Annotated in this window: 54 protein-coding genes (2 of these 54 only partly in view); 26 read left to right on the top strand and 28 right to left on the bottom strand. The window is 46.7% G+C overall.

Annotation, left to right across the window (positions count from 1 at the left end; all coding sequences use genetic code 11):
• The 7 genes from KIK04_RS11365 to KIK04_RS11335 all read right to left on the bottom strand — a co-directional run.
• Window positions 1-986, bottom strand: partial view of a serine hydrolase domain-containing protein gene (locus KIK04_RS11365; RefSeq protein ID WP_232278332.1) — the 5' portion only. It extends 217 nt beyond the left edge of the window; 986 of the gene's 1,203 nt are visible here — the first part of the coding sequence; it begins with the start codon at window positions 984-986; the stop codon falls past the left edge of the window.
• Window positions 987-1,202: 216 nt separating this feature from the next.
• Window positions 1,203-2,408, bottom strand: coding sequence for a serine hydrolase domain-containing protein (locus KIK04_RS11360; RefSeq protein WP_232278331.1), 1,206 nt, complete (start codon window positions 2,406-2,408; stop codon window positions 1,203-1,205).
• 204 nt (window positions 2,409-2,612) lie between these two features.
• Window positions 2,613-4,037 carry an amino acid permease gene (locus tag KIK04_RS11355; protein ID WP_232278330.1) on the bottom strand — a complete coding sequence of 475 codons (1,425 nt, stop codon included), beginning with the start codon at window positions 4,035-4,037 and terminating at the stop codon, window positions 2,613-2,615.
• A 352-nt stretch (window positions 4,038-4,389) separates the two neighbouring features.
• Window positions 4,390-5,259 (bottom strand): ABC transporter ATP-binding protein, encoded by an 870-nt coding sequence (locus KIK04_RS11350; protein ID WP_232278329.1) that lies wholly within the window; start codon window positions 5,257-5,259, stop codon window positions 4,390-4,392.
• A gap of 30 nt (window positions 5,260-5,289) precedes the next feature.
• A complete protein-coding gene (locus KIK04_RS11345; RefSeq protein ID WP_232278328.1) occupies window positions 5,290-6,132 on the bottom strand; it encodes a (2Fe-2S)-binding protein in 843 nt (280 codons plus the stop codon).
• Window positions 6,133-6,717: 585 nt separating this feature from the next.
• Entirely contained in the window at window positions 6,718-8,007 is a 1,290-nt protein-coding gene (locus KIK04_RS11340) for an NCS2 family permease (RefSeq protein ID WP_232278327.1), read from the bottom strand.
• Window positions 8,008-8,338: 331 nt separating this feature from the next.
• Entirely contained in the window at window positions 8,339-9,448 is a 1,110-nt protein-coding gene (locus tag KIK04_RS11335) for an NAD(P)H-dependent flavin oxidoreductase (RefSeq protein WP_232278326.1), read from the bottom strand.
• A gap of 136 nt (window positions 9,449-9,584) precedes the next feature.
• On the opposite strand from KIK04_RS11335, the gene KIK04_RS11330 reads away from it, so the two are divergent.
• Window positions 9,585-10,031: an Rrf2 family transcriptional regulator gene (locus KIK04_RS11330; RefSeq protein ID WP_232278325.1), complete on the top strand. Its 447-nt coding sequence runs from the start codon at window positions 9,585-9,587 to the stop codon at window positions 10,029-10,031.
• A 184-nt stretch (window positions 10,032-10,215) separates the two neighbouring features.
• Window positions 10,216-10,851 carry an NAD(P)-dependent oxidoreductase gene (locus KIK04_RS11325; protein WP_232278324.1) on the top strand — a complete coding sequence of 212 codons (636 nt, stop codon included), beginning with the start codon at window positions 10,216-10,218 and terminating at the stop codon, window positions 10,849-10,851.
• 133 nt (window positions 10,852-10,984) lie between these two features.
• Here KIK04_RS11325 and KIK04_RS11320 read toward each other — a convergent pair whose 3' ends face one another.
• The 4 genes from KIK04_RS11320 to KIK04_RS11305 all read right to left on the bottom strand — a co-directional run bounded on the left by KIK04_RS11320 (window position 10,985) and on the right by KIK04_RS11305 (window position 14,472).
• Entirely contained in the window at window positions 10,985-11,935 is a 951-nt protein-coding gene (locus KIK04_RS11320; protein WP_232278323.1) for a DMT family transporter, read from the bottom strand.
• Window positions 11,936-12,143: 208 nt separating this feature from the next.
• Window positions 12,144-13,919: an MASE4 domain-containing protein gene (locus tag KIK04_RS11315; RefSeq protein ID WP_232278322.1), complete on the bottom strand. Its 1,776-nt coding sequence runs from the start codon at window positions 13,917-13,919 to the stop codon at window positions 12,144-12,146.
• A gap of 181 nt (window positions 13,920-14,100) precedes the next feature.
• A complete protein-coding gene (locus KIK04_RS11310; protein WP_232278321.1) occupies window positions 14,101-14,262 on the bottom strand; it encodes a hypothetical protein in 162 nt (53 codons plus the stop codon).
• A gap of 3 nt (window positions 14,263-14,265) precedes the next feature.
• Window positions 14,266-14,472 carry a helix-turn-helix transcriptional regulator gene (locus KIK04_RS11305; RefSeq protein ID WP_232278320.1) on the bottom strand — a complete coding sequence of 69 codons (207 nt, stop codon included), beginning with the start codon at window positions 14,470-14,472 and terminating at the stop codon, window positions 14,266-14,268.
• Window positions 14,473-14,627: 155 nt separating this feature from the next.
• On the opposite strand from KIK04_RS11305, the gene KIK04_RS11300 reads away from it, so the two are divergent.
• From KIK04_RS11300 to abc-f, 4 genes are all read left to right on the top strand, one after another.
• Entirely contained in the window at window positions 14,628-14,999 is a 372-nt protein-coding gene (locus KIK04_RS11300) for a helix-turn-helix domain-containing protein (RefSeq protein WP_232278319.1), read from the top strand.
• A 131-nt stretch (window positions 15,000-15,130) separates the two neighbouring features.
• The gene (locus tag KIK04_RS11295) at window positions 15,131-15,997 is read left to right on the top strand and encodes an SDR family oxidoreductase (RefSeq protein WP_232278318.1); all 867 of its coding nucleotides are present in this window, start codon (window positions 15,131-15,133) and stop codon (window positions 15,995-15,997) included.
• Between the two features lie 145 nt (window positions 15,998-16,142).
• Window positions 16,143-16,316, top strand: coding sequence for an RAxF-45 family protein (locus KIK04_RS11290; RefSeq protein WP_232278317.1), 174 nt, complete (start codon window positions 16,143-16,145; stop codon window positions 16,314-16,316).
• A gap of 156 nt (window positions 16,317-16,472) precedes the next feature.
• Window positions 16,473-18,515, top strand: coding sequence for a ribosomal protection-like ABC-F family protein (abc-f, locus tag KIK04_RS11285; protein WP_232278316.1), 2,043 nt, complete (start codon window positions 16,473-16,475; stop codon window positions 18,513-18,515).
• 244 nt (window positions 18,516-18,759) lie between these two features.
• Here the strand turns inward: abc-f and KIK04_RS11280 are convergent, their stop codons facing one another.
• Together KIK04_RS11280 and KIK04_RS11275 are read right to left on the bottom strand one after the other, a co-directional pair.
• Window positions 18,760-18,966 (bottom strand): YwbE family protein, encoded by a 207-nt coding sequence (locus KIK04_RS11280; protein WP_232278315.1) that lies wholly within the window; start codon window positions 18,964-18,966, stop codon window positions 18,760-18,762.
• A 46-nt stretch (window positions 18,967-19,012) separates the two neighbouring features.
• Complete coding sequence (locus KIK04_RS11275) at window positions 19,013-20,971, bottom strand: DEAD/DEAH box helicase (protein ID WP_232278314.1); 1,959 nt, start codon at window positions 20,969-20,971, stop codon at window positions 19,013-19,015.
• Between the two features lie 685 nt (window positions 20,972-21,656).
• Here KIK04_RS11275 and KIK04_RS11270 point away from each other — a divergent pair.
• A complete protein-coding gene (locus KIK04_RS11270) occupies window positions 21,657-22,427 on the top strand; it encodes a hypothetical protein (RefSeq protein ID WP_232278313.1) in 771 nt (256 codons plus the stop codon).
• Between the two features lie 96 nt (window positions 22,428-22,523).
• On the opposite strand, the gene KIK04_RS11265 is transcribed toward KIK04_RS11270, so the two are convergent.
• Window positions 22,524-23,303, bottom strand: a complete 780-nt coding sequence (locus KIK04_RS11265) for a hypothetical protein (RefSeq protein WP_232278312.1) — start codon at window positions 23,301-23,303, stop codon at window positions 22,524-22,526.
• A 420-nt stretch (window positions 23,304-23,723) separates the two neighbouring features.
• Here KIK04_RS11265 and KIK04_RS11260 point away from each other — a divergent pair, with 420 nt between their 5' ends.
• The 10 genes from KIK04_RS11260 to KIK04_RS11215 all read left to right on the top strand — a co-directional run bounded on the left by KIK04_RS11260 (window position 23,724) and on the right by KIK04_RS11215 (window position 34,129).
• Complete coding sequence (locus KIK04_RS11260; RefSeq protein WP_232278311.1) at window positions 23,724-24,389, top strand: amino acid ABC transporter permease; 666 nt, start codon at window positions 23,724-23,726, stop codon at window positions 24,387-24,389.
• Window positions 24,370-25,023: an amino acid ABC transporter permease gene (locus KIK04_RS11255; RefSeq protein ID WP_232278310.1), complete on the top strand. Its 654-nt coding sequence runs from the start codon at window positions 24,370-24,372 to the stop codon at window positions 25,021-25,023. The genes KIK04_RS11260 and KIK04_RS11255 overlap by 20 nt, the downstream gene beginning before the upstream one ends.
• Window positions 25,024-25,267: 244 nt before the next feature.
• Window positions 25,268-26,023 carry an amino acid ABC transporter ATP-binding protein gene (locus KIK04_RS11250; RefSeq protein ID WP_232278698.1) on the top strand — a complete coding sequence of 252 codons (756 nt, stop codon included), beginning with the start codon at window positions 25,268-25,270 and terminating at the stop codon, window positions 26,021-26,023.
• Window positions 26,020-26,961: a transporter substrate-binding domain-containing protein gene (locus KIK04_RS11245; RefSeq protein WP_232278309.1), complete on the top strand. Its 942-nt coding sequence runs from the start codon at window positions 26,020-26,022 to the stop codon at window positions 26,959-26,961. Before KIK04_RS11250 ends, KIK04_RS11245 begins: the two co-directional genes overlap by 4 nt.
• A gap of 488 nt (window positions 26,962-27,449) precedes the next feature.
• Entirely contained in the window at window positions 27,450-28,358 is a 909-nt protein-coding gene (locus KIK04_RS11240) for a GNAT family N-acetyltransferase (RefSeq protein ID WP_232278308.1), read from the top strand.
• A gap of 107 nt (window positions 28,359-28,465) precedes the next feature.
• Window positions 28,466-30,199 carry an ABC transporter substrate-binding protein gene (locus KIK04_RS11235; protein ID WP_232278307.1) on the top strand — a complete coding sequence of 578 codons (1,734 nt, stop codon included), beginning with the start codon at window positions 28,466-28,468 and terminating at the stop codon, window positions 30,197-30,199.
• A 64-nt stretch (window positions 30,200-30,263) separates the two neighbouring features.
• Complete coding sequence (locus KIK04_RS11230) at window positions 30,264-31,217, top strand: ABC transporter permease (protein WP_232278306.1); 954 nt, start codon at window positions 30,264-30,266, stop codon at window positions 31,215-31,217.
• A 30-nt stretch (window positions 31,218-31,247) separates the two neighbouring features.
• On the top strand, window positions 31,248-32,174 hold the full coding sequence (gene opp4C, locus KIK04_RS11225; protein WP_442951167.1) for an oligopeptide ABC transporter permease: 927 nt from the start codon (window positions 31,248-31,250) through the stop codon (window positions 32,172-32,174).
• 13 nt (window positions 32,175-32,187) lie between these two features.
• A complete protein-coding gene (locus KIK04_RS11220; RefSeq protein ID WP_232278304.1) occupies window positions 32,188-33,171 on the top strand; it encodes an ABC transporter ATP-binding protein in 984 nt (327 codons plus the stop codon).
• Complete coding sequence (locus KIK04_RS11215; protein WP_232278303.1) at window positions 33,164-34,129, top strand: ABC transporter ATP-binding protein; 966 nt, start codon at window positions 33,164-33,166, stop codon at window positions 34,127-34,129. The genes KIK04_RS11220 and KIK04_RS11215 overlap by 8 nt, the downstream gene beginning before the upstream one ends.
• A gap of 139 nt (window positions 34,130-34,268) precedes the next feature.
• Here the strand turns inward: KIK04_RS11215 and KIK04_RS11210 are convergent, their stop codons facing one another.
• The 6 genes from KIK04_RS11210 to fumC form a co-directional block, all read right to left on the bottom strand.
• Complete coding sequence (locus KIK04_RS11210; protein WP_232278302.1) at window positions 34,269-34,922, bottom strand: nitroreductase family protein; 654 nt, start codon at window positions 34,920-34,922, stop codon at window positions 34,269-34,271.
• A 243-nt stretch (window positions 34,923-35,165) separates the two neighbouring features.
• Window positions 35,166-35,480 (bottom strand): DMT family transporter, encoded by a 315-nt coding sequence (locus KIK04_RS11205; RefSeq protein ID WP_232278301.1) that lies wholly within the window; start codon window positions 35,478-35,480, stop codon window positions 35,166-35,168.
• Window positions 35,480-35,854: a DMT family transporter gene (locus tag KIK04_RS11200; protein WP_232278300.1), complete on the bottom strand. Its 375-nt coding sequence runs from the start codon at window positions 35,852-35,854 to the stop codon at window positions 35,480-35,482. The genes KIK04_RS11205 and KIK04_RS11200 overlap by 1 nt, the downstream gene beginning before the upstream one ends.
• A complete protein-coding gene (locus tag KIK04_RS11195; protein ID WP_232278299.1) occupies window positions 35,847-36,683 on the bottom strand; it encodes a MerR family transcriptional regulator in 837 nt (278 codons plus the stop codon). The genes KIK04_RS11200 and KIK04_RS11195 overlap by 8 nt, the downstream gene beginning before the upstream one ends.
• Window positions 36,684-36,858: 175 nt before the next feature.
• Window positions 36,859-37,206 carry a hypothetical protein gene (locus KIK04_RS11190; RefSeq protein ID WP_232278298.1) on the bottom strand — a complete coding sequence of 116 codons (348 nt, stop codon included), beginning with the start codon at window positions 37,204-37,206 and terminating at the stop codon, window positions 36,859-36,861.
• 55 nt (window positions 37,207-37,261) lie between these two features.
• The gene (fumC, locus tag KIK04_RS11185) at window positions 37,262-38,650 is read right to left on the bottom strand and encodes a class II fumarate hydratase (RefSeq protein ID WP_232278297.1); all 1,389 of its coding nucleotides are present in this window, start codon (window positions 38,648-38,650) and stop codon (window positions 37,262-37,264) included.
• Window positions 38,651-38,888: 238 nt separating this feature from the next.
• On the opposite strand from fumC, the gene KIK04_RS11180 reads away from it, so the two are divergent.
• A complete protein-coding gene (locus KIK04_RS11180) occupies window positions 38,889-39,617 on the top strand; it encodes a hypothetical protein (protein WP_232278296.1) in 729 nt (242 codons plus the stop codon).
• Between the two features lie 153 nt (window positions 39,618-39,770).
• Here KIK04_RS11180 and KIK04_RS11175 read toward each other — a convergent pair whose 3' ends face one another.
• The gene (locus KIK04_RS11175) at window positions 39,771-41,207 is read right to left on the bottom strand and encodes an MBL fold metallo-hydrolase (RefSeq protein WP_232278295.1); all 1,437 of its coding nucleotides are present in this window, start codon (window positions 41,205-41,207) and stop codon (window positions 39,771-39,773) included.
• A gap of 51 nt (window positions 41,208-41,258) precedes the next feature.
• The gene (locus tag KIK04_RS11170; protein ID WP_232278697.1) at window positions 41,259-42,458 is read right to left on the bottom strand and encodes an FAD/NAD(P)-binding oxidoreductase; all 1,200 of its coding nucleotides are present in this window, start codon (window positions 42,456-42,458) and stop codon (window positions 41,259-41,261) included.
• 610 nt (window positions 42,459-43,068) lie between these two features.
• Between KIK04_RS11170 and KIK04_RS11165 the strand changes: the two genes are divergently transcribed.
• The 4 genes from KIK04_RS11165 to KIK04_RS11150 all read left to right on the top strand — a co-directional run bounded on the left by KIK04_RS11165 (window position 43,069) and on the right by KIK04_RS11150 (window position 47,509).
• On the top strand, window positions 43,069-44,436 hold the full coding sequence (locus KIK04_RS11165; protein ID WP_232278294.1) for an extracellular solute-binding protein: 1,368 nt from the start codon (window positions 43,069-43,071) through the stop codon (window positions 44,434-44,436).
• Between the two features lie 183 nt (window positions 44,437-44,619).
• Window positions 44,620-45,504 carry a carbohydrate ABC transporter permease gene (locus tag KIK04_RS11160; protein ID WP_232278293.1) on the top strand — a complete coding sequence of 295 codons (885 nt, stop codon included), beginning with the start codon at window positions 44,620-44,622 and terminating at the stop codon, window positions 45,502-45,504.
• Window positions 45,504-46,331 (top strand): carbohydrate ABC transporter permease, encoded by an 828-nt coding sequence (locus KIK04_RS11155; RefSeq protein WP_232278292.1) that lies wholly within the window; start codon window positions 45,504-45,506, stop codon window positions 46,329-46,331. Before KIK04_RS11160 ends, KIK04_RS11155 begins: the two co-directional genes overlap by 1 nt.
• Before the next feature lie 197 nt (window positions 46,332-46,528).
• Window positions 46,529-47,509: a phosphotransferase enzyme family protein gene (locus tag KIK04_RS11150; RefSeq protein WP_232278291.1), complete on the top strand. Its 981-nt coding sequence runs from the start codon at window positions 46,529-46,531 to the stop codon at window positions 47,507-47,509.
• 63 nt (window positions 47,510-47,572) lie between these two features.
• Here KIK04_RS11150 and KIK04_RS11145 read toward each other — a convergent pair whose 3' ends face one another.
• Window positions 47,573-47,950, bottom strand: coding sequence for a PH domain-containing protein (locus KIK04_RS11145; RefSeq protein ID WP_232278290.1), 378 nt, complete (start codon window positions 47,948-47,950; stop codon window positions 47,573-47,575).
• Window positions 47,951-48,264: 314 nt separating this feature from the next.
• On the opposite strand from KIK04_RS11145, the gene KIK04_RS11140 reads away from it, so the two are divergent.
• The 4 genes from KIK04_RS11140 to KIK04_RS11125 all read left to right on the top strand — a co-directional run bounded on the left by KIK04_RS11140 (window position 48,265) and on the right by KIK04_RS11125 (window position 53,472).
• Window positions 48,265-51,051 carry a glycosyl hydrolase family 18 protein gene (locus KIK04_RS11140; protein ID WP_232278289.1) on the top strand — a complete coding sequence of 929 codons (2,787 nt, stop codon included), beginning with the start codon at window positions 48,265-48,267 and terminating at the stop codon, window positions 51,049-51,051.
• 203 nt (window positions 51,052-51,254) lie between these two features.
• Window positions 51,255-51,767, top strand: coding sequence for a ribonuclease domain-containing protein (locus KIK04_RS11135; protein WP_232278288.1), 513 nt, complete (start codon window positions 51,255-51,257; stop codon window positions 51,765-51,767).
• A gap of 24 nt (window positions 51,768-51,791) precedes the next feature.
• Window positions 51,792-52,067, top strand: a complete 276-nt coding sequence (locus KIK04_RS11130; protein WP_232278287.1) for a barstar family protein — start codon at window positions 51,792-51,794, stop codon at window positions 52,065-52,067.
• A gap of 181 nt (window positions 52,068-52,248) precedes the next feature.
• Window positions 52,249-53,472, top strand: coding sequence for an MFS transporter (locus tag KIK04_RS11125; protein ID WP_232278286.1), 1,224 nt, complete (start codon window positions 52,249-52,251; stop codon window positions 53,470-53,472).
• A gap of 64 nt (window positions 53,473-53,536) precedes the next feature.
• Here the strand turns inward: KIK04_RS11125 and KIK04_RS11120 are convergent, their stop codons facing one another.
• From KIK04_RS11120 to cydD, 5 genes are all read right to left on the bottom strand, one after another.
• The gene (locus KIK04_RS11120; protein ID WP_232278696.1) at window positions 53,537-54,037 is read right to left on the bottom strand and encodes a DoxX family protein; all 501 of its coding nucleotides are present in this window, start codon (window positions 54,035-54,037) and stop codon (window positions 53,537-53,539) included.
• Between the two features lie 86 nt (window positions 54,038-54,123).
• Window positions 54,124-54,975, bottom strand: coding sequence for a M56 family metallopeptidase (locus KIK04_RS11115; RefSeq protein WP_232278285.1), 852 nt, complete (start codon window positions 54,973-54,975; stop codon window positions 54,124-54,126).
• Window position 54,976: 1 nt separating this feature from the next.
• A complete protein-coding gene (locus tag KIK04_RS11110; protein WP_232278284.1) occupies window positions 54,977-55,390 on the bottom strand; it encodes a BlaI/MecI/CopY family transcriptional regulator in 414 nt (137 codons plus the stop codon).
• 238 nt (window positions 55,391-55,628) lie between these two features.
• Window positions 55,629-57,371, bottom strand: a complete 1,743-nt coding sequence (gene cydC, locus KIK04_RS11105) for a thiol reductant ABC exporter subunit CydC (RefSeq protein WP_232278283.1) — start codon at window positions 57,369-57,371, stop codon at window positions 55,629-55,631.
• Window positions 57,368-57,671, bottom strand: the 3' end of a protein-coding gene (gene cydD / locus KIK04_RS11100; protein ID WP_232278282.1) for a thiol reductant ABC exporter subunit CydD. Its footprint extends 1,505 nt past the window's final position; only the last 304 of its 1,809 coding nucleotides appear in the window; its start codon lies beyond the right edge, outside the window — the gene reads right to left on this strand; it ends in the stop codon at window positions 57,368-57,370. The genes cydC and cydD overlap by 4 nt, the downstream gene beginning before the upstream one ends.

The raw sequence follows: 57,671 nt of genomic DNA, 5'->3' as shown, positions 1-57,671 counted from the left end.
GCATGTTTTTTTGGCAACATGATGGTATCCATGGTTGTTAACATTTGTGCCAACTGTTCTGGTTGTAGTAAAGAACCAGACAATAGCGCGCTATTGAATCGACTAAGATCATCCAAAGTCGAAATCACTTCGCCCGATGCATCGTCCCAAGTTGTATTATACTCCGTAAAGTCTTGTAAAGTACCACCCTTCTTATTGTAGTATCCTCTTGCATGAGGATCAGGCAGCTTCTGGGATGTGCCCGGGAGAAATGTATTTTTCAACCCCAGTGGCTCCAAAATACGCTGCTTAATCTGTTCAGCATACGTTTGTCCGGTTACTTTTTGAATGATGCGGCCAGCTATCACCGTGTTTGTGTTCGAGTATTCATATCTCGCCCCCGGGGCAAATTTCGGTTTATGCTGCACTCCCATACGAGTAAGCTCTTCCGCTGTATACGTTCTAAACGGATTTTCAAAAAAGTCCTTCATCGTCTGATCAGTTGTGTAATCCGCAATCCCGCTCGTATGCTGAAGCAAGTTTCGAATCGTTACTTTATTCCCGTCATAACCATTGCCTTGCACAACGCCCGGCAGCCACTTTTCTACTGAATCGTCTAAACTTAGCTTCCCCTCGCCAACTAGCTGCAACATAACAACCGCCACAAACGTTTTCGTAATGCTTCCTATGCGAAAATGAAAATCGGGCTGCATCGGACGACCAGAATGGATATTAGCTTTACCCGCGCTGAATTGCTTTTTCGTTCCATGATCAACGGTCTGGACGATGATTCCCGGGATACCTTGCTTAACAGCGTCGTCTATGATCTTTTGAATGGCCGCGTACTTCGTCTTCGTAGCAGCAACCGTCCCTTTTGCACTTGATTCAGACATCTGACTGGAACTATCCGCTGCGTAAGCAGTCGATACACCCCCGCTAACAGGCAACAATGTTGCCCCTGTCAACATAACAGCTAAGCTCAACATGATCATTTTTTTCACGTTCATTCCTACCACTCCTAATCACATGAAATATGAATCCTCCTCAGATTAAGGGAGGCGTTGTCATGTTCCATAGTGACAAATCAGTCATATGACACCAAAATGACTACCAAAACACAAAAGGCTGCCCCACATCCAGATGGATGTTAAGGACAGCCTCACTCAGCAAATAGCTATTTTACAATGGAATTGAATCCGGTTGTCAAACAATCAAAGTTAACTTCACTCACTGAGTGGGTTGCCGAACTCCGCTTCCAGCATTTTTTTCTCCGCATCTTTCATAACCTTAGCTTTATTGCGTTCGCCGCGGTGGTGCAGGTTATAGTTAAAACTAATCACATGCTTGCCATCGAGTGTTCCTCCTACATAAGAGATAAATCCTGGAACGCCTCCGGCATGTCCCCAAATCGACACTCCGTTTGCGAGTGTCCGCACATTGATGCCGAGACCATAACTACCATTAATTTCAGGTGAGGGTACAGCGTTAAGCATCTCCTTCATTTGCTCTGGTTTAAGCAATTTCCCAGCTAGTAGTTCGGAAAAAAAGCGATTTAAGTCACCCGTGGTCGAAATCATTTCACCTGCTGCATTTCCCCAAGTCGGACTCATCTCTGTGAAGTCTTCTAAAGCTCCAGCTGGAGCTTTAATGGAATAGCCTCTTGCATGCGGCTCTGGCAACTTCGTAATCGAGCCCGGCACAGAAGTATTTTTTAATTGCAACGGTTCAATAATGCGCTGTTTAATTTGCTCGGCATACGATTGACCTGTTACTTTTTGAACAATTAAGCCAGCCAGCACCGTATTCGTACTGGAATAATCAAACTTAGTACCCGGCGTAAATAATGGCTTTTGTTGTAGGCCTATTTTCACAAGCTCTTCTGCCGTGTAGGTTTTAAAACGGTTTTCATTCAACGTTTTCATTAATGACTCATTTACACAGTCAGCAATACCACTAGTCATATTAAGCAACTGCCGAACCGTAATTTGGCTGCCATCATGGCCGTTGCCCTGTACAACACCCGGCAGCCACTTTTCCACGGTGTCATCCAAGCTCAACTTTCCTTCGCCTGCTAATTGCAGCACTACCGTAGCGACAAACGTCTTCGTTATACTGCCGATTCGAAAATGAAAATCGGGCTGCATGCTGCGATCCGCATAAATGCTAGCTTTACCTGTCGCGTACTCCCACTTCGCTCCGTTTTTCAACGTTTGCACGATCACACCTGGGATACCCTTAGCCACGACTTCATCCAGCGCTTGTGTAATTACCTTTTTTTTCTGCGCAGCATCCGCCTCATTGAATGACGCTACATGTGCTGCTTTGTTCGTCTGAGCATTTGCAACAGACACTCCTCCGTTCGCATACAGCAGCATTGTCCCCGTCATCGTAACTGCTAAGCTCATCATGATTGTTTTCTTTACATTCATCTCTTAAACAACTCCTCCATGATTGGTTTGTTGTTATCCCCTAGCTGCATCAACACATGGTTAGAGTAAGCGAGATGTTGTCATATTTCATAGTGATTAACAATCATATTTATTGTGATGATGTGTAATATGACAAAATAAACGACATAAATAAAACTGCCCCCACATCTTTGAAAGACGTGGAGGCAGTCGAAAAACTATGGTTTATATTTTGTTCTGACGCTTCGCCAGCCATGGCAGGATTAAGCCAAGACCGAGCAAGCCGAACGGCGTCACAACGTTGAGTGCAAATTGGAAGTACCACTCACTTGTGAAGGCTTCCACTTTCGGGAACATACCCATCAAGCAGGCAAATGCCGTGAACAGGAAGCACCACAAAGCGATTCCGTAGCCGACCTTGCGATTTTTCACAAATTGATAATCCGATTGGAACTTATCAGCCAACTTCATCAAGGCCATAAAGGCCAAAAATACGAATAAATAACGCATCGGCATGACGATAGAGTTCAAATCAAGCAACCAGTTGAACAACGAGTTCATGTTGCCGATTCCAAACGCCGGAATAATAATGAGCGCGCTGACGAGTATGCCCGTCAAAATGTAGCCGTTAATCGGCGTGTTATGCGCATTCGTCTTAAGCAAGCTCTTCGGAACGTAGCGTGCGTCTGCATCAAGCAGCAACACTTTCAATGGCGCATCGATCGAGAACGCCAAAGCTGAGATTTGCGCTAATGTGTTCGCAACCGCGTACAAGATCAAGAACGTGTTGCCGATACCATAGTACTCGCCAAGTGTTTGGAACGCGTAGTATTGGCCGTTCATTTTCAAGTCCGCTGGAATGTTGTTCGAGTCGAACATCATACCCATCGCAAACGAGCCAAGCAAGGCACAGATCGCGACCATAATCGCCAAAATAAGCATCCCGCGAGGGAACTCCTTCGACGGGTTGTTCGTGTTGTTGACGTAAGGAGATATTTTCTCCGCGCCACCAACGGCAAATACAAGCATGGATAGCGTCGTAAAGTAAGCGAAGTTAAATTCCGGAATAAACGAGCTAACCGTAATATTAGCCGTTGCTACCTGAACACCTGTCAGCATAGGCGCTGTAATCGCAAGTACGATGTACAGCAACGACATAATGAAGACAGAAATACCTGCAACCGTACCTATTTTCTTTAAGGAAGTAATGCCGCGGGACGCGACCCACAGGAACATTAAGAAAATGATTAAACACGCTACTTGCAAAGCCATCGGCGAGAACTTCTTAATAAAGTCACCGCTGCCTGTAGCCGTCCAGCCAAGTGCGATCAGAATCGCCTGTGGCTTCTGCGCCAAATAAGGAATGTGTACAACCCAATACGTCCAAGCCGCAAGGTAAGCGATAGTTGGCCCCATCGTTTCCTTAATCCACGAGCTGACGCCGCCTTTGCCGTCTTTGAAAGTTGAGCCAAGCTGGCCGACCATCAGCGCGTACGGAACAAAGTACAGGGCGATGATGAGAACCCAAGACGTAATAACGGACAAACCTTGGTTCGCATAGTTGTTGACGACGTTACCGAAACCCCACACAGAAACGAAAGCCATGAGGGCGATGTTATACCATCGAAGCTTCTTTTGTGCGTCATTCATGATGTCAAGCTCCCCTCTAAATCTCAAAAAATATGAATTATGGTGCTTACGCCATGTTACAACACATAAAACGGGCGATAATTACCAATAATTTAATAGAAAATAAATATTGTATTTCATTTAAATAAATTTTAACTTCCATTATTAAGTATACAACTTGTATCCTCCGTGGTCATTTCATATATTCTTCCACGTCATCCAGCTAATCGGTTAAAGCATATGTATACAAAAAAAGACCTCTATTCCACTGCATCGTCCCTAGTCATAGGAGATACATCGAATAAAGGTCTTATATGAAAAATTGACTGTTAGGCAATCTATTAAGCCATTAAAATTAGGACGAAGATTAGGACTAGGATGCAGCGGATTTAGCCTTAGCCGCACTTGTACCGCTCTCGCCATTTTCCACAGCATGCACCAAATCGTAAGGCACACAAATCGGTACACCTGTACGCGGATCAGGCATAATATCCGCTTCGATGCCGAACACTTCACGCAAGACGTCATGCGTGACTACCTCTTCAGGCGTGCCTTCGCTGGTAACCGTCCCTTGCTTAATCGCAATGACATGGTGAGCGTACCGTGTTGCATGGTTCAAATCGTGCACAACCATTACGATTGTCCGATTCTCTTCCTCATTCAGCTTCTGAAGTAGCTTCAATACTTCCAATTGATGCGCCATATCTAGAAACGTAGTTGGCTCATCCAAGAACAAGATGTCCGTTTGCTGCGCAAGCGCCATCGCAATCCACGCCCGCTGCCGCTGCCCGCCAGACAATTGATCCACAGGACGATCAGCAAAATCATTCATCCCCGTTACGTCAATAGCCCACTGCACAATATTAATATCTTCACGTGTCATGGAGCCGAATCCTTTTTGATGAGGAAAACGTCCATACGTCACAAGCTCAGACACCGTCAAACCGTCTGGTGCCGTTGGGTTTTGCGGCAAAATAGCCAAGTGCTTCGCAATTTCTTTCGTCGACTGTTGGAACACCGACTTACCGTCAAGGTATACCGTACCGCCTTGTGGCTTCATAATACGAGCCATCGCCTTCAGCATCGTAGACTTACCAGAACCATTTGCTCCGACCAGCGCCGTAATTTTGCCCTCTGGGATGGACACGTTCAAGTTCTTCACGATAAGGCGTTCGCCGTATCCGATATTTAACTGTTCGGTATACAATCTGTAACGATTGTCATTGGATGTTGTATTGCTCATCTGCTTGTCCCTCCATATGTCGCACCAAAATTAATGCTCATGGTCATGATCATGACCGTGAACGTGACGTTCTAGTAAGGCCTGCTTCTTGGCGACGCGCTCCTCTTTCGACATACGCGGGCACGTATAGCAGTAACCGTGATCTTTCGTTTTGTATGCCAAGCAGCAGACCGACTTCATACGCAGTTGCTTGCCAGCATCATGCCAGTCCTCGACATAGCGAAAGCGCAGGATGAACGGATTTTTGCTACGTCCGAACGTCTCAGGCTCCGTTTCCTTCAACGCCTCCATATCCGCTTCAAGCTTCTGCTTCAGCTCAAGGGACGACGCCCGCCCATGCCACAACTCATAATAGTAATTCAGGCTATCCGCCATTCTCGTCCAAATCTGCCCTGCGTTAAGCCCTGTCGATTCCGCAAACATATCCACCAACGGCTTGGCTTCCTTCTTATAAAAAGTGTCCAACACTTGCGCACGCCACTCACTTCGCGCCTGCGCATCCAGCGGGTTCGGACACGCTTCTTCTTTATGCTCGATTAACATGAAATTGAACATGGAATGACCATGATCTTCATACACTTGCACTTCAATATTAGACAGGCTCAGTACGGGAACACGGTCGTGATGCGACATTCCATATTGCAGAACCGCACTTACACACCCATACCACGACCCAAAGAACGAAGCGATAACTTCTGGACTAAGTGCTTCTATATGAGGTCCGTAAAATGCTGAAAACTGCTGCATCTTCTCTTTATCCAACAGCTCAGATAACACAACTCGATATTGTGGATTCGGGATCTCCCGTAAAGAAACGTAGCATTCTTTTTCCAGCATCTCAAAATTAATCGGGTCAATGGTTGTACTGGACATCGTGTCATGCGCCCCCTAAATGAATGTGTGCACGTATGTATATCATAAAGTTGAGAATCATTTTCATTACCTGTTTTGAATGATAATGTTTTTCATCAAGGTTGTCAACGAACGCAAGGCCTGAAAGGGGAATTTACGAAGGAGCGAGAAAATAACGTTCGTTATACACATTAAATATCCCTTCGTACATAAGAGCCTAGGCTTTCATTGATATAGGAAGCGAAGTGTGGGGATAAAGTAGAGGTTTCGTGCGAAGTTTGTTCGTGAGTCGTGAACAAATGGGGAAAGTGTCCACACAAAGGTGGACAAGAGGACATATAAGCTCGGCGACAAAATGACACGACACACCATCTCCACATTCTATATATAGGATGCAAGCACAATCTGACCACTACATGCAGATGCGAAAAAGCCAAACACTACAGCGCGAAAGCAAAGTGCCGCAACGCAAAGGGTACCTCCCTATTACTTTCGTGTCCACTATTTGAAAGACAAATCTCCTTAAAGATCCGTATGCAGTGGACAATCATGCCAAAATAAAAAGAAGCCACTCGAATGATAATCGAGTGGCTTTGACTTAAAGCATTAGTGCGCTGGGAAAAATACCATTTGAATGGCGAATATAACGCCGAATACGTACAAGATTGGATGCACGTTCTTACCTTTACCACTCACCAGCTTCAACAGCGGGTACGTAATAAATCCGATTGCGATCCCTGTCGCAATGCTCGACGTCAATGGCATGCTGATTAGAATGGCGAAGGCAGGAAACGCCTCATCGAATTCATTCCACTCGATACGCGCCAACCCGTCCATCATTAAGCAGCCTACAATAATTAGGGCTGGTGCTGTAATCGCTGGCAATGATGAAATCGCTCCTAGTATAGGCGAGAAGAACAAGGTCAACAGAAATAGTCCCGCTACCACAAGCGATGTTAAACCTGTACGACCACCTGCAGCCACACCCGCCGACGACTCGATATAAGCACTTGACGGCGTCGTTCCCATCACTGAGCCAGCCGTCGTTGCGAGAGCGTCCGCCATAAGTGCCTGCTTCGCACGCGGGAACTTGTTGCCTTTCATTAGGCCCGCTTGCTCCGCTACACCGATCATCGTGCCTGTCGTATCAAAAATCGTCACGAGCAAGAACGCGAACACGACCGTGTACAGACCATGTTCAAACACTCCCATGACGTCCAAATCGAACAACACAGGCGCCGCTGGCATCGCGACGATTCCATCGAATTTCAGCAATCCCATGCTGTAGCCAATGATCGCTGTCACTGCCATCCCGATAAATAACGCACCTTTTATTTTACGTGCCATTAACATCAGTGTAATGAACAATCCCGCCAAAGCTACAATCGTTACAGGCTGGTGCAAATCACCGAATGTGACCATCGTTGCCGGGCTTGGCACCACGATTCCTGAAGATTTCAAGCCGATAAATGCGATAAACAGTCCGATACCTGCTGTAATGCCGTATTTTAATGAAGGAGGAATGGACTCGATTAAAGTCTCACGTATTTTTGTAAATGTCAGCAACATAAACAGGATACCCGCGATGAACACCGTGCCGAACACCACTTGATAACTTACGCCCTGTGAAGCGACTACCGATGCAAAGTACGCATTCATCCCCATGCCTGGAGCGACTGCGATCGGATGGTTGGCGAACAAGGCCATATATAAAGTACCAATAATCGCGGAGATTACGGTCGCCATAAATACTTGCTGGAACGGAACACCTGCGCTAGATAAGATGCTAGGATTTACAACTACGATATAGACCATCGTTAAAAACGTCGTAAGGCCAGCCGTCATCTCGGTGCGCACGTTCGTACCGTGCTCTTTGAGCTTAAACCACTTTTCCATTAGATGATGTTGCCCCTTTCATTGAGCTCTTGGTGAACTGTAGTTGGCTAATGAACATTTATTTGCTATTGTTCGTATTTTTCATCGTAATTAGCCATTCATTAGTACAAAGCACGTATGTATCCTATAAAAAATACGACTGTTTGTCAACTTTTTTATTTTATTTATTCGTGTTTTGTTGTTATTTAGGCGGGTAAAAAGATATAAACAGAGATGTTTTTGCCAAAAACACGAACAATAAAACAATGTTCACATAAAAAAGCCACCCGTATAATGAATACGAGCAGCTTGGCGATCTATATATGATGTTCGAATAGTTTAAAATTCAGATTTAGAGTAGGCCAATATTGTGAGATGTTTTGTTGATTCCAAGTAATGATTCCGCATGGTCTACTGTTTCATGCACTATATGTTCAGCTGTCTGATTCTCCTTGAGCAGACGCGTTGCTTGACCCGCCCACAACGACATCTGACCTGCTTTGTTCTGGGCAGCAGCAGCACGGCGAATGTCGCCGGTAATTGTGTTCTGACTCGGGAATGGTAGCGGTGCGACACCCGATTGTTCGACTTGCTCAATAAAGGCATTCCGTACACCCCGAGCTGGACGCCCAGAGAACGCCTTCGTCACGACGGTGCTTTCCTCATCACTTGCAAGCAGCGCTTCTTGATAAGCAGCGTGGGCGCCAGATTCAACCGCTGTAAGGAAGCGCGTCCCCAATTGAACGCCCTGTGCACCTAACATCAGCGCCGCCGCCAAACCACGTCCGTCCATAATGCCGCCTGCCGCAATAACAGGAATACGTACCGCATCAACCACTTGCGGCACAAGCGAGAACGTTCCGACTAATGCCCCCTGCGGGTGATTCTTCATATCAAACGTGCTGCGATGTCCACCTGCATCGCTACCTTGCGCCACAATGACATCGGTGCCTTGCTCCTCCGCCAAGAGAGCTTCGCGTACCGTCGTGACCATCGTCGTGACGACACTGCCTTGGCGATGCGCGGCTTGCATATGCGCGTCCGACAACACACCAAACGCCGTGCTTATGACAGGCACCTGCTCTTCAAGCAATACAGCAAACTGCTCCTCGAATCTATCTACTGTCGCATAAGCTTGGTTCTGGTCAGCTTGCGGAATTTGCAGCGCTTCGCGCATCGGGTTAAGCACCGCCTGCGCCTCTTGCAGCCGCGTCCAATCATCCGTCATATTAACAACAAATAAGTTGACGGCAAATGGCTTCGCGGTCAGCTCCTTAATACGTCGGATCGCTGTTCGCATATCCTCTGGCGTCATATACGCCGCACCGAGCGTTCCCAAACCTCCTGCGTTACTTACAGACGCGACTAGCTCAGGCGTTGTCGGGCCTCCGGCCATTCCCGCCTGAATAATAGGGTACTTCATTCCAAGCAGCTTACATAACGGTGTCGATAACGTAGTCATATTGTGCCCTCCGCGTTAAGCATTTGTGTAATGGTTTATTGGTTGGATTTACCACACTACTATAACACATTAGAAATCCTCTTGACTTCCAAATTGGTTGTAACTATACTTGTTACATCGAGGTGGTAAACGAAAGATGAAAATTAGTAGTCGCTTTAGCGTGGCCGTCCACATATTATGTTTGTTGTCGCTAGAGCGGCAGCGATTGTGCACGTCCGAATGGATTGCCCTAAGCGTAAACACCAACCCTGTAGTGATTCGGAGAGTTCTTGGCCAATTGAAAAAAGCAGGGCTCGTACAAGTACGTCCAGGTACAGGAGGAGCCTCCATTATAAAAGAACTGAACGACATCACGCTGCTCGATATATATCATGCAGTGGAAGTAGTCGAGTCAGGCGAACTTTTTCAAATGCATGAACAACCGAATCCCAATTGTCCAGTCGGCGCAAATATACAATCCGTGCTGGAAACAAAGTTGGTCCAGGCTCAAGTGGCGATGGAACAATCATTAGCCAGTGTAAGCTTAGATACGCTTGTAGACGATTTTAAACAAAAAATAAAAAATGGTGCTTCAAGCAACTAATTTTTTTTGACTTAGTTGTAACCATTGTAGTTACAACAAGATTGTAAGTACGATCACTAAGGCTAAATCATTTTTCGCGTTACAAGCACCTCGACCTCGATAACATAAGACGGCCCAGTTGACCTAAGCAATCTAGATATTTGTACAACAAAATTTACGTATTCAGAGAGGATGGAACATCATTATGAATATTTTAGTATACGGCGCTAGTGGAAATATCGGACAACGCATTGTAGGTGAAGCTTTGCAGAGAGGACATCATGTTACTGCCGTTGTTCGTGACGCAGCGCGTGTCACACAACAGCACCCGAGCTTAAAAGTTGTAGTCGGCAGCATAGAACAAGAGCAAATTGCACAAATGAGTAAAGGCCAAGACGCTATCATTAGCGCATACGGTCCCGCGCATGGAAACGAAGCACAACTCAACGAGGTGACTCGCCATCTCATTACAGGTGCTAAGCTTGCTGGCACACGATTGCTTGCTGTTGGCGGCGCAGGAAGCCTCAAAGTTTCTGCCGACTCCGATATGAAGGTCGTTGAATCGCCAAATTTCCCAGAAGCTTGGAAGCCTAACGCATATGCACAGGGCGAAGCGTTAAATATGTACCTTGCAGAACAGGATTTGGACTGGACGTACCTAAGTCCAGCAGGCTTGATTCAAGCAGGAGAGCGCACTGGCCGTTACCGTGTAAGCACAGATACGCTTGTGGTAGACGCTGAGGGAAATAGTCATATTTCTTACGAAGATTACGCTGTTGCGATGATAGATGAATTGGAGAAGCCTCAGTTTGCGCGTAATCGGTTTACAGCAGCATACTAAGGCTACTAGGTCTACTAGGCCGATTTTAAGTAATCGCTGCTACAATAGCTAACAAAGACAAAAGACCCTAAACACTCCGTTAAGTGTTCAGGGTCTTTCATTAACCTATATGCGCGGCATAGCAGCAACTAAACTAGGATGCCTTTTGCGTAACCTTCTCCACTCTTCCTGCACTGCGCCTCAGTGAACGTATACGTTCCTCCAACGCTCCTGAACCGCACAGCACGCCCGCAATAATAAGCACAAACCCTACAATTTGCACAAGCAGAATTTGTTCGCCTAAGAATACCGCAGAGCCAATCAGTGCAAAGAAAGGGCTTAAATTAATAAAAATAGCGGATTCCACCGTGCCCACTAACCCGATTGCATAGTTGTACATCATATGACCGACGCCTGTCGCAATACACGCTGAAGCAAAGAAAATGACCCACATGCTAACAGAGCCTTGCGTCAATGTCGCTAAGCCTTGCGGCTCCACAATAAGGCTGATCATAAACAAAAAGACAGAACCCAACAAGAGCATATAGCCTGTCATAAGACGCGGGTCCAGTGTAGCGGACATTCTTTTTATTAAAATAAAGCTGGCAGCCTGTACCGCCATCGCGAGAAATACGTACAGATCTCCGATCGATACCCCGCTCATTCCGCCGTTGCTCACGAGAACAATTAAGGACACGCCAGAGAAACCGAGGATAATACCCGCAGATTTTAAGAGCGTCAATTTACTGCCCAAAAATAATAGCGCAAATATCGTCGTTAACAACGGGCCTGTCCCGATAATGAGTCCGCCATTAACTGCTGACGTACGGGATAGCCCTATTGACAAAAAATAGTGGTGTGCAACCACATTTAACAATGAACCAAGCAGCACGTATACGAATTCGCGCTTCGTCAGCATCCTTACTTGCTTGGACAATGACAAAATTGCGAATACGCACAACGCTGCCGCCAATATGCGAAATGCTGTAATCGTAACGGGCGCAAAGCTCGTCACAAGTAGCTTCGTTGCTGTTACATTCAAGCCCCAGCACAACATAACGAAGCATAACATCGCATATATGTGAACCTTTTTCAACATCATCATCTTCTTTCTTCTGACTGACACGTAAGAAATGGCAGACTTACTGCCTACTTGCCTATTGCCTTACTACTTACTACTTACTACTTACCTTACTTCGCTACTTCCCCTATTACTCACATTACTACTTACTTTGCTTTGCTACTTACCCACTACCTTACTACTTAACTTCACTACTCACCTTACTGCTTACCTTGCATCATTTCTTGTCGCCTTACTCTATTATTACGAGACGATTGCGCCCCGCCTGCTTAGCCGCATATAACGCGCGATCCGCGCGCTGCACAAGCAGGCCTGTTCCTGACTCGTCCGCTTCGTGCGTCGATAGCTGCGGCAACTCAGTAGCAATACCAAGACTGCACGTTACAACCGTGCTGACCGAGGATGCCGAATGCGGCAGCTTCAAAGCCTCGACCGCATGACGAACGGCCTCTGCTACTGCCGCCGCTTCCTCAGCAGATGCACGCGGCAAAATAACAGCGAATTCCTCGCCACCATAGCGTGCCACCACCCCACTCGGCCACTCCCCGGTCTCGCGAATGGCTTGCGCCACCTGCCTCAAACATTCATCCCCCGCTTGATGCCCATACGTGTCGTTATACCTTTTAAAATAATCAATATCGAGCATAATCAGGGACAACATCATCCCTTCATGCGCACACCCTTGCCATTCCTGCTCAAGCAGCATATCAAAATAGCGCCGATTGTACACACCCGTTAATCCGTCTGTATATGAAAAATCAGTCAGCAACCGATTCGCAATACGCAGCTTTTCGTTCGCTTCTTTCATCTGCTTCTCCGCTTCCATACGTTCGGTCACATCGCAAAAATAGACCGATATCCCTTGGCTGGATGGGTAAATACGTACCTCTAACCAGCGTTTTCGGAACTCGTCAAATTCAACAATCTCCGTAGGCACCTTATCCTCCATCACTTTACGACACTGTTGATAGCGTTCACTTTTCAGCAGGCCAGGGTTGATGTCCCAGATCACTTCACCCTTCACTTGCGAGAACGACACTCGCATATACTTTTCCGCAGCTTTATTCAAATAAATATAGCGCCACTCTCGATCGACCGATAAGAACGCGTCCGTAATGCTGTCCAATACCGATTTCACCAGCTCTTTCGACTGCCTTAGCTCGTGCTTAGAACGGGTCAAACGAACGTAAAGCACGTTCAATTCGTTAAAAAAGACGAACAATACCGTCGTCGCCGAAATAAGCGAGTTCAACCGTCCCACATACCAGCCAATACTATAGCGGGCACCTCCGAATAAGGTCAGTGTGACATCAAGAAAGAACGTAAACACAGACAACATCAGCCACAAATGAAGCAAGCTCTTCATACGTGTAGTGACGAATAAATAAATCATTGCAGCTCCGTTCAGCAGCCATAATACTGGGCCTATACCTGACGAGATCAGCAATCGATAGTCATCATGTACAATGACCGTTGGAAAAAACACTTGCATACGCGGCAGCAAAAACGCCAGCAGCAGCACGAATAAAGCGACAGCACCATACGTAATCGCGGTGTACAGGCGGCTTTTTGTGTGCAGTACAGACGAAGTGTTTCGCTTTATACTGTAAATGTATAATAAAATGCCAATTGGAAATCCAGCATGCCAGCATACCCAGAACCAAATCGAAGTTTGGCTATTCGCATGCAGCAGCCCGACATCACTAAATATACCGGGGTACGTAACCAGATTAGGAATCGTAATGATGCCCGTAAACAGATAAGTTGCCGATAACAGCAGCATCGGTTTACTACCCGTTGCACGAAACTGCGAATATATCAAATACGCCGTCATAAAGTTACCGAACATAATCCATGCGATAAGCATCGGAAAAAAAGGACGTATTTCCACAATTCGATCGGAAGCAATCGGAAGAACAAACAGAGAGGCGAGCAGCACAATTAAGCCTAACGTCCACGCAGCTCGCTTCTGCTTACGGACGGAAGGAAGAGCAACTAAATTTGTCATCGAATCCCGCAAGCGTGACATAGACACATTCCAAACCTTTCATTTGGGAAATGAAGAGAAAATATGAAATCACCTCTTCATTTTAACATAAATAGCATGCTTGTTCGATGACACAAAATCGCCTTCGTCCTAATTTAATAGGAACGAAGGCGATCTGTATGGGCAATCGGAATCTATGTTGTTAGTTACACGCTGCTGGTTTCGGCTGTCGCTGGAGTCGTTTCAGTTCACAATATCCTAGTTCCAAAAAGCAAGATTGTAAGCGAATAAACATCTTTACTACTTCTATTTCTGTCGCGAATGGCTGTCCAAACGGCTTGCCTTTATGCGTCAAACACCACATCTGTTAATCTCCTGATTCAACTTGCTCAAAAAAATATTTCCAATCAAATCCTAAGGTTAGTCCGATACGTTTAGCTACATGAATGCTAGGGTCACGCCTTCCCGTTTCGATATTGGAGTACGAACTTCGGTTAATGCCAGACATAGCGGCCACTTCTTTCTGAGTTTTAGCGCCTCTATAGCGAATAAGCCATTTACGAGAAAGATTCATAATGATTCACATCTCCTATCTACAGCTTCGTTTCGAATCAAGAATATATTACCATTGTATTCTTTACGTGTCTATACTATATTTTGATATTCTTATCGAAACATTCTCTTAACGGTTTGATTTCGAGCGATATACTTGGGTAGAGAGGTGGTTTCATGCTAAGTCAACGCATGGAACAAGAACGCTTGAAACGAGGCTGGACACAAGACGATGTAGCCAGCCGCATAAGCGTATCTCGTTCCGCTTACTCCAATTACGAGAATGGGAATCGTAAACCCGATATCGATATGGTTAAAGAAATCGCTCGATTATACGAAGTATCTATTGATTATTTAACTTGTAACGATGCCGTATTGCCGACCGATAATTCTCTTATCGTGCACGATGCTAGGATGCGTCTATTTTTTGAGGAGTTTATGGTATCTCCATTAAGACAGCGTGAAGAGCTGATGCGTTTCTGGCGCTTTATGCGTGAGGACTTCACTGACAACAAACAACAACCACAGCGAACACAACCAGAGGAATAAATGTAATTTTGCATTCATATCATAAAAGTCCCCTTTGACCGCGCAGAAGCTACAATAGCCGCTACGTGCCGCAGAAGGGGCTTTTTTGTCGTACATACATTCAGCATTCATTAAAGGAGAGATTAACAAATATGAATTCGAGTTCATCTGAAACCTTGCGTTCACGTCCAGTTGCACTCATTACAGGCTCATCCAGTGGCTTCGGGCTTCAAACAAGCATCGCTCTAGCCCAGCATGGATACAAAGTTATCGCATCGATGCGCAGTGTAGAGAAGCAAGGACGTCTACAAGAACAAGCTCATTTGGCTGGCGTGTCTGAGCATATTCACGTATTCTCGCTCGACGTTACACAGGTGGATAGTATTGAGCGCGCGATTAAGACCATCATGGACCACTTCGGATCGATAGATATTGTCGTCAACAATGCAGGCTGTGTGATTGGCGGCTTTGTAGAGGAAGTCGATCGACAGGGCTGGTATGACCAAATGGAGACGAACTTCTTTGGTACAGTGGCCGTAACACAAGCGGTACTGCCTATTATGCGGCAGCAACGCTACGGCAAAATTATAAATATTAGCAGTGTCAGCGGCTTGTCCGGCTACCCTGGCTACGCTCCCTACGCCTCTTCGAAGTTCGCCGTCGAAGGGTTTACGGAATCGCTCCGCCTAGAAATGCTGCCCTATGGCGTTTATGCGGTCCTTGTTGAGCCAGGCCCCTACCAGACGGACATTTGGGATAAGGCCATGAAGGTCGTGCACGCTCCCGAACACTCACCCTATCGGGCGCAAATAGATGCTGTGCTGCGCTTCTCACAGCAGACAGCGAAGCAAGCACCGCCTGCGACTGAAGTGGCGCAGTGCATTGTACGCATAGCTGGCATGTCTAAGCCTAAACTGCGCTACTTATTAGGCAAGGAGGCCAAGATCGGGCAATTGCTGCGTCGCATTTTACCTTGGAAATGGTATGAGCGAATTTTATTGAAAGTATTATCACGGTAGATATTACGGAAAATTTCACAGTACATATTTCACGATACATATTTCACGGCAAATATTCCGATACAAAAATTCGCCAACATGCTTGAATGTGCTTGGTTTAATGTGATACAATCTTTACAAATTTATGTAAAGGAGGTGAGGCAGGATGGAACAAACACAACGCAATTTGAACCCAAATCGTATTCACCAACTCAATTTGGATCTTTTTGTAATTTGCCATGATGTAGCTGTTAACGGGACAAGTCTGTCCATTTTCAGCAATACGAATGGCACTACCATACAAAACTATTCAAATTGTGAGATGACCATCCTGCCTTAACCTCAAGCGGAACTGTTGAGCTTCTTTGCTCTAACTCTTTTTTGCTCCGATTGATGATTAAGTAAAGGCCGTAGGGACATTTCCCTGCGGCCTTTTTTTGCGGCATTTGCGGCGTTTGCGGCATCTGTGGTGTGTCATCTATGGAGGATAATCTAAATGATGATTCAAGTTCAGCACATCGAAAAATATTACGGAGCCGAATTAGTGCTTCAAGACATATGCTTTGACATTAGAGAAGGCGATAAGGTCGGCCTCATCGGGCGTAATGGCACAGGCAAGACAACGATGTTCCGTCTGCTCAAAGGATTGGATAAGCCAGATCGAGGAGAAATCTCCATTCGTAAAGGGGCCAAAATTGGCTACTTGGCACAAGTGATGCACGTGCATGATGAATCGGTGTACGACGTGCTAAGCGCAAGCTTCAAGCAGCAGTTGGAATGGTCCGCACAGATGAAAAAGCTGGAGCAACTTATGTCCGATCCCGAACAAATCGGCGATGAAGCAAGATTCGCCCGCTTGCTACAAGAGTACGGGCAAGTGCAGGAACGATTTGAGCGAGCAGGCGGATACGAGATCGATTCACAGATCGAGCGTGTCGCCAACGGGCTCGGCATCCCTACGGAGCAGTACACCCGCCCTTTCCCGTCCTTATCTGGTGGGGAGAAGACGAAGGTGGGGCTGGCCGCTTTGCTGTTGGAACAGCCTGATATTTTACTGCTAGATGAGCCTACAAACCATCTGGATATGCGGGCCATTGAATGGCTGGAATCGTTCCTGCGCACGTATGCAGGTACAGTAGTCGTCATTTCGCACGACCGCTATTTCCTAGATAGCGTTGTGACTAAGATTGTCGAGTTCGAAGACGGTGAGGCCGTTACCTATGTAACGAACTATTCCGACTACCAGGTGGAAAAAGAAGCTCGACTATTGCGGCAGTTTGCCGCTTTTCAAGAGCAGCAAAAAAAGATCAAGCAAATGCAAGAAACGATCAAGCAGCTCATCGATTGGGGAAATCGTGCTAACCCACCCAATGCCGGCTTTCACCGTCGCGCGGCCTCGATGCAGAAAGCACTGGATCGCATGACTAAGCTGAAACGGCCTATTATGGAGCGCAAGGCTATAGAATTAGACTTGAGACAGCGTGATCGCTCTGGCTCCACAGTCGTCTCACTGGATAGGGTTCGAAAAAGTTACGGTGAGCGCCTATTATTTGAGCAGGTTAGCGACTTGCTCCGTTATGGGGAGCGAGCTATTTTGATCGGCGACAATGGCTCGGGCAAGAGTACGCTGTTAAAAATGCTGCTCGGGCAGGAGTTTCCTGACGAGGGCAGCGTGCGCTTAGGCTCGCGTGTCGAGCTGGGCTACTTGGCGCAGGAGGCAGCACCGCAGGATCATCATATGACGGTGCTGCAATATTTCCGCACTGAGCTTGCCTTGGAAGAGGGTGCGGCTCGTGGGCAGCTGGCGCGATTTTTATTTTACGGCGCTGATGCTTTTAAGCAGGTTAGAAGTTTGTCTGGCGGTGAGTGGAGCCGCCTGCGGCTGGCGGTGCTTATGCACCGGCAACCGAATTTGCTGCTGCTAGACGAACCTACGAACCATTTGGACATCGATTCCCGTGAAGCATTGGAGGAAGCGTTGGAAGAATATACGGGCACGATGTTGGCCGTTTCCCATGATCGTTATTTTATAAATCGATTGGCGCATAAAATATGGGCACTGGAGCAAGGCAAGCTAAATTCGTACGGTGGCGACTTTGAATACTACAAGGAGAAGCGTCCAGAACAGGTAGAGTTGAGGCCGGAGAATCGTACGGCTGGTGGTGCTGGTGTGCTGAAGCAGAATAAGCAAGCTACTCTGCTGGCTTCAGAACCCGCGGAACAGCGGCAAGCGCCGGATTTACGTCAGCCTTATGTTAAGGTAAATGATAAGGCGAGTACGAGTACGAGTGCTACAACGAATGCGAGAACGAACACCAAAGACCGTTCTGCCTCATCCTCTGCAACAAATATGAAAGTGACCACCTTAGAGCGGCAAATTGTTGAGCTTGAGCAGCGATTGCATCAAGTCGATGAGAAAATGTTGGAGCCGGATTGCCAATCGGACGCAGCCAAGCTTGGTGAGCTTTATACGGAGCGTGAGCAGCTCCAAGCGGAGCTTGATGCGGTGTATGAGCAATGGATGGAGCTAACAAACTAATTAGCTAATAAGCTACAAAGTTAACAGGCTGACCAATTAACAACTGGACCCGACTCTAATGTAAATTTAATAGTAAACTTAGAGTGAAAATGAGAACGAAACAATGTAAAAGTACATTCTTTTATACGGCATTTACTCTGACGTGAAAAAGCCCCCATCTTTGCGGATGAGGGCTTTCTCGACAAACTAAGCTTTTCTATCCTGTTTCGGGGTAGAAAAGCTTTTTTACTTACAAAAATAATTCCTACGGCTGTGCAGTAATAATGGCTGCAACCCGGCCAACTTGACCGTCCTGCAATCTGACTTTAATACCGTGTGGATGATTGGCAGAATTCGTTAAAATATCTTTGACGATACCTCTCGTTTTCTTGCCTGTACGCTGATCTTGCTTTAAGACAACGTCAACTTCAAGACCAGCACGAACATTTTTGCGCTGTTGACCAAGATTCATAGGCTTATGGATGCTCCTAAAAAGTTAATTGCATTTGCGTCATGAATTAGCGTCTGCTGCGAGACTTACCACGGTTGCCTACAAAGGAAGAGCCACCGCGCGACGATGCGGGTTTACCTGAACGCTCACGGTTACCGCCCGCTGATTCACGTTGTGCTCCTCGTCCAGCTTCACGCTGACCTCCGCGCTGGCTGTCGCGTTGACCGCTGCGTGGCGCTCCTCCACGTGCTGACTCACGTTCCGTGCCCCATTGGCCTTCACGTTGTCCGCCGCGTTGCGTATCACGCTGGCCGCCACGTTGGCTGTTACGTTGACCGCTGCGTGGTGCTCCCCCACGTGCTGACTCACGTTCCGCGCCCCATTGGCCTTCACGTTGTCCGCCACGTTGCGTATCGCGCTGACCTCCGCGCTGGCTGTCGCGTTGACCACTGCGTGGTGCTCCTCCACGTGCTGTTTCACGCTCCGCGCCCCATTGGCCTTCACGTTGTCCGCCGCGTTGTGCATCACGCTGGCCTCCGCGTTGGCTATCGCGTTGACCGCTGCGTGGTGCTCCTCCACGTGCTGTTTCACGCTGACCGCCCCGTGGTGCTGACTCACGCTCCACGCCCCACTGGTCCTCACGTTGACCGACGCGCTGTGTATCACGTTGTCCACCTCGTTGCGCATCGCGCTGACCTCCGCGTTGGCTATCGCGTTGACCGCTACGTGGTGCTCCTCCACGTGCTGTTTCACGCTCTGCGCCTCGACGCCCATCACGCTGAGAGCCACGTTGCGTATCACGCTTCGCTCCACGTTTTTGCGCATCTCTATTTCCTGCATGGCCTGCTGAACGCGCTCCATCCTTAGAACCAAATCGTCTCTGCATTGTTGAGCGCCCTTGAGAAGCTCCGCGATCCGATTTATGTTTAGATAGCGAGAAGCCCAGTTCACGCTCAATATCGTGCAACTTGCCACCATCTCTTGGTGTTGCTAATGTAATCGCAACACCTGTGCTGCCTGCGCGACCTGTACGGCCGATGCGGTGTACATAGCTCTCTGCATCATGCGGGATGTCGTAGTTAAATACGTGCGTTACGCCTTCAACATCAAGTCCACGTGCAGCTACATCTGTTGCTACTAGGATTTGCAGCTTCGCTTCGCGGAAGCGACGCATGACATTTTCCCGCTGCGGCTGTGTCAAATCACCGTGTAGCTCATCTGACTTGTAGCCTTTCTCTTGCAATTCCTCGTTGAGACTGCTCGCACGACGCTTCGTACGACAGAACACAACCGCCAAATAAGGGTTGTCTTCGTCAATAATCGTGCACAGGCTATCAAATTTGCCCCGATCTGTCGTCTCCACGAGACGCTGCCTCACATCTTTAACTGTAATATGCTGTCCTTGAATGTGAACACGTTTCGGCTGGTTCATATATCTTCTAGCCAATGATTGCACAGCATCGTTCATCGTCGCCGAGAATAGCATCGTTTGACGCGTTGTCGGCGTCGCTTCAATAATAGTCTCCACTTCTTGACGGAAACCAATGTGCAACATTTGATCAGCCTCATCCAGCACGAGCATAGACAAGCGCGACAATTGGATCGCACCGCGACGCATATGATCCAACAGACGTCCTGGCGTAGCTACGACGATATGGACGTGGCGTCCTTTCAACTTGTGCATCTGACGCTCAACATCTTGGCCACCGTACACAGCCAATACATGAATACCGCCCATTGCATCCGCTATCTTGCGGACCTCAGTCGTAATTTGTAACGCCAACTCACGTGTCGGTGCCACAATAAGAGCTTGTACCGCTTTATTATTCGGATCAATACGCTCCAAAATAGGCAAAGCAAACGCAAGCGTCTTCCCCGTTCCCGTGTGTGCTTGACCGATTACGTCATTCCCTGCAAGCAGCAATGGAATCGACTCTTCCTGTACCGGTGTAGGCTTAACAATACCGTTAGCTTGCAAAGCCTGATTTATTTCAGGGCGAATGCCTAACTTGATGAAATTTTGCAAAAAGGGTTCCTCATTTCTCGTTTACGCGATTGTGATGTAATGTGACGTAACGTCTTCCTCGAAATACGTCTTCGTCTACATGTTATCATTTTTCTGAATACGACACACTATTTACAATTTATCATTTCCGTTTCGTTGGCCCGACAGTCCTAGCTGGATTGCTCTCACTCTTTTTTACCATTCGTTATCCACTTGTTAGTTAAATTTCAGACAGGCGTGAGGGAGAGCCGTTTTTTCGCATGATATAATGGGATTGTTTAGGAGGTTCGAGCGGAATGAAGACGTTTTTCAAGCTTATCGGCAAGGCAGTTGTCATAGTCATTCTCTCTCTGTTCGCCTTTTTATGCAGCATTCAGTTTCTCTTTGGTTTGTTAGGAATAATCTTTTTGGAATGACATGATCGGCCATTAAAATGGAGGTGCAACCATTGTTACGTCCCTCTCTGCGAATCACACTGTCTATTGTCCTGACAGGATTATTACTACTTTCTACCCTACCTACACAAGTAAGTGCCGACTCAACATGCGACTCTCAAAACAGTAACTTCGAACTGAATATTTTCTCTATAAAAGGCAAACCCAGATCGCTCACTCTGCCGCCTATCAATGATCATCGCTTCATTTACGATCAACATTCCACACGAGATACACTCTTATTGTATGGACAGCAAGGAGAAACATATAAAGTGAACCTCAACACGTTACAACTCAGCCCTTTTCCGCCCCTGCCTCCATCCAAAAAAGCCGATACACCCTTTGCTTGGTACGCTGACCGCATCGTTAACAATGAGCTATTGTCTGTTGTGAACTGGAAGCAAGTAAATCGTATCGACCTACTTAAACAGAAGGTCACCAAGCTCATCGACAGCAAGCGTATGATCTACAACATCGCGATATCTCCAAACGGCAGCTATTTTGCGCTACTTATTGATTCAGATGGTCATGAAGGGACAAGTGCTGACTTGCTTATTTATGATCGTACAGGAAAAAAGCTGAAATCTTACCCGCAAGCCGCTTATTTCGCACACAGCGATGGGTTTGTAAGGCCATATCCGATTTATTTTCAGCGCGATGATACGATCCACTTTGAAACGGAAGCTGAAGTTGGCAACGAACGTATACGAGGCGATATCGCGTTGAAATGGAGATCAGGAAAAGAGACATTTACGCCATTATCTTTAGTCGTGTCGTACGATGATAAGTTAACTATATCTAAAAAAGTGAGATCAGCGTATAGCGCTACACATAAAGCAATGCCGCCGTTGAGCGGAACTAACATTTATCATCATTGGTTCTCGCCTAGTCGACAAGCCTTTGTTGCTCACGACGGTAGTCAGGTTTGGGTGTATTCTATGAAACAGAAGCAGTGGCAGTCGCTTGGCTGCGGGTACTTCCAGCATTGGATTGATAAAGACCGATTTGTGTGGCTTTCCAATTATATACGAGCTTATTACTAGTACCCAAACATAAAGGGGCATTATGACATGATATTCAAGTATGGTAATGCCCCGTCTTATGTATGTTGGTGTACTGTAATACTTGTTTGTTACCGTTTAATCTTCCCTATCCACTTCGTGCCACTCCTCAACCAAGAACATTGGTGGCATAGCCAGTAGCTCATACCAGAGATATTCGCAATCCTCTTCCTGTAATACAGCTATTTCTAACTCTCCGTTCTCGTCCAGCTGCAATTTGTTCTTTCCATTTGCTACAGCTTTACCTTCACGAATCATTTTCATCGCTTCATCAAAACTGTATTTTTTACCTGGATAATTCTTGATTTCGGCTAATTTAGCTTCGTACAGTCTCTTTCTCTCAAGTTTCATTTCATTCGTTACTTCTGAATTCCAAGCCTCCTCAAATTTAAACCCTTCTAAAGAGTGCTCGATTACTAAATCACGAAATTCATCAGTTACAAGCACTGCGAGCCTTGCAGGAATTTTAAAAATAGGAGAAAGTTTAGTACTATCTTCTATATCTAATTTTACTTTCAGATAGTTTAGCTCATTATTCTTATTACAATCTATTACGTTTATAACATTTATAATGAAATGTTGTTCCTCATTAAATGTTACAGGAAGTACTTCTACATGATCTTTTATTAAGGGTAATAAAAGATTTAAGATATGAGATGGAACGATTAGCATTCCAGATATAAAATGAGGCAAATCCTCATAAAGACCTTCTTTATATAATTCAAAATTTACCGGAGTCCACAATTCACCGACTCTCTTGCCGAACATTAACCTGTCTTTAATGTGACTATTAACGTACCAATTATTACATGATAATCTAACTGATTTACTACTACTTGAAACTTCCCATACCCTCATACTGACACCTCTTAGGTTATTTTTCCTTCGTCTTGCTTCATATATCATATCAAATTAAGGATCTAAATGATTACCATTATACCTACCGACACTTAATCACCAGTTGACAAAGCGCTTTACTTGGATTAAACTCAAACACAATTGATTCCCCCTCCACCAGAGGATCGAAGAATAACGATATGGTATAAGCTAACCGTACGAACGGAAGCCCAGTCTCCTTCTTAGCGCATGCGCCCGAGCGCAGCCTGAAGGAATTGGGCTTTTTCTGTTTACGAGCTGCTTATTGACGTAATCGAAGCGAAGGTTCCTGCCCTGCAGCCGTATGAATCGCTCGCTGGCAACACACAGGCAGCGACTTAGCGCGGGAGCAGGAACAATCGTCAAGCAGCGACCGCACAATGAAAGGGGGCGCCGATAGCGGTGGAGCTTGATACTGCGTTCATGGTCACGCATATCCCTGACTTTATAGATGCTGCTATTTTAACGTTACAAATCGCTGGCATCGTTGTACTAACTTCTTCTGTTGTAGCTGGCCTCAACAACGTTATCTTATACTTCCGCGTGCCTATATTAAGGCAGCTCGTAAGAAGTTACGTCGAGGTGGCGCGTAATACGCCGCTGCTCATTCAATTGTTTGTTGTTTATTTTGGTCTACCACAACTTGGCGTAAAGCTATCTAACTATGAGACCGCGATCGTGGCGATGACGTTTCTGGGGGGCGGTTATGTTACAGAGGTACTGCGTGCAGGGATAGATGCAGTCGCTGACAGTCAACAAGAGGCGGGACTTGCTATTGGCTTGAACCGCTCACAGCTATTGCGGCACATTATTTTTCCACAAGCTTTACGAATAAGCACACCTAGCCTATTTGCGACCGTCATTTTTTTGCTAAAGGAAACGACGGTTGTCTCAGCTATCGCCATCCCTGAAATTTTGTATACCACGACAAACTACATTGCGCTCTATTACAAAACGTATGAAATGCTCCTGATGATGACTGCTACTTATTTGCTGCTGTTCCTGCCGCTTTCGCTGGCATTGTCATGGGTGGAAAGGAGGTTCCAGCATGGACAGTTCGGGGTTTGAACTGCTCATGAACTCTTTGCCCCAATTAGGAAAAGGGCTCGTACAGACGCTGTCGATAGCACTGTTAAGCATCATATTCAGTACGGTTGGCGGATGCCTACTCGGCGTACTCTGTACGTCGCCATTACGATGGCTCAAGGTGCTTACGCGCATCTATTTAGAACTGTTTCGCGCTGTTCCTATTTTGGTGTGGCTGTTCTTTTTTTATTTTGGCCTACCTATTTTTTTCGATATTCATTTATCTAGCTTTGCCTGCTCCGTGCTCGTGCTGTCGCTATGGGGCATCACGGAAATTAGCGAAGTTGCCCGTGGGGCACTGCAATCGCTGCCGCGCGGTCAAGCTGAAGCAGGGGCAGCGATCGGGCTAAACGCAACACAGCTTCATCTGTATGTGCTGCTGCCGCAAGCGGTGCGGCGCATGATTCCACCTTCGATTAACGTGTACACCCGCATCATCAAAACGACATCGTTAACCGTGCTGATCGGTGTCACCGAACTGATTAAGACCGGACAGCAAATTATTGAGCGCACAGGGGAAGCCCTCCTCATTTACGGTGCGATGTTCTTACTCTATTTCCTACTCTGCTATCCGTTATCCGCTGTTTCACGGACGTTGGAGAAACGCCTCGCCTGAACCTGTAACATTCGCACAGTCCGCGCAATTCATGCCATACGTACAGCCTGCACAACCACGCAGTATGCGAAGTCCATGTGGATGCCGCTTGTGCCACATATAAATCCCCGTACCACCGCCTAGCATGTTGAAAATGAAGGAGGACCACAGGAACATGTTACAAAGCATACAGGCCATAGAAGAAGTGCAAGGAATACAAGGTATACGAGGCGGATCACGGAGTAGATCGCAAACAGCGCAAATTATGTTCGATGTCAGCCACGTTAGCAAGTCGTTCGGCCAGCACATCGTGCTGAACGATATTAGTCTGCAAATTGCGCAAGGCGAAGTCATCGTCATCCTCGGCCCGAGCGGATGCGGCAAAAGCACACTGCTCCGCTGCTTAAACGGCTTAGAATCTACGCAACGCGGTTCCATTCGCTTCAAGAAACAGCTGCTGACAGACGGATCCATTCCTTGGCAGCAAGTTCGTCAGCGCATTGGCATGGTGTTTCAGAGCTATCATCTATTCCCCCATATGACGGTGCTGGACAACATTTTGCTCGGCCCTATCAAAGCCCAGAAACGCCAGCGCAATGAAGCGATCCGGCAAGCCGAACAGTTGCTTAGCCGCATCGGCCTGCTCGATCAAAAAGACAAGTACCCCCGCCAACTATCAGGCGGGCAACAGCAGCGCATCGCGATCGTCAGAGCGCTGTGCATGAATCCAGAAGTGATGCTATTCGATGAAGTGACCGCTGCCCTTGACCCTGAAATGGTCAAGGAAGTACTAGAAGTGATGCTTAGCCTCGCTCAGCAAGGAATGACGATGCTCATCGTAACCCATGAAATGGGCTTTGCGCGGGCGGTAGCGGATCGCATTATTTTTATGGATGAAGGACAAATCTGCGAAGTCGGCACACCGGAGTCGTTCTTTACAGAACCACGCACCGAACGGGCGCAGCGATTTTTGCAGCAATTTCATGAACTTGAAGATTGGAAAGGGAGAGAGAGCGTATGAATACACGTCAAAATGGGGCCTTATTGTGGCTCGTCATGCTGAGCTTATTTGCGGGATTGTTGACTGGCTGCGGCCAAGGAAGCTCGAATGGAAACACTACCGGAAGTGCCGGAGGTGCGACCAACAAGGGATCTGAAGGCGCCTCCCAACCAAGCGGCAGCGAGCAGCAAGGCGGAGCCCTTCAGCAAATTAAGGAACGCGGTAAGCTAATCGTTGGTGTATTTACAGACAAGCCGCCATTTGGCATGGTCGATGAGAAAGGTCAATACGTCGGCTTCGATACCGACTTAGCCAAGCGCTTCGCCAAAGACTTGCTCGGCGACGAGTCCAAAATTGAGTTCGTTACGGTAGAGCCGGCAAGTCGAGTTCCCTTTTTACAAAGTGGTAAAGTCGATCTGATCGTCGCTAATATGACGGTAACTGAGGAGCGGAAGCAAGCCGTTGATTTTACGAATCCGAACTTAAAGGTCGCCACACAACTGCTCGTCAACGACAAGAGCGGCATCAAATCATTACAAGATGTCAAAAGCAGCACAGATAAAAAAGTGATCGTCACCAAAGGAACGACCGCTGATATTTTTCTGACCAAGCATCATCCTGATATTGAGCTCATCAAATTTGATAAAAATACAGAATCACTGCAAGCACTCCAAGATGGTCGTGGCGATGCTTATGCGCAGGACAGTATCATTGTGTATTCTTGGGCCCGCAAGCATCAAGGATTTACGGTACTGCCTGACAAACTCGAAGAGGAAGCACCCATTGCTCCAGCTGTTAAAAAGGGGAACGACGAGCTACGTGAGTGGGTGAACAAAGAGCTTGAGAAGTTGGGTGAGGAAAAGTTTTTGCTGAAACTGTACGATCAATATCTGCGCAACGAGCTCGGTCCAGAAGTCGACCCGAATAACGTCATTGTAGAGGGTGGGAAGTGGAAATAAGGAGCAAGGGGGGCCTATTCGCGCAAGCTATTTTGCATAAATATACTGACTATTCACATAGGATTTTCTGGGTATATTTAACACCAAAATAACGCTTCGATACATCAGCCCTCTCCCTTCTCCCCATGCATAAAAATACAATTATTTTTCATAACCATATTGTTCCACACGGTATTTTGGTATAAACTACTTAAAAATATACGGTTACCGAAAACAACTTCACTGCTAGTTTTTCTAATATTTAGTATAATCTCGTCGCTACTTATTGACCGTGGGCCAGTACACTTACCCACTCTGCCACAAGTCTTACTATGACAGGCTTATGTAAGAGAGCACGAGTACGCCCTTGGTCACCCATTCACTTTATCACACTAAAGCAAACGAAGCGGTTAAACCGTATTCTCTACGACATTTACAACATGCTCTACAAAATTTTTAACAGCAGCATGCGAAGGAGTCCCTACAAAATGTAAAGGAGCATGGTAGAGATGCGTGTTGAACGTTGTTCTGAAGTCTATGAAACTCTTATTTATGAAGCTTTTAAAGTTGGATTCTCTGACTACAGTATTCCTTTTCATTTGACTGAGCAGCAGTTCGTCGATCGATTCTTCGGGCCTGAAGGTAACCGAAAAGAGCAGTCTTTTATTGCTCTAGATGGCGAACAGGCCGTCGGTGTCCTATTGGGCGGCATCAAGTTGTACGACGGTATGAAGACGATGCGCTGCGGCACGCTTGCTGTTCATCCCGCTTATCGTGGCACAGGCATCAGCCAACAACTATTTGCGCTCCATCGGCAAGAAGCACTCGATCACGGGTGTAAGCAGCTTCATTTGGAGGTACTCGTTCATAATGAACGGGCAATCAAGTTCTATAAGAAGCTTGGCTATGAAAAAGTGTACGATCTATCCTACTACTCCCTTAATGACCTACACGCACTCCACAACTATGACGCAAGGGACACACATCAGCACGAACAACAAGAGCAACAAGAACAAGAAACATCCTTACACATTCAGATTCGACAAATGGAACTTGAACCGTTTGTACAATTTATGCAGCGCTTGACCGGCGCTCAAGGCATCCATATCAACTGGCAAAATGATATCGATTATATTCAAAAATCTCCGCACATGCTGTGCTACGGTGCATATTTTAAAGAACAGCTAGTAGCCGTTCTCGGCTTGAACCTAAGCGGCTCCATCCATTTTATTTGGACCGATCCGGCACTACGGGGCAGACGTATCGCAACATCGCTGTTAAAAGAGGCATGTATCACAAATAACATTACGAAGCTAAGAATAGGGCTGCCTAACAACGCGCTAATGGAAGGCTTTTTAAAGCGGGCGGGGTTTGCCAAAGATACACTCGCGCAGTACGAAATGTACAGCCCACTATAACCAAAAACCGACAAAGAAAAATGTTGACTTAACCTATCGGATTAATTAAAATTTACCCTAATACATAAATAAAGAAATAAATACCAGTTAACGGGAGGCTGTTTGGAATGAGAAAAACCTTATTGACTTTACTTGCTTTGACACTAGCCGGTTCGTTGTTGTTAACAGCTTGCGGCTCCGGAGACTCTGCTTCCAACAATGCCGCTTCACCTAGCGGTGCGAACAGCAGCACGGAAGCAACTACACCTGCACCAAAGCTGGATAACAGTATTCAATTTATTAAAGCTGCTGACCTATCGAAGCTGCCTGCTTCCGCAAAAACTCGAAATGATACGGTCATTTTCTCATTAACCGATCCTAGTGGCGCGTTCACACCGCATTTCCACCAGACCGGATACGACGGAAACGTAGCCTCTGTCATCTTTTCACCGTTAGTTACGGTTGATAATAAAGGTATACCTATCCCTAAACTCGCGAAAAAGTGGGAGATTTCTCCCGATCAACTTACGTATACATTCCATCTGCACGAAGGTCTTAAATTCAGCGATGGCTCACCGCTAACGGCTGAAGATGTGGCCTTTACGCTCACGATCCTGCACGATAAATCCTATGACGGCAGTACAGATATCGGCCTGATTGGCGTTAAAGGTGGGCAGGCATACAAAGAAGGCAAAGCCAAGTCAATTGAAGGCATTAAAGTCCTCAATCCTCAGACGGTTCAAATAACGACGGAAAAAGTAAATGCCACTGCTTTGCTCGAACTCGGCGGCTATGTGCTGTCGAAGGCGTATTACGGCAAAGATTATAAATTCGGAAATCTCGACTACATTAAAGACCTGCATTCCAAGCCTGTAGGTACAGGGCCGTACAGGTTTGTAAAGCATCTTCCGGGGCAAGAGGTTCGCTTCGTGGCTAACGAGCATTACTACGAAGGCAAACCTGCCATCGAGAACTTTATTTACAAGACAACTGAAGGCGACATCTTCCAGTTCGTCGAGACTGGTGGAGTTGACTACTCTGGCTTCTCGGCTAAAAAAGAGAACTTAGATAAATTGCAACAGCTCGGATTTTTGAATGTGCAAATTCATACAGCTAGCTCTTATGGATTTATTCAATTCAATCATAATCAGCCGCATCTCAAAGATAAAAAAGTGCGCCAAGCGCTTACTTACGGTTTAGATCGCAAGTCTATCGTTGAAGGGGTATCACAGGGCTCAGCAACTGTAGCTAACATCCCAGCTTCACCGATTTCATGGGCGTATACAGAAGAGAAGATCAATCCCTACAACTACGATCCAGAAAAAGCAAAAGCATTGCTTGAAGAAGCAGGGTGGAAAGTGGGATCGGACGGCATTCGCGAAAAAGATGGCAAACCGCTCACGATTCGTTACTTGACTTCCAAGAGCAAAGATACGGATGCCTTTATCGCAATGGCAAAAGAAAACTATACAGCGATCGGCGTGAAGTTCGAACCGGAGCAATTTGCTGATTACAACTCCATGAGTTCCAAAGTGGATAGTGGAGACTACGACTTGGCAAGCTTCTCGACACCAATGCTTACCGATCCGCATGATGGGGTAGAGCGCTTCTCAACGAAGGAAGCGAAAGGTTATTCCAACCCTAAAGTCGATCAGCTCATTCAAGAAGGCGTAAGCACGTTAGATATTGAGAAGCGGAAAGAGGTATACAAGAAACTATATCAAGAGTTGAATGAGGACCTCCCGTTCATTTTCTATAACTACAGAAAGTTGATGTCCGCACATAATGGTCGGATTGAAGGCTTGGAAATTAGCCCATTCCGCGGCATTGCAACGAGCTTACCTACACTAAAACTGAAATAATCGTACAATCATCTTGGCTCGGCCCTTTGGCCGAGCCTTGTCTTAACGAGAGGGGAAGCGGCAGATGACAACTTACATCGCACGACGACTGTTTTATATGTTGCTGACTTTAATTGGGGCATCGATGCTCGTCTTCTATCTGTTTGCACTAACACCGGGAACATTTGTCGATAACGATTTATCTTTATCGGAAGAGCGCAAAGCAGAGCTGAAAGTACTTTATGGGTTAGATAAACCGACGATTGAACGTTACTTCATTTGGGTAGGCAACGCCTTTAAGGGGGATTTCGGCTATTCACTCCAGCATCAGAAACCGATAACCGAGCTGTTTAGCCACTATATCTGGAACTCCTTTTTATTAGCTATTGTTTCGACCTTTTTTACGTGGCTTATCGCCGTCATTATTGGTGTCGTATCTGCTTACAAGCAGCACTCTTTACTCGATAAAGTGATGACGATTTTTATTTTTGCGGCGATGTCCGTGCCTGTCTTTTTTATCGGGCTATATTTCATTAAAATGTTCGCCGTTGACTTGAAGCTACTGCCACCCGGAGGCATGACGAGAACAGGCAGCAATGCCACTGGCTTTGCCTATGCTAAAGAAGTAATCGAGCATATGGCTTTGCCTGTTATGGTTATGACCTTGCTCGGAATTGGCTCGCTGTCCCGCTACTTCCGCACGAACATGTTGGAAGTCATTCGCCAAGACTTTATTCGCACAGCGAGGGCAAAAGGAATGAAAGAAAAAGTCGTGCTATATCGACACGCACTTAAAAATGCAATGCTGCCAGCCATCACACTCGTTGGCTTTGAGCTTCCGGCACTATTTGGCGGATCGCTCATTATTGAGCGTATTTTCAATTGGCCGGGCATTGGGCAATTATATATGCAATCGTTTACACTGCGGGACTACCCGCTGCTTATGGGCTTAACGATGCTGCTTGCCATCTTAACCATTGTCGGAACACTCGCTTCGGATCTGATGTATCGCTTCGCCGATCCGCGCGTCAGACTGTAACAGGAAGGAGTCCTAACTATGTCTTCTGCGATCTCAAGTGAACTATCAACAGCAACAGCATCTGGGCAGCGTGAGCGCTCGACAAATCGGTCATCCTTATGGAAGCAATCGTATGTACGCCTGAAAAAAAATCGGCTGGCGATGATCGGATTTTGGGTTGTTGTCGTTATTTTTGTAGCCTGCTTTATCGGGCCGCTGCTATCTCCATATGCTTCGGGCAAAGTAAATCTAGCTAAAATGTATCAAGCACCTAGCGCAGCACACTGGCTTGGCACGGATCACCTTGGCCGTGACGTACTAACGCGCTTGCTACAAGCGGGCCGAATTTCGCTTACGGTGGGCTTGGCCTCCATGGCTGTAGCCATCTTTATTGGCGCAGCACTTGGCGCCATCGCAGGCTACTATCGCGGCGTTGTCGATCAAGTCATCATGCGGGTCGCTGACTTGCTCATGACAATCCCTTCTTTGCCATTGTTGTTCATTATCGCGGCCATCCTGTCTGAATGGAAAGTGCCTCCCGATTATCGACTATACATCGTTATGTTGATGCTGAGCTTTGTTGGCTGGCCGGGCTTGGCACGGCTCGTACGCGGGCAATTGCTCAGCTTGCGCGAGCGAGAGTTCATGGTCGCCGCCGAAGTGCTCGGATTGCGCGACCGCCGTAAAATTTTCAATCACTTGCTGCCGAACCTTATCCCGCTGCTCATCGTCATTTCAACGCTTAGCGTTGGTGGAGCGATCTTGAGCGAATCGGTGCTAAGCTACTTCGGTCTTGGCGTTATGCCGCCGACTCCGACATGGGGCAATATGATTGATGCGGCCAACACGCTGATCGATTTTGAACAGCGCCCTTGGCTGTGGATACCACCGGGGGTAGCTATTTTCGTAACAGTAATTGCGATTAACATTTTTGGCGATGGCCTAAGGGATGCCTTGGACCCAAAACAGAAGAAGTAGGTGACGGACACATATGACGAAATTACTTGATATTAAGCAGCTGTGCACCCACTTCTTTACGGAGGACGGTGTCGTCAAGGCTGTAAACAACGTCAGCCTTAGCGTTAGACCCGGAGAAATTGTATGTGTGGTCGGGGAGTCCGGCTGCGGCAAAAGTGTTACCGCCATGTCTGTAATGGGGCTTATTGAAGAGCCCGGAGGCAAAATTGTAAGCGGCGATATTTGGTTTGACGGCAAAAACTTGCGGCAAATTAGCAAGGAAGAGCTGCGGCAGCTGCGTGGCAATGAGCTGGCGATGATCTTTCAGGAGCCGATGTCATCGCTGAATCCTGTTATGACAATCGGCAAACAGCTGATGGAGCCACTGATGGAGCATCAGCGTCTAAAGAAGAAAGAGGCCCGCGCACGCGCCATTGAATTGATTACGCTAGTCGGCATCCCACGCGCCGAGCAGATTGTGGACGCTTATCCGCATGAGCTAAGCGGCGGTATGTTGCAGCGCATTATGATCGCGATTGCGATTTCATGCAATCCGAAGCTGCTGATCGCAGACGAGCCGACAACCGCGCTTGATGTTACGATTCAAGCGCAAATTCTAGAGCTGTTAAAGGAAATTAAAGAGCAGTCGCAAATGTCGATTATGCTCATTACGCACGACTTGGGCGTCGTCGCTGAAATGGCCGACTACGTTATCGTCATGTACGCAGGCAAGATCGTAGAGGAAGGCCCGGTTGTCGAGCTATTCGAGCAGCCTAAGCATCCTTATACGCAAGGACTTCTCAGATCCAAGCCGGTCATCAACCAGCGTCAGGACATTTTGTACTCCATTCCTGGTCAAGTGCCGAACCCGCTAGAGCTAAAGGAATCTTGCTATTTCCATGATCGCTGCGAACGCTGCATGTCGGTGTGCCAGACCGAGCAACCACAGCTCAAGCAAATAGACGAATACGCTAAAGTAGCGTGCTGGTTGTATGAGGAGGCGGTTGTCCATGCGTGAAGCACTAGTTGAAGTTAATCATTTAAAAAAATATTTCCCGATTCGCGCAGGCTTGCTGAATCGTACGGTCGCTAACGTCAAGGCGGTTGATGATATCAGTTTCACCATTTACAAGGGCGAGACGTTCGGGCTTGTAGGTGAGTCCGGCAGCGGAAAGAGTACCGCAGGGCGCACCATTCTTCGCCTGCACGATAAAACGTCGGGCGAAGTTAAGTTTAAAGGGGTGGACTTGCACAGCCTGTCCAACAAAGAGATGCGCAAGCTTCGTCCGAGCATGCAGCTTATTTTCCAAGATCCGTACAGTTCGCTCAACCCTCGTGTCCGCGTTGGCGATGCCATAGGTGAGGCATTAGTCGACCACGGCATATGCACACAGGACGAGGTACGCGACCGCGTCTTGGACGTGTTGGAGCTGTGCGGTCTGTCTTCTTATCATATCGACCGCTTTCCACATGAATTTTCGGGCGGGCAGCGGCAGCGGATCGGCATCGCACGCGCAATTATTTTGAACCCTGAATTAATTGTGGCCGACGAGCCTGTGTCTGCGTTGGACGTGTCCATTCAGGCGCAAATTATTAATTTGTTCAAGCATTTGCAGCAGACGCGGGAACTGACGTATTTGTTTATTTCCCACGACTTAAGCGTCGTTGAACATCTGTGTTCCCGCATCGGCGTGCTATATTTAGGCTCTCTCGTGGAGATGGCACCGCGGGACGGATTGTTCCTCTCGCCGCAGCATCCTTATACGAAGGCGCTGCTCTCGGCTGTGCCGATCCCGATTCCGAAGCTGAAACGGGAGCGTATCGTGTTGAAGGGCGATATTCCGAGCCCGGTCAATCCGCCTTCCGGCTGCAAGTTTCATACGCGCTGCCCGTTTGTTAAAAATATTTGCAAGGAACAGGTTCCCGCGTTCCGCGAAATTGCAAGCGAGCACTTTGTGGCGTGCCACTTGGTGTAGCCAAGCCTTACACCATTTTTAAAGGGAGTGTTTATCTGCATGTACATGATGCAAATAAACCTCCGCAAATGTAAAACAGACCGCGTAACGCCCATGCTAGGGTTACGCGGTCTATTTGCTATACCGTACACATCATGCCTTATTTTCCACGAAAACCATCAAAGTGCACAAACTCCCCAACCGGCTTGCGGTATCCTCTAGGGCGCTGCTTAGATGCATCTTCCTTACCTATCGTAATCATCATAACCGGAACATAGGAATCCGATATTTGCAGGGCTTCACGTACTGCCTCTGGGTCAAAACCGATCATCGGGCAAGTATCCCAGCCTTGTTCCTTGGCCACCAACATCAAGAGCATCGCAGACAAGCTTGCGTTGCGGATCGCTTCATCACGCATAAATGAATCGCCTTGGCTCTCATAGAGGCCAGTCACCTCAGATACCGTAGCATCATACTCCTGCTTACTCAAAATACCTAAATGAAGCATGCCCTCGTTAAGGTTAGCCACATTTCGATAGGCGTGCTTGTCACCCAATACAAGGATAACCGCCGAAGCCGTCTGAACCTTATATTGCTTATACGCCGCTTCGTACATTTTATGTTTCAAGTCAGCATCTCTTACCACAACATAATCCGTATGCTGCAAATTAAAAGCAGATGGCGCGTACTTGACCATGCTGAACAGTTGCTCCAGCTCTCCATCTGATATTTCAACACCAGGAACAAACTTCATCGCTGAACGGCGCTGCTTTACAATATCCGAAAAAATTGAGGACTCCGATATAGTCGTCATATGTAAGGTGTACCCCCTCCGACCATGCTGGCCGTAAATGATATGTATAAAAATAAATATTCCGTTTATTATATCTTGATTTCAAGATAAATATAAAGGATTTACCTTCGTGTTGTCAATACTCACCTTTTCCATATACACAAAACGACCGTCCCTCTTGTCTAACACAGAGAAACGATCGCTTTTTCAACACAACCTAGATTAGAACCTAACGACTTTAAAAGGGACTCTCTCAATTCACGACTAACTAACGAGCTTCAAGCTAATGACAGCCGCGATAATGCCAAACACACACATGATTCGCATGATGCCTTTAGGTTCTTTGTAGAACATGATGCCTACAAGAGCCGAGCCAACCGTACCGATTCCTGTCCAGACCGCATAAGCCGTAGAGAGTGGGATCGTTTCCATAGCCGCCAATAGAAATTTAAAACTTATAAAAAATCCACCGAACAAAATGGCATTGTTCAGCCAACTGTTATGTTGTGCAGTTCGCTTAATTCCGATAACGCCTACAATCTCAAACAAGCCCGCAACGATCAAATATAGCCACGCCATTAGACTCCACTTCCTTTGCGCTCATTACCAGTCTTACTATCAGTCCCTGTTAGCTTCAACCCTACGATACATACTAGCAAAAAGACGATAATCGCAATTTTTAATAAACTTATTTCTTGCTCGCCCATCGCCACATCCACCACAACGGTACCAATCGTGCCAAAGCCTGCAAACACAGCATACACCGTACCGATCGGAAGAACTTGTGCGGTCGAAATAAGCAGATTAAAGCTGGCTATTAAGGCGATGAGAACTACAATTTGCGGCACTTGTTCATATTTGAAACCTGAGGCCCATACAATCTCCAGCAATCCTGCTACGACGAGTAGCAGCCACGCTGTGCTTGGACTCATTTTCCGTTTACTTTTATCCATTTGTATCATCCCTTCCATTTGAATCATGGTCAATTATTCGCAACCCAGAGCCTTTACGCCCAGCCTCTTGCGGATTGTGTTGCAGCCACACGTTAACAAGTCGATCCATGTACACCATCACATCAGAGCTTAATCCATACACTTTCTCCGACTCCCCAGGCTGAGGACGTACTATTTCCCAATACTTATCGGCAAGTTCCTCGTTATCTTGAAATACTTCCATTGCAAAATTTACAATCGTCTCTGCGAATTGCTGCGCACGCGGTGAGTCTGGCGGTTCATTAAATTCATCCATGAGCACGCGAGCTTCACGCAACAATTTGGCCCATCTTCGGGAACGCTCATCATTGTCTAGCAGATCTGGAAGCTGCTCGATGATTTCTCGCTCTTCTGTTGTAAAGTTCTGCTCGCGAAAGATTGCTCGCTCTTCTGGGTCTACATGGAGCGCTTTAATAAACCTAAATATGTCCTCTGCCCGTACTTCACCTGTCATCTCCACCGCGTGCCTCGTGACATGCAGTAGCTTTTGCAACTGGCGAAGCTTCTCTATCTCCTGATATACAGCGTCTGTTTGCATATCCAGCGCATCTTTCCACCGCTGCTCTGCCGAAAGCTCTCCTTGCTCGCCCAACAGCTCTTTAATTTGCGCCAGCTTAAACCCTAGCTTTTTAAGGGCTGTAATATGCTGAAGCCTCATCATATCGTCTGTAACGTAAATGCGATGGCCGACCTTATTTACGGACGGATTTAGCAAACCAATTTCATCATAGTAGTGCAAAGTTCGGATCGAAATGTTCGTTTCTTTAGACACTTTTCCGATGGTATACACGGTCATCCTCCTAAGCCAATGCGTGTAGTATTGATGCTGATACCGTCATCTTACACCCTCACGTATACGTAAGGGTCAAGTACTAATTATTTTTTATTACGTTGTTCAATCGTGAGATATTTTTAAAAAAATGCAACAAAAGAGGACAGCCACGAACTCGACTGCCCTCTCCTATTTATCGCTTCTCCGTAAATACGGTATCGACCAATTTATATCCATGCTTATCGGTTGTCACAGGCACATCAACGTTGACACCGTTCGCTAGCACACCTTTACATGTGTACTGAATAGACCCGACATGCTTGCCGTTTCTTTGCTCGATTACATCCGCAAAATAACGTACCGCCTCCAGCAACTGCTCGTACTCCCCGTCGCTGGAAATCGCGTACATATGGATATCGACATTCACTTGAATGTCTGCTTCCTGTTCCTGCACGAACGCTGTAGCCGCCCATACCTCATCGCGGCGATGCTCCGGCTGAAACCCGTACGTGTGCTGAGCTATATTCACAATTTGCCACATTACGTATAGTCGCTCCTTCCTTCATGACAAGGGCAGTACCGCCTATTACGAGCCGTTACGCTTTAGGATGGATCATCAGTTCAGGCCGTACGACTTGGTCAAACTGCTCCTCTGTCAGCAAATTGGATTTTAATGCTGCTTCCCGCAGAGTCAATCCTTCTTTGTGCGCCATTTTGGCTACAGCTGCTGCATTTTCGTAGCCGATATGTGGATTTAATGCCGTAACGAGCATCAGCGACCGTTCAAGATGGTCTTTAATGACGTCGACATTCGGCTCAATACCGACCGCACAGTTGTCATTGAATGACACAAGTGAGTCGGCTAACAACCTGCATGATTGCAAGAAGTTATATATAATAACGGGCTTAAACACGTTCAATTCAAAGTTACCTTGGCTCGCCGCAAATCCAATTGCGGCGTCGTTGCCCATCACTTGGCACACGACCATCGTCAACGCTTCGCTCTGCGTTGGATTCACTTTACCTGGCATAATAGAGCTGCCTGGTTCATTGGCAGGAATCGAGATTTCGCCCAGTCCGCTGCGCGGCCCACTGGAAAGCCATCTAATATCGTTGGCGATCTTCATCAGATCAGCCGCCAACGCTTTTAAGGCGCCGTGCACGTACACAAGCTCATCATGGCTCGTTAAGGCGTGAAATTTATTGCTCGCCGATACGAATGGCTTGCCTGTCTCTTGGCTAATCTGCTCCGCCACCAGCTCGCCAAAGCGCGGATGAGCATTAATGCCCGTGCCGACAGCTGTGCCGCCAATCGCCAGCTCGCTTAACGTTGCCATGCTGGCCTGAATCATGCCTTCACTCTTCTCCAGCATACGATGCCAGCCGCTAATCTCTTGGCCTAGCGTTAGCGGTGTAGCGTCCTGCAAATGAGTGCGGCCTATCTTAATAATGTGCTCGTATTGCTCGCTCTTTTGACGCAACGTGTCCTTTAGTTTGCGAATAGCAGGTAGCACCTGATCTTCAACCGCGATCAGTGCAGCTACATGCATAGCCGTCGGGAACGTGTCGTTCGAACTTTGCGACTTATTGACGTCATCATTCGGGTGCACACTAAGCGAATCGCCGCTCTGTTGCAACAATTGATTGGCTCGGTTAGCAATGACTTCGTTTACGTTCATGTTCGTCTGTGTACCGCTGCCTGTCTGCCATACGACGAGCGGGAAATGCTCGTCCCAATCACCTTCAATGACCTCATCAGCCGCCGCAACAATCGCTTTCGCCTTCTTGCTGTCGAGCTTGCCTAGTTGCTCATTCACTAAAGCCGCGCTCTTTTTAAGAATCGCGAACACGCGAATAAGCTGCTCTGGCATGTGCTCCGTGCCGATATTAAAGTTCTCGAAGCTGCGCTGTGTTTGCGCTCCCCACAGTTTATGTGCCGGCACCTTCACTTCGCCTAACGTATCTTTTTCCAATCTGTACTCCATACGAATCCCTCCTCATTTGGACAAACACGTAATGCTATGTACTAGACTTTACTTGATAATGATTTTCATTATTATTTATATTATCATCAATCCGAACAATACTTGTCAATCACGCACAAGGAAAAATAAGGGCATTTTTTATGCGTGGCACGCTACTGCCTGCCCATTCCTTTTAACAGGAGATGCAATATATATACATATAGAGCTGCTGTTGCTACTAGGATGAAAGGGGTGCTGCATGATGTACATTTTCAGCTATAGTGATAGCATTAATTATTATGAACGGAAATGGTTCTCCCAAAATGGCGAGGACGGCATTATTGAGGAACTGTTTGCTCGCATCGGAACGACGAACAAAATGTTTGTTGAGATAGGTGTACAACACGGTCTAGAGAGCAACACGGCATATTTATCCCGACATAAACAATGGACAGGTTATATGGTGGAAGCAAATCCGTTCTATTATGAGCAATTGTGTCACAACTTTGCAGCGTTCCGCTCGGTAAGGCCGGTACATTATTTTGTCGATGTGCTAAGTGTTAATAAGTTATTTGAAGCAAAGGATATTCCTTATAAGTTTGACTTGCTGTCCATTGATATTGATGGCAACGATTATTGGATCTGGGGCGCTTTGTTAGAATATAGGCCTCGTGTTGTCGTCATCGAATACAACGCTTCGTTCCTGCCTCCGAAGAAGATGGTCGTGCAATACGATCCACAATTTATTTGGGACGGAACGTCGCATTTCGGAGCAAGTCTTAGCTCACTGGCGGAGTTAGGAAGGACAATGGGCTACTCCTTAATTGGGACAGAGTCACGAGGAGTGAATGCCTTTTTTGTTCGTAATGACCTCGTGGAAGTATCCCGTTTCAGGGCATTGACGGCAGAAGAGGCTTATCATCTGCCTGATTATGGCCCTGATCAAGGAGGACATCCTAGACGGGACGGCCCCTATCTTGAAATATAGTTCTGGAGAGCCGTTCCCCGTATCTACAAATCGTAGCAAGCGATGCTTGGACGGCTCTCTTGTTTGTGACTCTATGGTTGGAGAAACTGAAGTTGAAGAAACTATGGTTACAGAAACTATGGTTACAGAAACGTGTAAAGAGGTGTGAAGAAGCTACTCTGTAATGAAAGGTAATCCGGCTTGTCTCCAACTCATCAATCCTCCGCATAAGTTGGACACCTCGGAGAAGCCATGCGCTTGCAATACACTTGTCGCAATCGCGGAGCGTACGCCTGAACGGCAGACGAACAACAGCTGCTTATCTTTAGGTAGAATGTCCAGATACTTAGTCAGCTGCCCAAGGGGAATATGGCGGGCTTCTGCAAGATGACCTTCCCTCCACTCCTGCTCCGATCGCACATCAATCACGTATACTTCCTTGGCCGCGATTCGATCGGCGATCATGTCCTCCCCTTGCGGATTCACTTCCCGATATGTTTGCTGCGTAAATCCATAATCTTGCGTGGACTGCAACAAGTCCGCATGGATAAACCCGATAATTTGATCGATGCCTACCGCTCGTAATTGACGTACGATAGGAAGTACATGTTCTTGATCAACCAACAAATAAGTGGCCCTCTCATGGGAGAGGAGGGAGCCTGCCCAGTTAGTTAAGGAGCGATGATACGGAATATTAAAGGAGCCCACGATGTGACCCTGTGCAAATTGGCTGGCAGAGCGCGCATCAAGCACGATTGCACCGTTTTCAATTAAGTAAGGCAGCATCATAATGGCCGTGTCCCAGTTTTTTAGCTCCGGCAAGCTTGAAAGAAGCCCTGGCCCCTCTTTGTTTATTTGCTTCATACGAGCAAAATAACTAGGTGGCTCAGACTGCCCCTCAAGTAGCGCTTCAATAAAAGCTTCCTCCTCCGTATGAGAGAGGGCCCAGTTAAAGCGCTTTTCATAGCCGATGGTCGAAGAATGCACGGCGCCCAAAGCCTTGCCACAGGCGCTCCCCGCACCATGCGCAGGCCATATTTGTAAGTATTCAGGCAGTTGCTTAAACTTCTGCAACGAGGCGAACATTTGACTTGCTCCGACGGCTGCTGTGCCTACTAATCCAACCGCCTTTTCCAGTAAATCAGGGCGTCCGACATCACCCACAAACACGAAGTCGCCCGTAAAGATGCCCATAGGCTCGTTGGCTCCCCCACCTTTATCGGTCAGCAAAAAAGAGAGGCTTTCCGGCGTATGTCCCGGTGTGTGCCACACCTCAACATGAATGTTGCCGATTTGAAAGTGGTCGCCATCTTTTAATAACCGATGGTTTACTTCTTTCACGTAGCCATATTTCCAGTTCTCGTCACCCTCATCAGATAAGTAAAGGGTTGCACCGTGCGCCTTCCCAAGCTCCAAAGCGCCAGAAACGTAGTCGGCATGAATATGGGTTTCCGCCACAGCGGTAATCGTAAACCCTTCCGCTTTCGCCAATTCAAGATAAGGGTAGACGTCGCGGATCGGATCAACAACCATTGCTTCCCCCGTCTTTTGACACCCGACTAAATAAGAAAGCTGGGACAACCCGTCGTTATAGAAGCTTCGTATAAACATAATGGGCCTTACTCCTTTTTATAAAAAGTGGGGGCAGCGTCCGATTACTACTTACAGCCGCCCCTTCAGCATTCCATGCCAATACATAAAGGGCAGCATCTGCTTCTTCAATACGTACATGCTGTATCTTTCTTTGGCTTGGTTAAACGGAAACGTCTCCCGTGGCTCCAAGTCATAATCGAATTCGGCGAGTACAAGCCGATTATAGCCTGTTACAAGCGGGCAGGACGTGTAGCCATCGTAGCTTCCTTGCAGCGGTTTCCCTGCAAGGAAGCTTACTAGGTTGTTGGCCACAACAGGTGCCTGCTTGCGAATAGCTGCCCCAGTCTTCGATGTGGGCAAGTTGCTGCAATCCCCTAAAGCGAACACGGTTGGATACCGTTTATGCTGTAACGTGAACTTGTCTACATCAACCCAGCCAGCCTCATCTGCCAATAGGCTGCGTTTAATAAAGTCGGGTGCCGACATCGGAGGCACGACATGAATCATATCGTACGGGATAATTTCCTGTTCCTTCGTATCGAGATGTTCGAATACAGCCTCCTTCGTATCCTTACGAATTTCGACTAAATCGCGCCTGTAGCGCGCCGTGATGCTTTTCCGTGCAATGACTTGCTGCAAGGCATCCGCATATTTTTTTACTGCAAAAATAGCCGTTCCAGCCGAAGCAAAAATAACGTCTGACCGATCCCGAACGCCTGCTTTACGGAAATGATCATCGGCTAAGTACATAATTTTTTGCGGCGCACCGCCGCATTTAACGGGCGTGTTCGGCAAGGTGAATATCGCATTGCCGCCCTTGAACGACTGAATCGCTTTCCATGTGCTGTCCACATGTTCATAAGCATAGTTGCTGCACACCCCGTCCCGACCGATAGCCTGCCGGAGGCCTTTTATTTGATCCCAATTGACTTGAATACCTGCTGCAACGACCAAGCAATCATAATGAACCTGTGTTCCCTTTTCCGTTAAAACATAGCGTTCCTCGGGATAGAACTCGTACACGGCTTCTTGCAGCCAAGTTACACCTCGCGGGATAAGCGATTGCTGCGGCCGCTCCGTCTGTTGCTTGTTAACGACACCTGCCCCCACCAATGTCCACAGGGGTTGATAATAATGATGACTTGCTGGATCAATAAGCACGACTTTTCCACGCAGCTCCTTACATTGCCGAACAAGCCTAGCCGCAACGGATATTCCTCCACTCCCTGCACCGACTATCGCAACGGTATAACGATCATGTTGTTTCAGAGCACTTCCCCCTTCCGTTCATCCTCAAATTTGCTGCCCAACCATCACCATACATCCATACGGAAAAAAGCTCGTTTGGGTGAATAACGGGTTTCTTTACAACATTATGTAGAGGAATTCATATGAATGCAGTTCTATCGTGTCAATTGCTTGACAGTTCCCTAAAAAAAGGATTAGGATAAGCAAAAAGAATCGAAAAACTTTCACATTTGGCTTTGTTTTTTCGCTCTACTCACCTCTGTTTATGAAATCACGCCTTTAATTGCTTGCATGTTGCTAGAAATAGGTCCGACCTATAAACCTATTTGGATTGCTGGCTATACAACCCTTTTCTTATACATAATACGACTTATGCACCTAATAAATGTTTTCGATATCCATTTATTCCAGCTCTTTAAGATAGCGCTTTCACTTTCTGTATTCCTTATACTAAAAAACATCTCAATCTCATAACTTAAGATAAGTCCATATAGTAAGCCCATAATCGAAGCTCTCGACACTTTTTATGCTATTGGGGGGGTGAGACGGAACTATAACGTTTTTAAGTCAATTTGTAAGCGCTTTTTCCTTGCTTCTTCATGACATGAAATTACGAATAGGGGTGCTGAAAATGAAAAAAACGATGACGCTATTGCTCGCTACGATGATTCTGGCTACTTTTGCGCTGGCAGGCTGTGGGCAAAAAGATGCGGCGACACCAGCTGATAACAAAGCTGCTGGCGAGGCAAAAACACCACAATCCGAAACTGCACAGAAGCCTGGAGAAGAAGCTTTCAGTATGACAATCCGTCACATTAACGTTCGTGATACGGCTAAATTAACGCTGAAAATCCTCGAAGATGTCGTGAAAAAGACGGAGCAGGATGTCGCTGGTCTTAAATTTGAATTAGATGGTGTAGAAGATACAGTCAACCGTGACGTGAAGTTGAAAGCGGAGATGTCCGCGGGCACACAGCCACCTATTTTCAACTTGTTCGGCGGTGCCGATACGAAGAACTACGCGGCAGCAGGTCGTTTGCTGCCACTGAATGATATTTTGAAAGAAGTAGGCATTGCCGACTCTTTCTTCGACTTGAGAGAATTTACAGTCGATGGAAAAGTGTATGGTTTGCCAGAGTCGGGCTTTATTGAAGGCTTTTTCTATAACAAAAAGGTGTTCGACGAAGCAGGCGTACAAGTTCCTAAGACATGGGATGAGCTACTCAAAGCGTTGGAAACATTCAAAGCTAAAGGTATCATCCCGATTGCCCTTGGTGCTGGTGGCGGCGATGGCTGGTCGGTCAACATGCTCGTCAACAGCTTAATAGTCGGTTTTGGCGGCCCTGAAATTCAAGAAGGCTTTGCAACAGGCAAGACAAAATGGACTGATCCCGCTGTAATTGAAGCGTTCAAACGACTTCAAGAGCTGCAAACAAAAGGCTACATTGATCCGAACGCACTCGGTTTGAAATATTCGCAAGGCCAAGCAAACTTCTATACGGGCAAAGCAGCGTTGTTGTTCGACGGAAGCTGGGCCATTAATGCTCTCGTAGGCGACACATCTACGGTTAAAGATCATGCAGGCTTCTTCCGCTTCCCAGACGTAGGCGGCCCTGGAGATGGCTACATAAACGGCGGCTGGTCGAACGGTTACGGCTTCTCGGCTGCGGTCAAAGATAAAGAGCTTGAAACGGTTAAAGCATTCATTAAAAATTTCTACACGATCGAAAACCAGAAGCGTGGTCTTGTTGAAACGAGCCGTATTCCTTCGATGAAAAATATTACGAACATTGAAGGCGCAAATGCGCTTGTTAAATCCGTTGGTGAAGCACAAGGGGCAGCTAAAGGAGCATTCCCAGCTTATGATTCCCTTGTACAACCTAAGATTAAGGTGACGTTAGAGTCCACGATGCAAGAGCTGATCGGTGGCGAAATTACGCCAGAGAAAGCAGCTGAGCGTATGCAACAAGTACAAGAGGCTGCCAATTCCGGCAAGTAAATAGTTGAATGGTTCGGTTTCGGACGCCGTACGTAGCACTCGCGCAGCGATCTAAAGGGCACGGCACTCGCGCAGCGGGCTAGAAGGCATGGCGAGCTAGGGCGCAGCGAGCTACGGTGCATGGCGAGCATAGGCGTAAGGCGTCCGACTCCATCCATCTAAATAGCAGATAGGAGATGGGTTATGAACAAAGTTCATAAAAACTATACGGCGTATTTTTTGTTTGTTGTTCCCGCAATGCTGTTATACATCACATTTTACTTAGTTCCTTTGTTCAACTCGCTGCAATATTCAGTGACCAGTTGGAACGGAATCACTCAGCCTGTCTACAACGGCCTAGAGAACTTTCAGAAGGCACTCGATGACGAGAAGTTCTGGATTGCCTTCAAAAATAATATTTATTTTGTCGCCTTCTCCGTCTTTATACAAGTTCCGATTATTGTGCTTGTATCGGTACTCGTAAGTGGCGTGCGTCGCTTTTTAGACTTTTATAAAGTCACTGTCTTCTTGCCGAGCGTGCTGTCTACGGCAGCGATCGCAATCATCTGGCAGTTCATTTATGCGCCAGACGCGGGCTTGATTAACCAGCTTCTGCGAGAGATTGGCCTTGAATCATGGGCAAAAATATGGCTCGGCGATAAGGCGACGGCGACGTTGTCTATTTTAATTACGAACGCATGGCAGTGGACTGGATTTTATATTGTGCTTGTGTTGGCCGCTATCTTCGCCATTTCGAAAGAAATGCTGGAAGCTGGTGAGATGGACGGCGCTGTAGGCTGGCGCAAAGCGTGGTATTTAACGATTCCGCTCATCCGTCCTGTCATCATCGTTGTTATGCTCCTGTCGATAACAGGTGCAATGAAAGCATTGGACATCGTCCTTATTATGACGAAGGGTGGACCTTTCGGCAGTTCCGAGGTGATGGCCACTTATATGTACAAGCAAGCATACCAGTTAGGTGACTTCGGCTACGCGAATGCAATTGCCATCATCATTACTATATTTACTGCGATATTAGCGGGCATCTTTCATTTGATTAGCAAAAGGACGAAGGAGGTCGAACACTAATGAATGTATCTATGAAACGTATTGTCCCTCATCTCGTCCTAATTCCTTATGTCATCATTGTCTTATATCCGCTGTTCTTTATTATTAACGCTTCCTTTAAGAACAACTCTGAAATATCCCTGAACCCTTGGGGCTTGCCTCAATCGTTCAGCTTTGATAACTATACGAACGCGTTATCGAATTCTTTTATCGGCACGTACTTTTTTAATAGCTTATACATTAGCGTCATCTCAACTGTAGCTACCATTTTGCTGGCGACAGCTATTTCCTATGCGGTCACCCGTATGAAGTTCCCGCGACTTAGCAAGCTCGTGTACAGCCTATTGCTGCTGTCACTATTGATACCTCCTGCGTCACTGCTCATACCGCTCTATTTAATGATTAAAGATATGGGCATGTACAACACGCCGCTTGCCTTGCTTATTCCTTATACGGCATTTGGTATCCCATTAACCGTGTTCGTTGTTGCCGCCTTCCTTAAATCCATTCCTCAAGAATTGGAAGAGGCGGGCATTATGGACGGCTTGTCGACCTACGGTATTCTCGGTCGCATCATTATTCCACTAACATTGCCAACACTCGTCACCGTATTTATTTTGAACTTTATTAGCCATTGGAACGAGTACATTATGGCTAATTTATTCTTGTCCAGCGACAAGCTGCGCACGTTGCCCGTTGCAGTCGTCGCCTTTGCCGACCAGTACAATATGAACTACGGGGCGCTTACAGCGGCAATTACGATAAGTATCGTGCCGGTTATTATTATTTACGCCGTGTTGCAAAAGAAAATTATTGAGGGTGTAACGGCTGGCGGCGTGAAGGGATAAACAATTCGCTCTTCACAAATTGGTTAATTTTAGGTAAACTATCACAGTGGCTTATTTCCTTTTTTTATATTTCGGAAGGAGTGATTAAATTGACAATTAATGAAATGCTCGGACGTTCTAATAAAATGATGCTGGTGAGAGGGACGCTTCTCTCCTAGAACACGTTCCTCTCGCCAAGCGCAGGAGGAAAAACACGAATGATGAATTTACAAACTATGGTGATCGGCCTCAAAGATAATGCCGTAGCCAAGCAACTTATCCAGCATTGGGATTACGACAAGGACTCGCTGCAATTTTGGCGTGCGAGCTCCAATTTCGTGTATCAATTCAAACAAAATGAACACGTCTGCTTTTTGCGCTTTGCACATGAGCAGGATCGTTCGTATGAACACATTTGTGCAGAACTGCAGTTTATGCAATATTTACAGGCAAACGACTACCCGTGTGTTACTCCGCTGCCATCTAAGCAGGGTAACCTCGTCGAATCGCTGCATACATCGAACGGAACTTACTATGCTGTCGCATTTAGTGAAGCCGATGGTGAGCAGCTCGATATTGATGAAATGGTGGGACTCCACGCTGTAAAGTGGGGCGCATCCTTAGCGACGCTTCATGAGTTATCACAAATCTACCGCCCTGCGCACGAGCAGCGCGGAAGCTGGCAGGACTCCCTGCGATTTGTCCGTTCCATCTTAGAACAGCATCCTTCAGAGCAGGCTGCGCGAACCGAATGCGATCGCATCGCACAGTGGCTATCTGAATTGCCTGTTTCATCAGAGCAATACGGGCTCATTCACTATGATTTTCAACAAGACAATATATTTTGGGCTGAGAGCGACACCCGCATTAACGCTATCGACTTTGATGATTCCATGTACCATTGGTTCGGCATGGACATTATGTCCGCGACGTCAGATTTACGTGAAGAGGACGAGACAGGAGAACTATTTGAAGCCTTTTTGCAGGGCTACCGCTCCGTTCGGCCCTTGGATGAATCGATTGTCGATCAATTTCCGCGCTTTGCACGTTTTGCGAACTTATACGGCTTTGCGAGGGTGCTGTACAGTTTACAGGACAGTGTCATCAGTGATGCGCCTGACTGGTATGACGGCCTAAAGGAACATTTAGCAGAGCTATGTGACGAAGATAGAGTGAAGTTCGAGCAGCCTTGGCCATAATACAGAACACAAAAAGACTACGCACAAGGGAAACCTTGAGCGTAGTCTTTTTTCACATATAACCTACTTCAACACATAATCGGCTAGCACACCTTGCACTGAATAAATGTTCAAGTTCTTATTGAATTTCTTTTGAATTGGCGTTGCAGATCCCGAGATCCAAATTTTCAATTCGGCATCCAAATCAAAGCTTCCCGCCGTTTCAACACTGAAATACGTAATGCTCTTATATGGAATCGATAGGAACTCTGTCTTTTTACCTGTGATTCCTTGTTTATCTACCAAGATCAAACGCTTATTTGTAAAAATAAATAAGTCGCGGATGACCTGATACGCTTTTTCAATCTGTTCAGAGCTGGAAAGCAGCTTACCGAATTCCTTATTTACTTCATTAATATTAACTTCTGATGCATTTCCTAATAAACCATCGAGAAATCCCATTGTGTTACCCCCTTAAAATGGTAAAGAGAAAACGTACTTATCTATTAATACGAGCGCCGCATGGAAATAGATGCAAAAAAATATTTTAAAAAACTTTTAGGTGACAACTGGCTCTATTTCAACATTTTTCGCTCCTGATAGACAAAATTCCCCCTAATCATAGAAAATTACCCCTATTTCTATATCAAACTGTATTTATAATAGAAGCAAGGAGGTGATAAAAGTAATTAAATTCCTGTTTCAAATTGAAATTTAACTAGTCAAAGGAGAGGATTTGTTTGTGTACAGTTGCCATGAAAAATGGTACTAAAAAAATGTTTATCTTTTCTCTTATTTTCACTTTAATATTAAGTTCCATTTCATTTGCTCCTGCGGTGGCGAATGCCGCAACTAAAGTCTGCTCCGCAGCGTGGAGTGCAGCAAAAGTGTATACAGGCGGCCACACTGCGTCCGAAAACGGACAAGAATGGCGTGCAAAGTGGTGGACACAAGGTGAGAAGCCAGGCACAAGTGGCGTGTGGGAGAACTTGGGCCCTTGCTCCAGTACGAACCCTGGCAATCAAGCACCATCGGTACCAGCTAACTTAACGGTTACAGGTACAACGTATACTTCTGTATCGTTAACATGGGGTGCTTCTACTGACGACAAACAAGTTGCTGAATACGTCTTGTCTTACAACGGCGCTGAGCAGAACGTTGCGGCTACGAACGCAACCGTTGCCGGCCTGACTCCTAACACGAAATACACGTTTACAGTAAAAGCGAAAGACAATGAAGGACTATTGTCAGCAGCTAGCAACATCGTAGAGGCTACAACTGGCCAAACACCACTGCCAGGTAACCAACCACCAACTGCTCCGACAACATTAGCTCTGACAGCAAAAACAGCAAATTCCGTGTCCTTAACATGGGCTGCATCAAGTGATGATAAGCAAGTTGCTGGCTACACGGTATACTACAACGGTGCTGTACAGACGGCTGTAGGTACAACGGTAACGGTAGCAGGCTTGAATCCAAATACAAAGTACACGTTTACAGTAAAAGCAAAAGACAGCGAAGGACTTGAATCCGCTGCTAGCAATATCTTGGATGTTACAACCGAAGCAGGAGTAGTAGATCCTAACGATGCTTGTCGTCCTGAAGGGCTTTATAACTCCGGCGTAAAAGGTATTCCATATTGCAACGTCTATGATCAAGAAGGCCGCGAGAAGTTGGCTAACGACTCCAAACGTCGCATTATCGGTTACTTTACAAGCTGGAGAACAGGTAAAAACAATCAGCCTAAATACTTGGCTTCCGACATTCCATGGAAGCAAATGACGCACATCAACTATGCGTTCGCTCACATTAATGGCAGCAACCAAGTCTCTGTTGGAAGCGCTACCGCGAGCAATCCAGCGTTAGGCCTGACTTGGCCAGAATATCCAGAGGCAGCAATGGACCCAACATTGCCTTACAAAGGTCATCTGAACCAACTGAATAAATTCAAGAAGCAAAACCCTGGTGTAAAAACGCTCGTGTCCATTGGTGGCTGGGCGGAAACAGGCGGCTATTTTGATGATGCAGGCAATCGTGTTGCAAATGGCGGCTTCTACTCGATGACGACAAATGCAGACGGCACCATCAACCACGCTGGTATTAACACGTTCGCGGATTCCGTTGTTCAATTTTTGCGTCAATACAACTTTGATGGCGCAGACATCGACTACGAATACCCAACAACGATGCAAAAAGCAGGAAATCCGCTTGACTGGAATTACTCAACACCGCGTCTGAAAGGCTTAGTGGCAAGCTATGATGAGCTGATGAAGACGTTGCGCGTTAAGCTTGACCAAGCGTCTGCTCAAGACGGCAAGTACTACTACTTAACAATCGCGTCTCCATCTTCCGGTTACTTGCTGCGCGGAATGGAAACGTTCCAAGCACTTAAATATTTGGACTATGTCAACATTATGTCTTATGACCTTCACGGCGCATGGAACGAATTTGTAGGTCCCAACGCAGCTTTGTTCGACGATGGCAACGATGCTGAGTTGAAAAAAGCAGGCATCTATTCGACTGCGCAATACGGTGGTATCGGCTATTTGAACACAGACTGGGCTTATCACTATATGCGTGGTCTGATGCAAGCAGGACGTATTAACATCGGTGTGCCGTATTATACACGCGGCTTCCAAAATGTGACCGGCGGTACGAACGGTCTGTGGGGAACTGCTGTTGGCAAAAACTGTCCAACAGGCTTAACAGCTTGCGGCGATGGCGCTGTGGGCATTGATAACATCTGGCACGACAAAGACGAGCAAGGTAGAGAGCTTGGTGCAGGTTCTAACCCATTGTGGCACACGATGAACCTTGAAAAAGGCATTAAAGGCTCGTACCTGAACATGTACGGCCTGCAAAATGCTCCACTGACAGGAACGTATGGACGCCACTACGATGCGACGCTTGTCGCTCCATGGTTGTGGAACCCACAGAAGCGCGTATACTTGTCTACTGAAGATGAGCAATCAATGGCTGCCAAAGCCGACTATGTCGTCAAAAACGGCATTGGCGGTATTATGATTTGGGAGTTGGCTGGAGACTATGATTTCCACCAACAACGTAATAACGGCAAAGGCGAGTACTTCATCGGCTCTACGTTGACTCGTTTGATTCACAGCAAGTTTGTAGCGGCAACACCGTATGGCAACAAAAACAGCGCAACTCCACTTCCAGTGGACAAACTGGACGTTAAAGTTCAGTTTACAGGCTTTAAGTTGGGTGACCAGAACTATCCGATCAACCCGATTATGCGTGTGACGAATAACAGCGCTGTTCCGATTAAAGGCGGTTCGGTGATTGAGTTCGACGTACCGACATCTTCACCTGCGATCTTCAATAGCTGGAGCGGAGACGATGTGAAAGTCATTTCTACAGGCCACACGGGCAACAACGTTGGCGGCTTGAAAGGTGACTTCCACCGCGTAGCGGTTAAGTTGTCCGCTTGGAAGAGCATCGCTCCTGGCGCAACAGAAGATTTCAGCCTTGTTTACTACGTGCCGATTAGTGGACCGACTAATCTGACGCTTACGATTGACGCGAAGAAATACACAATTAATTAACAGCCTGTGGTTTAAACCGAGTGGACGTGATGCGTTCACTCGGTTTTTTTATGTGGACAATCCGATTCTGTGTACTAGCGGCAACTAGACGGGCATCGTGTATCCTACGCCATCACTATCCACATGTGGATAACATACTTATGGTTTTTTCTTTTAATGGGCATAACTTTTAAGGAAAATCCATGGTGAGGTGGTCTTAAGCAATGAAAAAGTGGGTGCAAACGCTCAGCATTGTATATATTGTCTGCTTAATTGCAGGCTTGGTTGGATGTGTCACATTTCCCCCTGCTAAGCAAGTAACACCTCAGTCGGACAAGTCCTTGGAGTCGGATCAATCCGCACGTGCAGAACGTACTGCTCACACATGTGGACTTGATCCCCAGCTTCAACCGTTAACTACCTACGATGAAGTCGTTGCCTACTTAAAAGAACACAACAAACTTCCACCCAACTATATAAAGAAGTCCGCTGCTAAAAATTGCGGCTGGGTACCACGAGAAGGCAATTTACAAGTCGTCGCGCCCAAGATGAGTATTGGCGGCGATGTATTTTCCAATGCGGAAGGTTTGTTGCCTAAAGCAAGCAACCGAAAATGGACTGAAGCCGACATTAATTATCATGGTGGGCATCGCGGTAAATTCCGTCTCGTATACTCCAATGACGGCTTATACTATAAGACAGAAGACCATTACAGGACATTTCAACGTATTCCTTAATCGAGCTATAAAGGAGAGGTGAGCTTGCAAAAAATCGTTATCGACGGCAGCAGTATAACGTCCAAAGAACAACTCCATCAGTTGCTTCAGCAGCAGCTCAAGCTGCCCGATTATTATGGCGGCAACCTAGACGCGTTGTGGGACTGCTTGACGTGCGACGTTGAGCTGCCTGTCGAAATCGAGTGGCGTGATTATGAGCAGACCCGCAAGCAGCTCGGGGATTATGCGGACAGAATGGTGCAAACGTTCAAAGCGGCGGAGAAAGAATCGCATGGAAAGCTACGTTTTACGATAAAATGACGAAGAGGACTAGGTATGTCTATTAACATACTAAGGTCTTCTTTTTTACACTGCATGACATATTCACTCGTCCAAACTTAATCCGTTCTTCATTTCAGGTCATTTATGTTATGTTAAAATATCCCTCAGAGCTAGAGTCTAAGGAAGATACGTACACAAATAGATGGAGATGAAGCATTCCATGAAAAAGGGGCTACTTCAACGTAATCGCAACTATCGAAAATTATGGCTAGCAAAGAGCGGTAGCGTATTGGGAGACTGGTTCAACCAGATTGCACTTGGACAGGTCACGTTGACCATGACAAACTCGGCTTCAGCTATGGGTCTCGTCCTTCTATGCCGTTCATTACCTACAGTAATTATTGGGCCATTTGCTGGCCCTCTAGTCGATTTCTTCTCGAAGAGGACGATCATGATGGTGTCTGACTTACTGCGAGCCGTCTTTGCGTTGCTATTTATTATGGCCTATCTCACGCAGGCCCCCTCATTACTCTATATTGGTGCGTTATGCCTGGGCATATCCGGGATATTGTTCGACCCTGCTCAACAAACAGCTATCTCGCAGCTCGTATCACGAGAAGATTTACCCGAAGCAAACGCCTTGAATTCAACCATAACGAGCATTATGCGTATAGTAGGAGCTGTTGCTGGAGGTGTAGCAGCCGCTATTTTTTCACCTATATTATGCTTCGCCCTCAATTCGGTATCCTATCTATGGTCTGCCATATGCATTTATCAAATCAAGTGGTCGGAACGCTCGGCTACTCTTGTACATAAGCTGCCTTATTGGGCTGCACTCAAAGAGGGTATAACGGAGGTTCGAACAAATCGTGTAGCCCGATCCATCATTTTAATCGGAATTAGTTGGGGCTTGGCCGGAGGCGGATACTCGATCCTCATCCCTTTGTTAGGGAATTCCGTCTATCATATGGGCGGTTTAGGCATTGGGCTGTTGTTTGCTATCGATGGCGTCGGTCTATTGATTGGCGCATTGCTAGTTAAACAATTTATAGGGTCCGACCATAGAAGGGCAAACTTAGCATACGGGGTAGCCTACTTAACCCAAGCACTATTTTTCACTTTGCTTACCCAGCTGACGACATTCGAATGGGGAGCAATCATGCTGCTTCTAATGCGCATCAGCTCGGGCGTCATTGTGCCCTTGGATACGTATTTGCTGCAAATAAATACACCTGAATCCGTAAGAGGACGCGTGTTTACGTTCCATTATTCAACGTATGGTGGTGTCATGCAATTGTCCTTTGCTATCTTTGGCTTTCTATTTGATTCGCTCGGCATTTCAGCTGCGGGAGCTATAATTGGCCTTACTTCTTTCGGTTGCGGTCTATTTTGGCTCATCCAGTTCAGGCACCTGAATATAAACAAGAAAAACCCCTCATCTTAAAAAAGATAGGGGTTCTCGATAACCTGAATTTCTTAAAGTCATTTTATAAAGTGATAATCATATGTTAAGCAGCGCTTGAACGGCTGCCCTTGAACAACGAAATATTTTTCTTCTTCAAGAAGCCATCTACGCCAATTTTGCCTGCTTGGTACAAAGACACAAGAATAATCAGCGACAATATAATCATCGTCGGATTAACTTTAACAACCCCACTAAACAAGAATGCAAAGTTCATTACGATCCCGAAAAATACGGCTGTCTTCGTAAAGAGTCCTACGATCAATCCGAGTCCTACCAGCACTTCACCAAGCGGAACGATAAAGTTAAACAAATCCACGTACGGCAATGCAAACGATTCTAGGAACGTTCCCCACCAATCGGGCACGTTAGGCTTTTCGCCATTCGCGTTAGCGATAGCCCCTTTAAGCATGCCACTAGCGTCAAAGCCACCGCCTTGATATTTCGCAAGTCCTGCTTTCAACCATGCCCAACCCAAGTACAACCTAATCAGCAAAAGCACCCATTTTACAAACTTGTCTTCCGTCCTCAAAAATTGAATCATCAGTATATCTCCTCTCCTATTTCACCTTAAGCCACATCTTTGTTTTGTGACTTTAGCACTACATAATGTAGTGTAATTGTCTAAAAAAATTAAAACAGTGCGTAAATAAACACCGGACATAATACGACAAGCGCATGTGCCGAAATAATAGCTGGTGCCACTGGCAGCTTCAATCCTATCTCTGTCTGTGGATCGATAAGCTTTTGAATTCGATAATTAACAGCCGAATCCAGCAAGGATATGCAAGCAGCAGGCATTTGCTGCGCTCGTCTATACTTCACCAGCTTTAATAGGGCACTTGCTAACGGAGTAGCGCTGCCTATCTTATTAATCGAGTAATGGTCAGCCATCACTTCTTTGAGCATTTTGTATGTTTCGTGTGACCATTTTAATATCGGTATAAACCATAGCACCGCGGCAAACAAATAAAGTACAAATGACTTCAACGGGTCAGCCTGATGTCTATGATGCATTTCATGATGTATGACCGCTTCCAACTCGTCATCGTCGAGCAAATGAATGAGTCCTGTCGAAATCACAATACGTGGATTAAACAATCCCATCGTGACCGCAATAGGCTCTGGATGATCGATAACCGTGATCGACTTCTCCCGTTCGCTGTAAATCTCATTCAGTTGCATCGTTAATGCTTCATTTTGAAGCCTTAACATTTTGTTGGACATGCGCCTGCATAAGTACAGCTGTCTAGCAGCTACACCAATGATAAGAGCAACCGTTAAGAAGACAAATGCGTCAAATACATGTCCCAACCGTGTCAGGCCATAATATTGAAGGACACTTTGACACAGTTGAAAAATATTCAGTCTCAATTCCTTGTCGAGCAAAAAATAAAACACGTACAAGCACATTTGACTAAGCAACGTTCCGGCAATCAGGAGGCACGACGCAAAAATAAACTTGGATCGTTTTTCCCACATCATTTTACGTTTCCTTCTTTAACTGCTTTATTTTTTGTTCTAGTTTCTCGATTAGCGAATCGTCGATGTCATCCAAAGCATCAAGCATATGACTCACCACAAGCGGACCGAAATCTTCGATGAGCCCATTCGTTAACTCCTTGGATTGCTTCTCCAAAAAATGTTCCTTCGATAACTTGGGACGATACAGCGATGCGCGACCATGAACCTGCTTCTCTAGTACATCCTTCTCTACAAGCCGATTCATAACGGTCATGACGGTATTAAAGTTCACATGCTTCTCCTGCTCCAGCTTTGCTTGAACTTCTTTAATCGCTAGCTGCTCATTGCTCCACAAAATGTCCATTACTTTCGCCTCAAGTGGTCCAAAAAAGCGGTTCAATCCACTCTCGTGAAATTTAAAACGACTTAATTTCATGTTGGCACACACCTCACACTACTCATTGTAGTGGATTTTTTGAGGCAGTGTCAACAACATGACTTGTTTGATTAAAAAGGGGCTGCACGTACGCCCCTGCTTCGTGTATAGCGTAAATGGTATGCCATAAATGTACGTTGTGCTTGGGTGTGTAGCAAAGATCTGTGAGGTCTGTGCACAACACACTGGTTAGCATCTAGTATCTATTATCTGGCACATATCATCCACTATTTAGCATTTAGCGACGGATAGGCTTATCCAATTGGTATAGCTTACTATACCTAGGTTCATTTTTCATGAGCTGTTGGTGAGAACCTTTCATGCCTATTTTCCCATTTTCCATAAAAATGACTTCGTCCATCTGCTCCACCCCAACCAAGTGGTGTGTAATCCAGATCAACGATCTACCATGCAGCGTCTGAAAAATAGTCGTAAGCAAATCCCGCTCCGTACGCGGATCAAGTCCCACTGTCGGCTCGTCTAGAATGACGATCGGGGCGTTCTGCAACAATACACGGGCAAGTGCCACCCGCTGCCGCTCTCCCCCCGAGAAGCGCTGCCCCGCTTCATGCATGGGCGTGTTGTAGCCCTCTGGCAGCGACTCGATAAGCTCGTCCAGCTTGACTTGCTTGGCTACGCGGCGAATATCCTCCTCCGTAGCAGTGGGCCGCCCTAAACGAATATTGTTCGCGACAGTCGTATCGAACAGATGCGGCCGCTGGTTTAAGACGGAGATGTAACCTTGCATCTGGTCTTCATACGTGTGTGCTGGCGCTCCATTGATGCGCACGCTACCAGCGCACGGCTCAATTGCACCTTGCATGAGCTTGAGCAAGGTTGATTTCCCTGAGCCGCTGCGGCCGATAAGGGCCATTTTTTTACCTTGCGGAATGTCCAAAGATACATTTGCAAGTGCCCATACATCGGACGAGTTAGCGGTCGCATCATAACGATAATAAACGTGTTCCAAGGTGAGGTGCGCCTCGTTTATTGCTGTGCTGCTCGAATTCGGTTCCGTCGTTCGCAAGGTTTGCCCGCTCAAGGCCGCAAGACGCGCGAAGGAGTCGCGGTACTGCGGGATTTTTTCAACAGCTTCGGATACAGGTAAAAAAGCATCCATCAGCGGCAAGACAACTAGCACAAAAGCCGCAATAAGCGTGACGTCGATTTGCCGATCCGTGTACCGCTGACCCGCCCAATATACCATGGACACGACAATAGTCCCGATTACACACTGTCCAATAAATGATCGCCATTTTGCCCAGTTGCTTAACGAGCGCTCGATGTGAGCTACTTTTGACTCATCATCTTCATAGGACTGTACGAATTGTGGTGCTCTCCCACTCACAACCCAATCATTTATGCCAAGCACAGCATCTGTTAACTTCTGATATAGACCGTTGCGCTCCTGCTTCATTTGCCGAAGCTTCTTGTTCATCAAGAGCAGCGAAATAGCAGGCAGTATGAACACGAGCACCGCAAGATAGAGCGCCATCAAGATTGCAAATTGAAGGTCAAACCAGCCTAGCGCCACGATGACGACGGCGTACATCACGAGCGCGACCATGCTAGGAAAGATGGTGCGCATGTACACATTTTGCAAATATTCAATATCATCGGCCAGCGCGCTAAGAAGGTCACCCGTCTTATAACGGGAACGAATAAATAGTGCTTGCGGCTCCAATAAACGATAGAGGCGCACACGCATCTGCGATAAAATGCGCAGGATCGTATCATGTCCAACTAGTCGCTCGATATAGTGGACAACGGCCCTGCTAATGCCGAACGTACGAACTAAGACAACTGGAACGTATACCATTAATATATTTTCCGGACGCAGCGCAGACTTGGAAATGAGATACCCTGATGTGAACATAAGGGCACTCGCGCACAATACAGTCAGCACACCAAGCCCAATAATGATGGCAAAGCGCCGCATGTTGGCCCTTACATAAGGGCGCAGCCATTGTTCCGCTCTCATTGTATCTCCATCCCCTCCGTCTGTGTCATTATCAAGTCGTAGTACACACCCCTGCTAGCCAAGAGCTGCTCGTGTGTTCCCGTTTCGGCAATCTGCCCTTCGTCCAACACGATAATAAAGTCCATATCGGGCATCCAATGGAGGCGATGCGTGGCAAGCAAGACAAGCTTGTCCGCAAATAAGTTCAGCATCGTGTCTTTCAGCTCACACTCGGTTTCGATGTCCAAGTGAGCGGTAGGCTCGTCCAGCAACATGATCGGACGATCACTCAAGCAGGCACGAGCGAGCGCAATTCGCTGC

This window comes from Paenibacillus sp. 481 (assembly GCF_021223605.1).
Classification (GTDB): Bacteria; Bacillota; Bacilli; order Paenibacillales; family Paenibacillaceae; genus Paenibacillus_B.
This window is presented reverse-complemented; position numbering and strand designations above follow the sequence as displayed.

What these genes read in the sequence shown, in the direction of transcription:
- KIK04_RS11300 (WP_232278319.1), top strand. Translation starts at nt 14,628, where the DNA reads ATGCTAAGTCAACGCATGGAACAAGAACGCTTGAAACGAGGCTGGACA.
- KIK04_RS11345 (WP_232278328.1), bottom strand. Translation starts at nt 6,132, where the DNA reads ATGTCCAGTACAACCATTGACCCGATTAATTTTGAGATGCTGGAAAAA.
- KIK04_RS11335 (WP_232278326.1), bottom strand. Translation starts at nt 9,448, where the DNA reads ATGACTACGTTATCGACACCGTTATGTAAGCTGCTTGGAATGAAGTAC.
- KIK04_RS11360 (WP_232278331.1), bottom strand. Translation starts at nt 2,408, where the DNA reads ATGAATGTAAAGAAAACAATCATGATGAGCTTAGCAGTTACGATGACG.
- KIK04_RS11175 (WP_232278295.1), bottom strand. Translation starts at nt 41,207, where the DNA reads ATGTTTATACGAAGCTTCTATAACGACGGGTTGTCCCAGCTTTCTTAT.
- KIK04_RS11295 (WP_232278318.1), top strand. Translation starts at nt 15,131, where the DNA reads ATGAATTCGAGTTCATCTGAAACCTTGCGTTCACGTCCAGTTGCACTC.
- KIK04_RS11310 (WP_232278321.1), bottom strand. Translation starts at nt 14,262, where the DNA reads ATGTGGTGTTTGACGCATAAAGGCAAGCCGTTTGGACAGCCATTCGCG.
- KIK04_RS11330 (WP_232278325.1), top strand. Translation starts at nt 9,585, where the DNA reads ATGAAAATTAGTAGTCGCTTTAGCGTGGCCGTCCACATATTATGTTTG.
- KIK04_RS11325 (WP_232278324.1), top strand. Translation starts at nt 10,216, where the DNA reads ATGAATATTTTAGTATACGGCGCTAGTGGAAATATCGGACAACGCATT.
- KIK04_RS11240 (WP_232278308.1), top strand. Translation starts at nt 27,450, where the DNA reads ATGCGTGTTGAACGTTGTTCTGAAGTCTATGAAACTCTTATTTATGAA.
- KIK04_RS11220 (WP_232278304.1), top strand. Translation starts at nt 32,188, where the DNA reads ATGACGAAATTACTTGATATTAAGCAGCTGTGCACCCACTTCTTTACG.
- KIK04_RS11190 (WP_232278298.1), bottom strand. Translation starts at nt 37,206, where the DNA reads ATGTGGCAAATTGTGAATATAGCTCAGCACACGTACGGGTTTCAGCCG.
- KIK04_RS11200 (WP_232278300.1), bottom strand. Translation starts at nt 35,854, where the DNA reads ATGGATAAAAGTAAACGGAAAATGAGTCCAAGCACAGCGTGGCTGCTA.
- KIK04_RS11255 (WP_232278310.1), top strand. Translation starts at nt 24,370, where the DNA reads ATGGACAGTTCGGGGTTTGAACTGCTCATGAACTCTTTGCCCCAATTA.
- KIK04_RS11215 (WP_232278303.1), top strand. Translation starts at nt 33,164, where the DNA reads ATGCGTGAAGCACTAGTTGAAGTTAATCATTTAAAAAAATATTTCCCG.
- KIK04_RS11355 (WP_232278330.1), bottom strand. Translation starts at nt 4,037, where the DNA reads ATGAATGACGCACAAAAGAAGCTTCGATGGTATAACATCGCCCTCATG.
- KIK04_RS11110 (WP_232278284.1), bottom strand. Translation starts at nt 55,390, where the DNA reads ATGAAATTAAGTCGTTTTAAATTTCACGAGAGTGGATTGAACCGCTTT.
- KIK04_RS11265 (WP_232278312.1), bottom strand. Translation starts at nt 23,303, where the DNA reads ATGAGGGTATGGGAAGTTTCAAGTAGTAGTAAATCAGTTAGATTATCA.
- KIK04_RS11160 (WP_232278293.1), top strand. Translation starts at nt 44,620, where the DNA reads ATGAACAAAGTTCATAAAAACTATACGGCGTATTTTTTGTTTGTTGTT.
- KIK04_RS11145 (WP_232278290.1), bottom strand. Translation starts at nt 47,950, where the DNA reads ATGGGATTTCTCGATGGTTTATTAGGAAATGCATCAGAAGTTAATATT.
- KIK04_RS11115 (WP_232278285.1), bottom strand. Translation starts at nt 54,975, where the DNA reads ATGATGTGGGAAAAACGATCCAAGTTTATTTTTGCGTCGTGCCTCCTG.
- KIK04_RS11150 (WP_232278291.1), top strand. Translation starts at nt 46,529, where the DNA reads ATGATGAATTTACAAACTATGGTGATCGGCCTCAAAGATAATGCCGTA.
- KIK04_RS11245 (WP_232278309.1), top strand. Translation starts at nt 26,020, where the DNA reads ATGAATACACGTCAAAATGGGGCCTTATTGTGGCTCGTCATGCTGAGC.
- KIK04_RS11280 (WP_232278315.1), bottom strand. Translation starts at nt 18,966, where the DNA reads ATGAATCTTGGTCAACAGCGCAAAAATGTTCGTGCTGGTCTTGAAGTT.
- KIK04_RS11125 (WP_232278286.1), top strand. Translation starts at nt 52,249, where the DNA reads ATGAAAAAGGGGCTACTTCAACGTAATCGCAACTATCGAAAATTATGG.
- cydC (WP_232278283.1), bottom strand. Translation starts at nt 57,371, where the DNA reads ATGAGAGCGGAACAATGGCTGCGCCCTTATGTAAGGGCCAACATGCGG.
- KIK04_RS11205 (WP_232278301.1), bottom strand. Translation starts at nt 35,480, where the DNA reads ATGGCGTGGCTATATTTGATCGTTGCGGGCTTGTTTGAGATTGTAGGC.
- KIK04_RS11235 (WP_232278307.1), top strand. Translation starts at nt 28,466, where the DNA reads ATGAGAAAAACCTTATTGACTTTACTTGCTTTGACACTAGCCGGTTCG.
- KIK04_RS11290 (WP_232278317.1), top strand. Translation starts at nt 16,143, where the DNA reads ATGGAACAAACACAACGCAATTTGAACCCAAATCGTATTCACCAACTC.
- KIK04_RS11305 (WP_232278320.1), bottom strand. Translation starts at nt 14,472, where the DNA reads ATGAATCTTTCTCGTAAATGGCTTATTCGCTATAGAGGCGCTAAAACT.
- KIK04_RS11180 (WP_232278296.1), top strand. Translation starts at nt 38,889, where the DNA reads ATGATGTACATTTTCAGCTATAGTGATAGCATTAATTATTATGAACGG.
- KIK04_RS11135 (WP_232278288.1), top strand. Translation starts at nt 51,255, where the DNA reads ATGAAAAAGTGGGTGCAAACGCTCAGCATTGTATATATTGTCTGCTTA.
- KIK04_RS11315 (WP_232278322.1), bottom strand. Translation starts at nt 13,919, where the DNA reads ATGACAAATTTAGTTGCTCTTCCTTCCGTCCGTAAGCAGAAGCGAGCT.
- KIK04_RS11230 (WP_232278306.1), top strand. Translation starts at nt 30,264, where the DNA reads ATGACAACTTACATCGCACGACGACTGTTTTATATGTTGCTGACTTTA.
- KIK04_RS11165 (WP_232278294.1), top strand. Translation starts at nt 43,069, where the DNA reads ATGAAAAAAACGATGACGCTATTGCTCGCTACGATGATTCTGGCTACT.
- KIK04_RS11140 (WP_232278289.1), top strand. Translation starts at nt 48,265, where the DNA reads ATGTTTATCTTTTCTCTTATTTTCACTTTAATATTAAGTTCCATTTCA.
- KIK04_RS11340 (WP_232278327.1), bottom strand. Translation starts at nt 8,007, where the DNA reads ATGGAAAAGTGGTTTAAGCTCAAAGAGCACGGTACGAACGTGCGCACC.
- KIK04_RS11155 (WP_232278292.1), top strand. Translation starts at nt 45,504, where the DNA reads ATGAATGTATCTATGAAACGTATTGTCCCTCATCTCGTCCTAATTCCT.
- KIK04_RS11250 (WP_232278698.1), top strand. Translation starts at nt 25,268, where the DNA reads ATGTTCGATGTCAGCCACGTTAGCAAGTCGTTCGGCCAGCACATCGTG.
- KIK04_RS11320 (WP_232278323.1), bottom strand. Translation starts at nt 11,935, where the DNA reads ATGATGATGTTGAAAAAGGTTCACATATATGCGATGTTATGCTTCGTT.
- fumC (WP_232278297.1), bottom strand. Translation starts at nt 38,650, where the DNA reads ATGGAGTACAGATTGGAAAAAGATACGTTAGGCGAAGTGAAGGTGCCG.
- KIK04_RS11210 (WP_232278302.1), bottom strand. Translation starts at nt 34,922, where the DNA reads ATGACGACTATATCGGAGTCCTCAATTTTTTCGGATATTGTAAAGCAG.
- abc-f (WP_232278316.1), top strand. Translation starts at nt 16,473, where the DNA reads ATGATGATTCAAGTTCAGCACATCGAAAAATATTACGGAGCCGAATTA.
- KIK04_RS11350 (WP_232278329.1), bottom strand. Translation starts at nt 5,259, where the DNA reads ATGAGCAATACAACATCCAATGACAATCGTTACAGATTGTATACCGAA.